Origin of the sequence: Marinomonas colpomeniae, from assembly GCF_014803385.1 — a bacterium.
Classification (GTDB): Bacteria; Pseudomonadota; Gammaproteobacteria; order Pseudomonadales; family Marinomonadaceae; genus Marinomonas; species Marinomonas colpomeniae.
Genome location: NZ_JACYFC010000004.1, coordinates 403701 through 461371, shown reverse-complemented (window position 1 = coordinate 461371; position 57671 = coordinate 403701). Strand labels below are relative to the sequence as shown.

At 40.1% G+C, this 57671-nt stretch carries 46 protein-coding genes and 4 tRNA genes (2 of these 50 cut by a window edge); 34 read left to right on the top strand and 16 right to left on the bottom strand.

The annotated features are described in order from the left end of the window. Together IF202_RS14240 and IF202_RS14235 are read right to left on the bottom strand one after the other, a co-directional pair. Positions 1-745: the 5' portion of a universal stress protein gene (locus IF202_RS14240; RefSeq protein WP_191595566.1), read on the bottom strand. It extends 107 nt beyond the left edge of the window; the window shows 745 of its 852 coding nt (coding positions 1-745); the start codon lies at positions 743-745; its stop codon lies beyond the left edge, outside the window. 63 nt (positions 746-808) lie between these two features. Next, positions 809-2299, bottom strand: a complete 1491-nt coding sequence (locus IF202_RS14235) for a SulP family inorganic anion transporter (RefSeq protein WP_191595565.1) — start codon at positions 2297-2299, stop codon at positions 809-811. A gap of 399 nt (positions 2300-2698) precedes the next feature. Here IF202_RS14235 and IF202_RS14230 point away from each other — a divergent pair, with 399 nt between their 5' ends. Beyond that, positions 2699-10621, top strand: a complete 7923-nt coding sequence (locus IF202_RS14230) for a retention module-containing protein (protein WP_191595564.1) — start codon at positions 2699-2701, stop codon at positions 10619-10621. A gap of 101 nt (positions 10622-10722) precedes the next feature. Here the strand turns inward: IF202_RS14230 and msrA are convergent, their stop codons facing one another. Next, positions 10723-11382, bottom strand: a complete 660-nt coding sequence (msrA, locus tag IF202_RS14225) for a peptide-methionine (S)-S-oxide reductase MsrA (protein ID WP_191595563.1) — start codon at positions 11380-11382, stop codon at positions 10723-10725. A gap of 200 nt (positions 11383-11582) precedes the next feature. Here msrA and IF202_RS14220 point away from each other — a divergent pair. The 4 genes from IF202_RS14220 to IF202_RS14205 all read left to right on the top strand — a co-directional run bounded on the left by IF202_RS14220 (position 11583) and on the right by IF202_RS14205 (position 12148). After that, positions 11583-11659, top strand: a tRNA-Met gene (locus tag IF202_RS14220). An 86-nt stretch (positions 11660-11745) separates the two neighbouring features. Beyond that, positions 11746-11822 (top strand) — tRNA-Met (locus tag IF202_RS14215). 86 nt (positions 11823-11908) lie between these two features. Then, positions 11909-11985 (top strand) — tRNA-Met (locus IF202_RS14210). An 86-nt stretch (positions 11986-12071) separates the two neighbouring features. Further along, a tRNA-Met gene (locus tag IF202_RS14205) sits at positions 12072-12148 on the top strand. A gap of 541 nt (positions 12149-12689) precedes the next feature. Here the strand turns inward: IF202_RS14205 and IF202_RS14200 are convergent. Together IF202_RS14200 and IF202_RS14195 are read right to left on the bottom strand one after the other, a co-directional pair. Continuing rightward, positions 12690-14567 (bottom strand): tetratricopeptide repeat-containing diguanylate cyclase, encoded by a 1878-nt coding sequence (locus IF202_RS14200; RefSeq protein WP_206705494.1) that lies wholly within the window; start codon positions 14565-14567, stop codon positions 12690-12692. Positions 14568-15020: 453 nt separating this feature from the next. Further along, a complete protein-coding gene (locus tag IF202_RS14195; RefSeq protein WP_191595561.1) occupies positions 15021-16433 on the bottom strand; it encodes a M48 family metallopeptidase in 1413 nt (470 codons plus the stop codon). A 48-nt stretch (positions 16434-16481) separates the two neighbouring features. Here IF202_RS14195 and IF202_RS14190 point away from each other — a divergent pair, with 48 nt between their 5' ends. After that, entirely contained in the window at positions 16482-16727 is a 246-nt protein-coding gene (locus tag IF202_RS14190; protein WP_191595560.1) for a sulfurtransferase TusA family protein, read from the top strand. Positions 16728-16740: 13 nt separating this feature from the next. Continuing rightward, a complete protein-coding gene (locus IF202_RS14185) occupies positions 16741-17811 on the top strand; it encodes an AI-2E family transporter (protein WP_191595559.1) in 1071 nt (356 codons plus the stop codon). Between the two features lie 102 nt (positions 17812-17913). Here the strand turns inward: IF202_RS14185 and IF202_RS14180 are convergent, their stop codons facing one another. Then, positions 17914-19536, bottom strand: a complete 1623-nt coding sequence (locus IF202_RS14180) for an alpha-glucosidase (protein WP_191595558.1) — start codon at positions 19534-19536, stop codon at positions 17914-17916. A gap of 176 nt (positions 19537-19712) precedes the next feature. On the opposite strand from IF202_RS14180, the gene IF202_RS14175 reads away from it, so the two are divergent. Further along, positions 19713-20864, top strand: coding sequence for an MFS transporter (locus IF202_RS14175; protein ID WP_191595557.1), 1152 nt, complete (start codon positions 19713-19715; stop codon positions 20862-20864). 5 nt (positions 20865-20869) lie between these two features. Here the strand turns inward: IF202_RS14175 and IF202_RS14170 are convergent, their stop codons facing one another. After that, positions 20870-21748, bottom strand: a complete 879-nt coding sequence (locus IF202_RS14170; protein WP_191595556.1) for a LysR family transcriptional regulator — start codon at positions 21746-21748, stop codon at positions 20870-20872. 93 nt (positions 21749-21841) lie between these two features. On the opposite strand from IF202_RS14170, the gene leuC reads away from it, so the two are divergent. The 6 genes from leuC (at position 21842) to hpf (ending at position 27736) form a co-directional block, all read left to right on the top strand. Beyond that, on the top strand, positions 21842-23269 hold the full coding sequence (gene leuC / locus IF202_RS14165; RefSeq protein WP_191595555.1) for a 3-isopropylmalate dehydratase large subunit: 1428 nt from the start codon (positions 21842-21844) through the stop codon (positions 23267-23269). A gap of 22 nt (positions 23270-23291) precedes the next feature. Further along, complete coding sequence (leuD, locus tag IF202_RS14160) at positions 23292-23942, top strand: 3-isopropylmalate dehydratase small subunit (protein ID WP_191595554.1); 651 nt, start codon at positions 23292-23294, stop codon at positions 23940-23942. Positions 23943-24013: 71 nt separating this feature from the next. Continuing rightward, positions 24014-25093 (top strand): 3-isopropylmalate dehydrogenase, encoded by a 1080-nt coding sequence (gene leuB / locus IF202_RS14155; RefSeq protein WP_191595553.1) that lies wholly within the window; start codon positions 24014-24016, stop codon positions 25091-25093. Positions 25094-25173: 80 nt separating this feature from the next. Further along, the gene (asd, locus tag IF202_RS14150; RefSeq protein ID WP_191595552.1) at positions 25174-26292 is read left to right on the top strand and encodes an aspartate-semialdehyde dehydrogenase; all 1119 of its coding nucleotides are present in this window, start codon (positions 25174-25176) and stop codon (positions 26290-26292) included. Between the two features lie 127 nt (positions 26293-26419). Further along, a complete protein-coding gene (locus IF202_RS14145) occupies positions 26420-27082 on the top strand; it encodes a YoaK family protein (protein WP_191595551.1) in 663 nt (220 codons plus the stop codon). A 261-nt stretch (positions 27083-27343) separates the two neighbouring features. Next, complete coding sequence (hpf, locus tag IF202_RS14140) at positions 27344-27736, top strand: ribosome hibernation-promoting factor, HPF/YfiA family (protein ID WP_191595550.1); 393 nt, start codon at positions 27344-27346, stop codon at positions 27734-27736. A gap of 226 nt (positions 27737-27962) precedes the next feature. Here the strand turns inward: hpf and IF202_RS14135 are convergent, their stop codons facing one another. Continuing rightward, the gene (locus IF202_RS14135) at positions 27963-30764 is read right to left on the bottom strand and encodes a bifunctional aconitate hydratase 2/2-methylisocitrate dehydratase (RefSeq protein ID WP_191595549.1); all 2802 of its coding nucleotides are present in this window, start codon (positions 30762-30764) and stop codon (positions 27963-27965) included. A gap of 234 nt (positions 30765-30998) precedes the next feature. Then, positions 30999-32723, bottom strand: a complete 1725-nt coding sequence (locus IF202_RS14130) for a formylglycine-generating enzyme family protein (protein WP_191595548.1) — start codon at positions 32721-32723, stop codon at positions 30999-31001. 88 nt (positions 32724-32811) lie between these two features. On the opposite strand from IF202_RS14130, the gene miaE reads away from it, so the two are divergent. Both miaE and IF202_RS14120 read left to right on the top strand, forming a co-directional pair. Beyond that, positions 32812-33420, top strand: coding sequence for a tRNA-(ms[2]io[6]A)-hydroxylase (miaE, locus tag IF202_RS14125; RefSeq protein WP_191595547.1), 609 nt, complete (start codon positions 32812-32814; stop codon positions 33418-33420). Positions 33421-33518: 98 nt separating this feature from the next. After that, positions 33519-33830 (top strand): hypothetical protein, encoded by a 312-nt coding sequence (locus IF202_RS14120; RefSeq protein WP_191595546.1) that lies wholly within the window; start codon positions 33519-33521, stop codon positions 33828-33830. Positions 33831-33936: 106 nt separating this feature from the next. Here IF202_RS14120 and IF202_RS14115 read toward each other — a convergent pair whose 3' ends face one another. The 3 genes from IF202_RS14115 to queC form a co-directional block, all read right to left on the bottom strand. Continuing rightward, positions 33937-34713 (bottom strand): UDP-2,3-diacylglucosamine diphosphatase, encoded by a 777-nt coding sequence (locus IF202_RS14115; RefSeq protein WP_191595545.1) that lies wholly within the window; start codon positions 34711-34713, stop codon positions 33937-33939. Then, positions 34713-35207, bottom strand: coding sequence for a peptidylprolyl isomerase (locus tag IF202_RS14110; RefSeq protein ID WP_191595544.1), 495 nt, complete (start codon positions 35205-35207; stop codon positions 34713-34715). The genes IF202_RS14115 and IF202_RS14110 overlap by 1 nt, the downstream gene beginning before the upstream one ends. A gap of 178 nt (positions 35208-35385) precedes the next feature. After that, positions 35386-36063, bottom strand: a complete 678-nt coding sequence (gene queC, locus IF202_RS14105) for a 7-cyano-7-deazaguanine synthase QueC (protein ID WP_328797234.1) — start codon at positions 36061-36063, stop codon at positions 35386-35388. 191 nt (positions 36064-36254) lie between these two features. On the opposite strand from queC, the gene IF202_RS14100 reads away from it, so the two are divergent. The 5 genes from IF202_RS14100 to cysS all read left to right on the top strand — a co-directional run bounded on the left by IF202_RS14100 (position 36255) and on the right by cysS (position 41517). After that, entirely contained in the window at positions 36255-37223 is a 969-nt protein-coding gene (locus IF202_RS14100) for a bifunctional helix-turn-helix transcriptional regulator/GNAT family N-acetyltransferase (protein WP_191595542.1), read from the top strand. Next, positions 37220-37978, top strand: coding sequence for an AzlC family ABC transporter permease (locus IF202_RS14095; protein WP_235963529.1), 759 nt, complete (start codon positions 37220-37222; stop codon positions 37976-37978). The genes IF202_RS14100 and IF202_RS14095 overlap by 4 nt, the downstream gene beginning before the upstream one ends. A gap of 11 nt (positions 37979-37989) precedes the next feature. After that, positions 37990-38325, top strand: a complete 336-nt coding sequence (locus IF202_RS14090; RefSeq protein ID WP_191595541.1) for an AzlD domain-containing protein — start codon at positions 37990-37992, stop codon at positions 38323-38325. Positions 38326-38456: 131 nt separating this feature from the next. Then, the gene (locus tag IF202_RS14085) at positions 38457-40130 is read left to right on the top strand and encodes a glutamine--tRNA ligase/YqeY domain fusion protein (RefSeq protein WP_191595540.1); all 1674 of its coding nucleotides are present in this window, start codon (positions 38457-38459) and stop codon (positions 40128-40130) included. A gap of 4 nt (positions 40131-40134) precedes the next feature. Then, a complete protein-coding gene (gene cysS / locus IF202_RS14080; RefSeq protein ID WP_191595539.1) occupies positions 40135-41517 on the top strand; it encodes a cysteine--tRNA ligase in 1383 nt (460 codons plus the stop codon). A 54-nt stretch (positions 41518-41571) separates the two neighbouring features. On the opposite strand, the gene IF202_RS14075 is transcribed toward cysS, so the two are convergent. After that, on the bottom strand, positions 41572-42006 hold the full coding sequence (locus IF202_RS14075; protein ID WP_191595538.1) for a universal stress protein: 435 nt from the start codon (positions 42004-42006) through the stop codon (positions 41572-41574). Between the two features lie 65 nt (positions 42007-42071). On the opposite strand from IF202_RS14075, the gene IF202_RS14070 reads away from it, so the two are divergent. Continuing rightward, positions 42072-42557: a hypothetical protein gene (locus tag IF202_RS14070; RefSeq protein WP_191595537.1), complete on the top strand. Its 486-nt coding sequence runs from the start codon at positions 42072-42074 to the stop codon at positions 42555-42557. 26 nt (positions 42558-42583) lie between these two features. On the opposite strand, the gene IF202_RS14065 is transcribed toward IF202_RS14070, so the two are convergent. Beyond that, positions 42584-43342 carry a DNA topoisomerase I gene (locus tag IF202_RS14065; protein ID WP_191595536.1) on the bottom strand — a complete coding sequence of 253 codons (759 nt, stop codon included), beginning with the start codon at positions 43340-43342 and terminating at the stop codon, positions 42584-42586. A 209-nt stretch (positions 43343-43551) separates the two neighbouring features. Between IF202_RS14065 and topA the strand changes: the two genes are divergently transcribed. Genes topA through IF202_RS14050 form a run of 3 tightly spaced genes read left to right on the top strand, consistent with a single transcriptional unit; the run spans position 43552 to position 46912 of the window. Further along, positions 43552-46179, top strand: a complete 2628-nt coding sequence (gene topA, locus IF202_RS14060; protein ID WP_191595535.1) for a type I DNA topoisomerase — start codon at positions 43552-43554, stop codon at positions 46177-46179. Then, a complete protein-coding gene (locus tag IF202_RS14055) occupies positions 46176-46643 on the top strand; it encodes a DUF6586 family protein (RefSeq protein WP_191595534.1) in 468 nt (155 codons plus the stop codon). Before topA ends, IF202_RS14055 begins: the two co-directional genes overlap by 4 nt. A 2-nt stretch (positions 46644-46645) precedes the next feature. Further along, a complete protein-coding gene (locus tag IF202_RS14050; RefSeq protein ID WP_191595533.1) occupies positions 46646-46912 on the top strand; it encodes a hypothetical protein in 267 nt (88 codons plus the stop codon). 104 nt (positions 46913-47016) lie between these two features. On the opposite strand, the gene lexA is transcribed toward IF202_RS14050, so the two are convergent. Beyond that, complete coding sequence (gene lexA, locus IF202_RS14045; RefSeq protein WP_191595532.1) at positions 47017-47637, bottom strand: transcriptional repressor LexA; 621 nt, start codon at positions 47635-47637, stop codon at positions 47017-47019. 71 nt (positions 47638-47708) lie between these two features. Between lexA and dinG the strand changes: the two genes are divergently transcribed. From dinG to IF202_RS14000, 9 genes are all read left to right on the top strand, one after another. Then, entirely contained in the window at positions 47709-49832 is a 2124-nt protein-coding gene (gene dinG / locus IF202_RS14040) for an ATP-dependent DNA helicase DinG (RefSeq protein ID WP_191595531.1), read from the top strand. A 107-nt stretch (positions 49833-49939) separates the two neighbouring features. Beyond that, positions 49940-51280 (top strand): DEAD/DEAH box helicase, encoded by a 1341-nt coding sequence (locus IF202_RS14035; RefSeq protein ID WP_191595530.1) that lies wholly within the window; start codon positions 49940-49942, stop codon positions 51278-51280. Between the two features lie 26 nt (positions 51281-51306). Then, on the top strand, positions 51307-52728 hold the full coding sequence (locus IF202_RS14030; RefSeq protein WP_191595529.1) for a protein adenylyltransferase SelO: 1422 nt from the start codon (positions 51307-51309) through the stop codon (positions 52726-52728). A 35-nt stretch (positions 52729-52763) separates the two neighbouring features. Further along, complete coding sequence (locus tag IF202_RS14025) at positions 52764-53792, top strand: NAD(P)H-dependent glycerol-3-phosphate dehydrogenase (protein ID WP_191595528.1); 1029 nt, start codon at positions 52764-52766, stop codon at positions 53790-53792. Next, positions 53785-54087 (top strand): DUF4389 domain-containing protein, encoded by a 303-nt coding sequence (locus IF202_RS14020; RefSeq protein WP_191595527.1) that lies wholly within the window; start codon positions 53785-53787, stop codon positions 54085-54087. The genes IF202_RS14025 and IF202_RS14020 overlap by 8 nt, the downstream gene beginning before the upstream one ends. Beyond that, entirely contained in the window at positions 54074-54562 is a 489-nt protein-coding gene (gene sixA / locus IF202_RS14015) for a phosphohistidine phosphatase SixA (protein ID WP_191595526.1), read from the top strand. The genes IF202_RS14020 and sixA overlap by 14 nt, the downstream gene beginning before the upstream one ends. A 28-nt stretch (positions 54563-54590) precedes the next feature. Next, complete coding sequence (locus IF202_RS14010) at positions 54591-55454, top strand: alpha/beta fold hydrolase (protein WP_191595525.1); 864 nt, start codon at positions 54591-54593, stop codon at positions 55452-55454. Between the two features lie 40 nt (positions 55455-55494). Next, positions 55495-56289 (top strand): DUF4892 domain-containing protein, encoded by a 795-nt coding sequence (locus IF202_RS14005; RefSeq protein WP_191595524.1) that lies wholly within the window; start codon positions 55495-55497, stop codon positions 56287-56289. 12 nt (positions 56290-56301) lie between these two features. Next, positions 56302-57231: a patatin-like phospholipase family protein gene (locus IF202_RS14000; protein ID WP_191595523.1), complete on the top strand. Its 930-nt coding sequence runs from the start codon at positions 56302-56304 to the stop codon at positions 57229-57231. Here the strand turns inward: IF202_RS14000 and IF202_RS13995 are convergent, their stop codons facing one another. Further along, positions 57232-57671, bottom strand: the 3' portion of a protein-coding gene (locus IF202_RS13995; protein WP_191595522.1) for a Maf family protein. It continues 163 nt past the right edge of the window; 440 of the gene's 603 nt are visible here — the last part of the coding sequence; its start codon lies off the right edge, out of view; it ends in the stop codon at positions 57232-57234.

The window sequence follows — 57671 nt, the reverse complement described above, 5'->3', positions numbered from 1 at the left end:
TCAATTCGATATTATGGTCTTTGCGATACTGAGTGAGCACAGGGTAGATTTTACCCGGCTGAATAACCGAGGTGACTTCAAACCCTTCTTCTTCGAGGATGTTTTGCGCCTCTTCCAATTTAGCGCGTCTTTCTTTTGTGTCATCTCCCGCCATGACCAAATGACAAGGTAAGCCTAGCAAAAGTGGGCTCTGTGCAATGCGAGCAATGGCGTTGTCGGCGGCTTCACGACCATCGTAAGCAATCATGAAGTTTGTTGGTGCTTTGAATTTATCGACACTAATCAAAATGGGTTTGTGCGAGGCACGAGCAACACGTTCTATGTGTGATCCAATGGTATGGGCGTCCATGGCGTGGTTACTACCAAGTCGTCCGATCACAATAAGACGAGTTTCTTCTTCAAGGTCTGCAAGTGTTTCAATAAGATCGCCGTGACGCTGTAGCAATTCTATCTGTTTGGCTCCAGCTTTTAGTGCAAATGCTTTGGCGTTCTCAAGCACTAATTTACCGTGTTCCAGTGCCAACTTTGCTCGTTGGGCGTCCAGCGAAACAAGCTCGTCGAGTAAGTGTTCTCGACTCCCGAAACCGATGGAACCGGATAGATCCTCATCCGTTCGGGTGACTTCTTCCTCTAAAGAGTGCAGCAATGTCAGAGGGCAAGCCATTTGTTTGGCAGCCCACACAGATGCTGTGGTGACGCTTTCTGATAAAACAGAACCATCGATACAAGCTATTATGTTTGTCATTGCTGTACTCCCTATCTCATTATTTTAAAAAAGAAGGAGAAGGTGATTTATGGTCGTTGACGATTAATGACCGCCCATCACTTTTTCAACTTCTTCTGGGTTGTTATGAACGCCAAACTTGTCGACAACCGTCGCGCTGGCTTCATTCAATCCTACAACGTCTACTTCAGCACCTTCACGACGGAATTTGATCACTACTTTATCCAAAGCGGATACGGATGTGATGTCCCAGAAGTGTGCATCTGATAAATCGATCGTAACCTTTTCAACCGCTTCTTTAAAATCAAAAGACGCATTAAATTGATCTGACGACGCAAAAAAGACTTGTCCGATTACTTTATAAGTACGGTGACCTGTATTTTCTGTTGCGTTGTTCGTGACCACCATGAAACGGCCAATCTTGTTAGCAAAGAACAATGCCGCCAATAACACGCCAACAAACACACCCAGTGCAAGGTTGTGTGTTGCGACAACGATAGAAACCGTTGCCAACATAACAATGTTAGTTGATAGCGGGTGTTTCTTCAGGTTAATGATGGATTCCCAAGAGAAAGTACCAATAGATACCATGATCATTACAGCCACTAATGCCGCCATTGGGATCTGACCAATCAGGTCATCAAGGAAGACCACCATAATCAATAGAAGGAAGCCGGCAATAAAAGTGGATAAACGACCACGCCCACCGGATTTTACGTTGATAACAGATTGTCCAATCATGGCACAACCAGCCATACCGCCAAGTAAACTTGAACCTATGTTAGCGATACCTTGACCTTTACACTCACGGTTTTTATCACTGGTTGTGTCGGTGAATTCATCCACTATGGTGGCTGTCATCATTGATTCTAGAAGACCTACAGTGGCAAGGCCAATTGAGTAAGGCAAAATAATCATCAATGTTTCTAGTGTTAATGGAACATCAGGCCATAGGAAGATAGGTAGTGTATCTGGAAGCTCACCCATATCTGCAACTGTGCGAATGTCTAATCCGTAAGTCATGGCGAAAACAGTCAGTACAACAATACAAACTAATGGTGAAGGCAGTGCTTTACCAATTACAGGAAGTAAAGGAAAAAGGTAAATAATGCCTAAACCAGCGGCTGTCATTGCGTAAACATGCCAAGTGACGTCGGTTAATTCTGGCAACTGAGCCATGAATATCAGAATGGCCAAAGCGTTTACAAATCCAGTGACAACCGATCGGGAGACAAATCGCATTAAGGAACCAAGTTTCAAATATCCCGCAAAAATCTGAATGACACCGGTTAATAGACTGGCAGCCAGTAGATATTCCAAACCATGGTCTTTTACCAATGTCACCATTAATAAAGCCATTGCGCCAGTTGCTGCGGAGATCATGCCTGGACGACCACCAACAAACGAGATGATAACAGCGATACAAAAAGACGCGTATAAGCCTACTTTCGGATCTACGCCCGCAATAATAGAAAAGGCAATTGCTTCAGGTATTAAAGCAAGCGCAACAACTGTGCCGGCGAGAGAGTCGCCTTTTATGTTCGAGAACCAATCTCGTTTTATCGAATCGATCATTTATTACCTTCTGAATTCATAAGAAAAATAAGCTGTCGCTTTTTATTACAAGAAGCTTGAGATTATTGCGCCAGAGTATGGCAAATGCGTGACATTCTCATACAGGTTTGATGAGAGAGTCTGGAATAGACTTTGAAATAGGCTATCGAAACAGATTATAAAAAAACAAAAAACCTGTGAGCGCTGAGTTCAGAGTCGAAGTGGCAAAAATTATAAAGATTTGAGTGATGTATAGCAATGATAAGGGGCTGAAAGCCTAGCTAGATAAGGAAATTATTAAAAAACAATAAATAAATACAACGACTGTACCAAGGTACAATAGATACTTTGCTTTTAAATCCCTATTCTATTAGTAATTATTAGATTATTACGCCTTATTTAGAGTCCAGGAGATTCACCATGAGCGACAGCCAAACAACTTCTTCAATATCAGGTACACCTATTGGTGTTGTCACTAAATTAACTGGCTCAGTAGTAGTTCAGTCTGTTGATGGACAGGATCGAATCATCAGTATTGGTGACTCTATATATTTTGGAGAAACTGTCCTTACAGGAAGCGGTTCTAGTGTAACTATTACTTTTGTTGATAACACAGAAGTTGTTATCGGTGGTGACGCCATTGTTGAAATAACTGATGAAATTTATAACGCAGGTGATGCAGAAGACCTTGTGGCAGATTCGGTTGCGGATATTGAAGCGTTGCAGGCAGCAATACTTGCTGGTGATGACCCTACTCTTACCCAAGAAGCGCCTGCAGCGGGTGAAGTTCTGGAAGATGAAGATACTGTTGGCGTATCTGTTGCTCGAACAGCAGGTGTGGCTGGTGTGGATTCAGGTTTTGAAACTTTACCAGGGTATGGATTTGATACAGATACACAAGACGACTCTGAAGGCGATGATTATATCGTTAGCAGTACATCAACAAATGTAGCTGATGCCGTTGCAGGTACTGTCACTATAAATTCCATTACATCGGATGACATCATTGATGCAGCCGAAGCAAAAGGTACAGTAACTGTATCTGGTTCAGCAACAGGCGGTGACATTTCGTCAGGTGATTTGGTCTCCTTGGTTGTTAATGGTACTAGGTATGTAACAAGTGTCGGTTCTGATGGCTCTTGGTCTATTGGTGTAACTGGTACTGATTTAGCTGCGGATACGGAATTTGATGTTGTTGTGTTCTCTTCTAATAGCGATGGAAATACTGTTGAAAGTGCTTCAACTTCAACGCATACCATTGATCAAACTCCACTTCTAATTAATTTGGATATCGACCAAGTAACTGACGACGCTACTATAAACGCTTCAGAAGCAGGCAATACGATTACAATTACAGGTACAGTAACAGGTGATGACTTTGAAAGTGGGATTGTGACGCTTGTTATTAATGACGTTACTTATACGACCACAGTTGGCTCTGATGGAGTTTGGTCTGTTGATGTTGCGGGTTCAGATCTAGAGGCTGATGCAAACTCCGAGATAGATGGCAGCGTATCTGTTGTTAATAATATTGGCCAAGAAGGTGATGCTAATACAACAGAAAGCTACTTTGTAGATACGACGGCTAGAGCTGTCATAAGAGTTAACAGCATTACAGACGATGACATTATTAATGCTGAAGAAAGCGAAGGCACAGTGACTGTTTCTGGGAGTGTCGGATTTGATGTTGCTAATGGTGACATCGTATCAATGACGATTAATGGTGTTATTTATACAGCAGTTGTGGCAAGCAATTTATGGAGTGTCGCTGTTAAAGGTAGTGACCTTGCTGCAGATGCCTCTTTTACGGTTACTGTTACAGGTGAAGATTCTGCTGGTAATTCCTTCACTGCAAGTACGACATCTACTCATACGGTTGATGTAACGGCTTCTGCACCAACGATAGCGATCGCAGGTGATACAAATAATGATGGCGTTTACAACGCAGCGGAGCTTGGAACAGATGGCACCGTGACGGCAACGATCAGTATCCCAGCGGATGCGGTTGCTGGCGACACAGTGACGTACCAAGTGGATGATGCAGACGCCGTAAGTGTGGTCTTAACAGACGCGTTGATTAGCAGCGGCATTACGGTCGAAATCGAACCAGAAGCGACGATTACGGCGACGATTACAGACGTAGCGGGCAACACATCGACTGAAGCGACAGCGACAGCAGATGATGCAGACACAACGGCGACGTTGGCACCAACGATAGCGATCGCAGGTGATACAAATAATGATGGCGTTTACAACGCAGCGGAGCTTGGAACAGATGGCACCGTGACGGCAACGATCAGTATCCCAGCGGATGCGGTTGCTGGCGACACAGTGACGTACCAAGTGGATGATGCAGACGCCGTAAGTGTGGTCTTAACAGACGCGTTGATTAGCAGCGGCATTACGGTCGAAATCGAACCAGAAGCGACGATTACGGCGACGATTACAGACGTAGCGGGCAACACATCGACTGAAGCGACAGCGACAGCGTTGGTGTCTGTTATTGCTGACTCTAGTAGTACTCTTGAAGATACAGCTGTTAGCGGTAATGTTTTAGCGAATGACAGTGATGCTGATAATACTTTAACAGTGAGTAGCTTCACGATTGATGGTGACGATACAACTTATACTATTACTGAGAACGAAGACGGTTCTGTCGATGCCGTTATTGTTACTGAAGCTATTACTGTAATCGATAGTGATGGTAATGAAACAACATCAACAGCGACGGTTGGTACAATCGTTTTAGGTTCAGACGGTAGTTATACCTTCACACCAACTGATGATTGGAGTGGTACTGTTCCTCAAATAACCTACACAACGAATACTGGTACAACGTCTACATTAGATATTACTGTTGATGCGGTAGCCGATACACCTACTTTAAATGTGACTGAGACGGTGACTATTAATGTTGATAGTTATGGTGAAGTTGGTGATAGCCAAGTTAGTTCTGGTAACGGCTATACGCTGACTGGGTATAGTAATTTTGTAGAAATCGGATCAGACGATAATGTAATTGGAGCACTTACTACAGTGACCGGTACTAGTCATGATGGTATTGGCGTCGATGCTGCAACGACTAATGGATCAGACACTGTTTCAGAAATAGGTTCTGATGCAGATCAGAGTGAAGCAATTGTTATTACCTTTGATGATGCGGTTACATCTGTCGATGCTTCCTTTGCATGGTTGAGTTCTGCAGAAACAGCAACTTACACTCTTTATTCGGACGGAAATATTGTATCTATAGGTACTTTTTCTAACGGCACTGACACAGTAGATGATGCGGGAACAATTAGTTTTACTGACGAAGATGGTAATCTCGTTGCGTTTGATACGATTGTATTTAGCGCAGAGTACGATTCATCAGTAACTAACTCTACTGATAATGATTTCCTTCTGAACTCATTGAGCTTCGAAAATGTCATCACATCTGGTGTGGAAACTTTGTCGACACTAGAAGGTGGAGATGTATCCTTTACTATTAATGCCGCTTCAACGGATCAAGATGGTTCTGAGACATTAGCTGTTGAAGTTCAAGATATTCCGGTTGGCTTTACTCTTACTGATGGTACTAATACGTTTACCTCTAGTGAATATTCAACTGTGGCAGATGTTACTAGTTGGAACTTAGACAACTTAACATTAACGACCATTGATATTGATGCGACAACGACATATGTATTAACCGTTGTAGCAACCGCAACTGAAGGTGAGACATCAAGTTCTACTTCAGAAGAGATAACAGTTGTTGTTGTAAATGATGATTCAATTGGCATCCCAGAGATTACATTTGAAAGTACAGGTGATGATGATGTCTACAATGCGGAGGAAGTTGCAGAGGGTGCTGCGAACACTATTACAGCGACAATTTCGGTAGCTGGATCAGAAGTTGGTGACACTTTGGTGTACAGCGTGACGGAAGGTAATGTGGTAACAGAAGTTACCGTTACTTTAACTGCAGACAATATTGAAAATGGTGTAACAGTTGAGGTCTCTCCAGGTGCAGAAGTTACAGCGACTTTGTCTGATGAACGAGGAAATGAATCAGATTCTGTGACGGAAAAGGCTGCAGAATCGGATCTAGAAGCAGCTGCGGGTATAGTCTCTGTAGATGCGATTACACCGGATGACGTGATCAATGCAGCAGAAGCTGACAGCACAATTACAGTAACTGGCTCAGCAATTGGTGGCGACATAGCGAAAGACGATATCGTGACTCTAGAGATCAACGATAAAACTTATATAGCAATAGTGGGTGCGGATGGTAATTGGTCTGTTGAAGTAGCAGGTTCTGATTTAGCGGCAGATACAACGTTAGACGTCGTTGTAGAGTCAAGCGATGCAGCTGGAAACACGGTTGAATCAGTAGGGTCTTCAACTCATACAGTTGATACCTCAGCCGAAGGGCGAATTGACATCGACCGAATTACTTCCGACAAAGTCATTAACTCCGAAGAGTCAGAGGAAGGCAATTTGGTTGCCATTACTGGTTATGTCGGTAATGATGCTCAACCTGGCGATACGATTAGTGTAACACTTGATGGTGTTCTTATTGGTGAAGGTGTTGTTTCTGAAGAAACTAACGAAAACGGAGAGTTTTTATATTCTGTCGATGTATTAGGTTCTGATTTAGCTAGCACTACTATGGCAAGTCCTGAAATAGTTGTTACCGTTTCTGGTGAAGATGAAGCTGGTAATGCTTTTTCTGCCCAAAGCACTGAAATTTATAAAGTAGATATGTTTGCTGATGTTGCGGTGTCTTTATCTGAAGAAAGTGGTGACTCAATCATTAACTTCGATGAGATGGATAATTTAGTAGTTAGTGGATTTGTTGAAGTAGGTGGTGATGTAACGTCTATTACAATTACTGATAGTAACGGTGGAGCCATTACTATCAGTGGTGAAAATGTCAGTGTAGATGATAATGGCGACTTTAAAGTTAATGCTGATGTGTCAACTTTATCGGATGGCGAATTGAGCGTTGTTGTTAATGTAACTGATGGGTACGGAAACTCAGGCTCTTCATATCCAGAAGTCATTGATAAAGATACGTCAGCAGACGCAGGTACCATTTCTATAGATGTAATCACATTGGATGACGTGATTAACGCAGCAGAAGCAGAAAGCACAATCACAGTAACGGGTTCAGCATCTGGCGGCGACATAGTGAAAGGCGATACCGTAACGGTCGAAGTCAACGGAACGAAATACACAACAACAGTAAGTACTGATGGTAGTTGGAGTGTGGAAGTCGCAGGTTCTGATTTAGCTGCAGACACAGAATTCGATGCGGTTGTTACTTCAAGCGATGAAGTAGGCAATGCAGTTACTTCTTCCGCTACCTCAACTCATACGGTTGATACTTCAGCTGATGCGCCGATGATCAGTTTGGAGGCAGCAGATACCAGCGAAGATGGCGTTTACAACGCGGAAGAGCTTGGAACCGACGGTACGGTAACAGCGACGATCACTCTACCAGACGACTTTAATGCGACAAGGGATACCTTGACCATCAATGGTGAGACACATACTTTAACTGAAGCGGAAATTACAGCAGGTGAAGTAAACGTCGAGATATCTCCAGAAGAGACTGTTACTGCGACGATTACGGATGCTGCAGGAAATACTTCAGAAGAATCGAGTGTTACCGCATTGGCTGTCAATAATACACCGGTGTCAGTAACAACCACATCAACGCTTCAACTTGTTGCCGCAGTTAGTACTTTCGCAATTTCTAGTATTGCATCAGGCTTCTCGAATTCTGAGTTTGATGAAGGAGGTTGGAGAGGTCGTTCCGATGAAGAAAATAATGATGATGATGTGTATGATGAAGTTGTTTCGTGGGGTAATGGAGGTAAAAATAACAAGTATGACGCCGGAGAAAGCTCTATAACAGCCAGTGAAGGTGATGCGGCTTCAGACTTAGGCTTTGGAGACTCTGTCGTTATCGCTAGTATTTCTCATACGAATGATGCTACGACTTCTACTTATGACAATAAAGAAGTAAGCGATAACTTAGAAGAAACAGATTTCAATGTTGATGTGACTTTGGTTATTGCGGGTGAAGAAGTGACAGTGAATCTATCTTCTTCACTTGTTGTCGATGAAACAGATAATTCAAGCTCGAATTCAGATGATTCATTAACCCTTGAAACAACAAGCGCAACAGTGGAAGTAGATGGTGTTACTTATACTGTGTACTTAGATGGTTTCTTAGTGGATGGAGAAGTGGTGACAACTGTTTCTACTGCCGAAAATGAAACCGCTACTTTCTCTGTGGTTGCTCATGTTGAATCAAGTGAGACAACAAGTTCTGATGATAATATATTAACGGGTATGTTAACCGTTGATGGTGGTGACGATGGTTTTGCTTATGTTGTTGCTAGTGATACGACTGATAATAATGGCACCTTGGTGATCAACACAGATGGAACTTACAGCTTTACGCCAAGTGACTCGCTTCTTAATTCAATTAGTAGTACTGAAGTACTGACATACACTTATACAGTTGTGGATACAGATGGTGACTCTGTTGAGAACACTTTAATTATTAATGTTTATCCAGATGCAAGCACACTAGGCACTGTAACCGTTGAAAGTGTCACTTTAGGTTCTGTTGATGACAGTTATGATTACAGTACAACGAGCGATATCAGTAGTGGAACGTTTGATAGTGAAGATGGATTTGGTAGTGGTGATGACAGCATTACTGTAAGTACAGGTACGTCAGATATCGAAGGCTCTACTTATATTGATATGGATTCAGGTAACGATACGATCACTGTTGAAGATGATATTAAAGGAAATACTTTCATCGATATGGGAGATGGTGACGATACAATTACCGTTGGTGATGACATTAGTGGAAATGCTGAAATTGATATGGGAGCTGGTCATGACACTGTCATTATTGGTGGTAATTTCAGTAGCACTAATTCATTAGAAACAGATGAAGGGAACGATACTGTTACTGTGGGAGGTAATGTTAGTGGCGAAATTCACATGGATGAAGGGGATGATTACCTTTCTATCGGTGGAACCATTAGCGACACCGTCGATGGAGGCTCATCTGGAACAGATTATTTGTATTTAGCATCGTATTCTTATGATGACTATATCAATGACGTCGATAGTATTCGCACTGAATATATAGAAGACTTTGAATACATCATGTTTAGTGATGGTGTTGTTTATGATGTTGATGAAGGTGAATTAACAACAGATGCGACAGTATTGACAGTATTTGCTAATGGTACGGCAAATACTGAATCTACACTCAATTCAAATGATCTTTATACTGTTACTGGTACTGCAACGGGTGGTTATATATCTGAAGGCAATACAGTAACGCTGGAAATTAACGGAACTACCTATACCACGGTTGTGACGTCAGAAGGATCTTGGACCGTTGATGTCGCTAAATCTGATCTAGATGTTGATAATGACTTTGATGCGGTGGTTAGTTCTTTAGATAGCAATGATAATATTGTTCTAACACAAACTTCTTACACCTATTCAAATACAACGGATGATTCGAATAGCAGTGATGACGAATCAACCAAGTTTGAAGAAATGGCAGCAAACTTGGACGATAATATTACATGGTTTGAATCTAATACAGGCATTGAAGATACTTCAACTGATTCTGTTGATCAAAATGATAAGTACTGGAACGATGGCGAAACTGGTTCTCACGTTATAGGAACAAGTAACGACGATACCATTTATGGTAATGGCGGAGATGACCATCTTGTTGGTAATAATAGTCAAGATGACCTATTTGGTGGAGAAGGAAGCGATTGGTTAGAAGGTGGTGACGGAGACGACAATCTATACGGCAATGAAGGAGACGATTTATTAGACGGCGGCTCTGGTCAAGATTATATTGAAGGTGGCGCCGGAAACGACATTCTTCGTGGTGAGGATGGCGATGACACCTTATTGGGTGGAGACGGAAACGACATTCTATTAGGAGGTCAAGGTCAGGACACACTCACTGGTGGTGATGGCTGTGATTTGTTTATTCTTCAGGATCCATCTATTGGTAGCATTGATACTATTACTGATTTTAATGTTAACGATGATGCTCTTGATGTCAGTGACTTATTATCGGGTGATAATATTGACTTAGATGATGTGGATGCTGTTACCGCTTATCTTAATGCAAACCTTACATTGGATTCGAATGATGATGGATCTGGTAGCTTAACAGTGAAGGATGAAAACGGCGCTGATCATGATGTTGCGACATTTGGCTCCGACTCTACATTAGATAGTGGTTCAACTGTAACTGTTATCTACAACGAGCAGGAGTACAGTATTAATATAGACGGCTAATCATTGCATGAGCCAATAAAAAGCCGAATTGGAATTTTCAATTCGGCTTTTTCATTTCTTGAATCTGTTGTTAATAACGTTGTTTAAAGTAGCTTATCTTCTTAACGAGCAAAGCCAATAGGGCAACTCACACCTGTGCCATTTAAACCACAATAACCATTTGGATTCTTGTGTAAATATTGTTGGTGATACTCCTCTGCGAAGTAATATACATCAAGCGGCTCGATTTCTGTTGTGATCATACCGTGTCCAGCGGCAATAAGTTCTTTCTGAAAAGCTGCTTTACTGGCTTCTGCTACAGCAAGGTCTTGATCGTTTTTTGTATAGATAACAGAGCGGTATTGGCTCCCTACGTCGTTGCCTTGTTTCATTCCTTGTGTTGGGTCATGATTTTCCCAAAACACCTTTAAAACACCTTCTAACGAAATAATAGAAGTATCGAATACCACTTGGACGACTTCACTGTGCCCTGTTTGTCCAGAGCAAGTTTCTTCATAAGTTGGGTTGGGGGTGTAGCCACCAGCGTAGCCAACGGAAGTTACTACAACTCCTGGTGTATTCCACAGTTTTCGTTCTGCACCCCAGAAACAGCCCATGCCAATAATGATTTCGGCTTCGTTTGCGTTTACGTTACGGATAAAAGGCTCGTTATTTATAGCGCTTCTACCTGAGATTTTTAACGGAGTACTTCTACCGGCAAGGGCCTGCGTTTTTTCGGGGATTATAGATTTTTTCAAAATATCTTGGATTTTATCTGTCATGTGTTGGGTTCCTAGCATTTATATCAAAATAATTGGATAACACTTTTTACCTTGTGATAAAAGTGGATTCAAGTGGTTTAAAATTTTTATAAATATAGAGGATAAATATGCAAGAAAAATGTTTTTCAAACTTATCTGATGTAAATCTCTAAGTTGCCTTGACTCCTTGTTTAATCTACCTATAATACGCACCTCGTTGTCGCGGGATGGAGCAGTCTGGTAGCTCGTCGGGCTCATAACCCGAAGGTCGTAGGTTCGAATCCTGCTCCCGCAACCATTTAAATCTATTAGAAAATAGATTTGATCATAAAAATATTCAGAAAATATCACTAAAAAGTAAACTATATCAATAGTTTAATCTGTCGCGGGATGGAGCAGTCTGGTAGCTCGTCGGGCTCATAACCCGAAGGTCGTAGGTTCGAATCCTGCTCCCGCAACCATTTATATCTATTAGAAAATAGATTTGATCATAAAAATATTCAGAAAATATCACTAAAAAGTAAACTATATCAATAGTTTAATCTGTCGCGGGATGGAGCAGTCTGGTAGCTCGTCGGGCTCATAACCCGAAGGTCGTAGGTTCGAATCCTGCTCCCGCAACCATTTATATCTATTAGAAAATAGATTTGATCATAAAAATATTCAGAAAATATCACTAAAAAGTAAACTATATCAATAGTTTAACTTGTCGCGGGATGGAGCAGTCTGGTAGCTCGTCGGGCTCATAACCCGAAGGTCGTAGGTTCGAATCCTGCTCCCGCAACCACTTCAGTAAATTCGTAGGTTCACTCTTAAATATGATAAGTACTCCCTAACTAATTTAATTTCAATACTCCTGCCATAGATAATAAAAACCCTCGAATCAAATTTTTTATCAAAACCTCTCAATTTCAATTACTCATTTTTACTTTTGAAATATCAATGCATATTTAAAAAAATATCCATTCGGTAAATTTGTGATTATATTGTGACTCCAAAAAAAGAACACGATAGTCATCTTAATGTATTTTAAGGCTGGAATTTTTAACTGATGGTTACTTGAGGTAGTACTTAGTTACGTTAGAGTTTTTCAATAAAGTTATTCATTAATTGATATTTGACTCTTTAATTATCAGTGATTTGAGTGAATTAGATAGTATAAGAAACTATTTAAATTTCGATGATTATCAAGCGTAAGTAATGTTTTATACGCCTGATCAGGGAGGAAATACTTTAAGTCTTTTGAATGATTGAAAACAGAGAAGAGCGAATATTTAGATTATTATTAGGTTAACAAGTTTCCGTTTGTATCTCTATGGGCCTCATATCTACTTATGATTGTTTTCAAGCGTTTTATCCCACAGAGTGACTAGGTTGCGACCATTAGATTTTGATTTAAAGAGTGCTAAATCGGCTTGATCAATTAATTCTGTAGAAGACTTGGCGTTAAACTTAATTGAGGTTACCCCTAAGCTACACGTAATGGAAATGTCTCCAAAGTTAGTACTCTCTATAGACTGTCTAATAGTCTCAGCAACCTGTATTGCTTGACCTTGAGAGGCTTTAGGTAAAACAATACAAAACTCTTCGCCACCAAAGCGCGCCACTATATCATTCTGATCAACACTAGCTTGTAAAACTTTAGCTACTTCACGAAGTACCGTATCGCCAGCGCTATGTCCATAGGTGTCATTGACAGCTTTAAAGTGATCTATATCAGCTAGAATAATACAATATTCTCCGAGTTGTCTTGAGTCTGAAAAATCTTGATTTATAAAATCAAATAAAACGCGACGATTATAGCAGTTCGTCAACGGGTCACGAGTTGCCAAGTAGTTGAGTTCTTTATTACGTCTTTTTGAAATTATGAATCTTCGGGAAATATAGATTGAAACGAATAAACATATTGTCAGTAAAGACGCCAGTGTGACGCTGGCATATTTGTTTTTCGTAAGTTCTAGTTCAGATATTTTTCTTGCTTGTTCTGCTATTTCAATTTCACTTTTATTCTTAGCTAATGTAAGTTGATCCAGCTTTGTTGCTTTCTTTAACGATTCTAACTCTATCTCTAACTGTCTAGAGTGTAGTTTAGCTTTCACTAGAACTAGCTTATTATCTTCTCTCTCTTTTTGAATTACGTTAGATAAATGAATTTCTTTTTCAGCGTAGCTGAGTGACGCTGAAATGTTTCCTCGTAATTTTTCAGCTTCTCTAAGTTCATGGTAGGCATATAATTGATGGGGTTTAGTGTCTATCTGAATAGAGAGTGTTAATGCTTTTTTCAATAAGCGAATAGATTCGTCTAGATTGCTATGAATTAGAACATTACCTAAAGGGATTAGCGCTTTTATTTGATATATTTTACTTCCTACCTCTGTAGCAAGAGATAGAGATTTTCTGTAATAAATTATAGCGTTATTAATATCCTGTTGAGCTCGGTAAGTGTTTGCAATAATTCGTGTGGTAAGGGAACTTTTTGATTTGTTATTTTCGCTTTGATAAATATTATAGGCTCTTTTTGCCATCATTCGTGCGGTTACATAATCTTCAGAGTTCAAAGCTATAACGGCAATTTCTCTAGATGCAATGGCTAGTGTGTCAGGATCTATTTCATTTTTTGGAAGGTTAATTGTTCGTTGATAAAAGAATCTAGCATGATCAAATTCCTTTATTTTTGTATATATAAGTCCCATTTGGTTGGATGTTTTCGCAATACCAGAGGCGTTATTTACTTTTTCATAGTACTGATAGGCTTCATAAAAGTATTCAAGGGATTTTTCATAATGGTTGATATATCGAGAAATAATTCCTGCACCGATTAGTGCTTTAGCGCGTCCTTCAGGATCGTCAAGTTCGGTGTGTAGCTTTAAACCTTGGGTTGAATAATCTAATGCTACTACATAATGTCCTAGATAACGTTCGGCTTCTGCAAGAGTATTGAGTGTACGGGCCATGTTTTTTTTGTCTTCAATGTCCGTAAATGTGTCTAATGCTTCTTTATAAAAAAAAACCGTTTGTTGTCTGTTTTTTAAACGTTTATATGACTGTGCTATTTTCTTATATATTTGTCCTAGCTTCTTTTTTGTGGCTTTATCGGGGTGTGACAAATATTTCGATGCATGAATATATTGGTCAATAGCGGCATTATAATTTTTTTTCTGGTAGTGATTTTCAGCCTTATCTATAAACGTTAGAGCAGTAGGCATCTCAGATATAGTCTCAGTGTTAATCGCTGACGTGTTTTCTTGAGAGTTCGCTAGACTAATGTAAAATGTGAAAAATATAGTTAAAAAAACTTGTGTCAGATTTTTGTTAATAGGTAATTTCGAAGGTAAAAAAACAGAAAGTACCTTTTTCAGACACAGAGAATTTATGGAATATAATTGGTCTACGATAAAATGCAAATGCATAAATTATAACTCAAGTACTGGCTTTTTTACGGAAATATGGATGAAAAAAATTAGAAGTGAAGATGTATTTTATCATGCTAAAAAACATTATATCTAACTTAATATCTAATACGATCAATTACATAATATATGCTCACCGTAAAGAATGTAGAAATAAGTTGTATTTTTTTGTTAAAATCTAAAGAAGATCTGGTTTTTTTTATATCTCCAAGAGTTCAACCAAAATTCTAAAATTTCACGTTAAAAACACTATTTTTCATCTATATCCTCTTGCCTTTCCACATCCCTTATTTTTTTAAAAAATACCCCTGTTTCTCTAATGACTTCTTTTTCACTATCTAGTGCGTCATTTTCTGCTCTCTCGTTTAGATATCTTGCTGTTTTATCTTTACCCTGGCTGAAGTCAAGAAGAGAGCGATAATGTAATGCCATTGGTATGTTATTTATCGATTTATAATATTGTATGTTAGCCCGCCAAAATATGCGTTCTTCATATAGATAATCAGAAAGAATTTTTTGTGGAAGTGATTGATTTACTTCAGCCTTAAGTATTGAGAAAATTATATTTTTTGGAGCTATATCTAGTTGTTTATCAATAATTTGTAAGCTATTTTCATTTTGGTTTGTTGCTATAAAGCTTAATGCCTGAAGGTAGTCTGTGAACTGATTATGTTTTTCTAGTTTCTCTAAGAAATTAAGTGAACGTTCAGGAGAGTGAATAAGGTAGGAAAAAAGCCCTTTTGCGAAATTTTTAACATCTTCATTTTGTATTTTTTGATTAAGATAGCTATATGGCTGTTCTTCTAAGCCGGCTCTGTATGCTAATAAACTCGCTCTGAAATATTCAAAATCAGTAGGTGCTTTATAGCTGAGAATTGTTTCTTTTGATTCAACACTAAAGGAATCAGATAACCTGGAGTCCGGAGAGGGGTGTGTAGATAAAAATTCTAATTTAGGTCGACCAAGTGCTTGTTTGAAAAAAGCTTGGAATAGTTCTGTCATACCCTCAGGAGATAGGTCTGCTTCAATTAAATATTGTCTACCTCGTCTATCTGCTTCTTGTTCTTGAGTTCGGCTATAGGTGAGTTTGTTTTCTGCTTGATTTGCTATACCTCCTAACCAAAGTGCTGTTGTCGCATCGCCATCCGCACCAGCAAGAGCCGCCGCTATTCCTGCGCCAATTAAGGCTAACGTTTTTTGTAGCTCTTCGTTCGCATATTTTTTTTGTCGCTCGTAATGTCTAAGATCTAAGTGAGCTACTTCATGAGAAAGAAGCCCTAAGAACATATCTTCATTGGTAATTATTTCCATAATGTCCGAGTAAATAAACATATGGTTTCCAGGAATGACAAAGGCGTTGCTTTGTGAACTGTTTAAAAAAGTCATTTCCACCGTTTTATTATAAAGATTTGTTTGCGGTAAAATTTTTGAAAGCGTGTCTTTTAAATAGTCATAAGCTGGTGGAAAATCGATTAATGCTCTACTGCCATTTAATTGGCGAAACCAATGCTGCCCTAGTACATAGGAAGGGTTAGATAAAGATCGCTCATCTTTATTAGCCTCTAAGTCGGGAATAGCCGAAAGAGCAGAAGTGGCTAGGGCACTTGTAAAAACAAAGGCAAATATGGTCAAACCTGTTGTAACGTTTAAAAATAGTCTCATAATATGGCAAATATTTATTAGGTAAAAAAGTAATAGGTACAATGTAAAATGACAATCAATGAACATAAGCAGTATGACGTAATCTTGAATGCAAGAAAAGATCGTTGCCCAATGCCTTTACTAAAGACCAAATTATCTCTGAGTAAGATGCAAGTAGGCGAACGCTTATGTGTTACAACTGGTGATTCTGGGTCGTTGAAAGATATACCTCAGTACGTGGCATTAGTTGGATTTTCTTTATTGTCGATGAATGAAGACAATGATCTATATACCTTTGTGATTCAGAAGAATTAAAACGGACTCAAGCATGTTTAAAATAGTTGATACGCTTATTAAACGATATTTTTCTAATGAAGAAGTCGTTGTATTTCTCTTGCTTTTAATAGCAACTCTAGGTGTTTTAGCTTTGTGGGGTGGCGTTCTTGCACCTGTGCTCATTGCGATCGTTCTAGCATTCTTACTTCAAGGTGTGGTGGATAGGTTACAGAAAGTTGGTCTTGGTCATGTGACATCTGTCTTTCTTGTATTTTTTACTTTTTTAACGTCGTGTGGTGTTTTTATCGCAGTAATGGTGCCAATTATTTGGCGTCAAGCGGTACGGTTTGTTCAAGATGCACCAAGAATGTTTACCGTTATTCGAGATGAAATTCTTCATTTTGCTGAAGGGAATAGTGAGTTTGTAAGTCAAACCGCTATTGATGAAATTGTTAATACTTTAGCTAATGAGTCGACAAACCTTGGTCAATGGCTTGTGTCATTTTCACTGTCGAGTATTCCCTCTTTATTTTCGTTAGTTATTTATTTAGTTTTAGTGCCTTTAGTGATGTTTTTCTTACTGAAAGATCAGGATAGGATCTTGAGTTATTTGACTTCATGGTTACCAAAAGAACGAAAAATGATGAGAAATATTGCCCATGAAATGAATGAGCAAATTGCGAATTATATTCGTGGAAAGTTTATTGAAATGTTAGTCGTAGGTGTTGTGACTTATATTGTATTTGCGATATTCGGGTTGAAGTATGCAGAATTGTTAGCTTTGTTGGTCAGTCTTTCCGTTTTGATTCCTTATATTGGAGCCGCAGCAGTTACTATTCCTGTTGTGCTAGTCGCCTTTTATCAATATGGCACGCAAAGTGATTTTGTTTATGTCGTTGTTGCGTATCTAATCGTTCAAGCTTTAGATGGTAATGTTCTTGTGCCATTGCTGTTTTCGGAAGCTGTGAACTTGCATCCATTAGCTATTATCGTAGCTGTATTGTTTTTTGGTGGTGTGTGGGGTTTCTGGGGGATATTTTTTGCTATTCCACTAGCGACGCTTGTAAAGGCCATTATTAATGCATGGCCGAACCAAGAAGAACTGGCTTCTGAGTCTATTTAATCCGAGCATTAGTTCTCAGCCCTAATGTGTTTGTAAAACCCACTTTTTATAAAAAAAGTGGGTTTTTTATTGTATCGAGTATATCTCCCTTAAATACTTATATTAAGAAATGTAGGCGATAAGTGATGAGAAGGGAGGAAGAACAACAGCATTGTGATCGATATAGCCAGATTTTAGTGCTTCTGGAAGTATTAATGGTGTCAGATTCAAATCGATAGGGATGATTTTATCCTGTTCAGACGTGTTTAATGCTATGTATAGCTGTTTTTGGTTATAACTTCGGGTGTAGACCAATGTGGAGTCATCATTATAAAGAAAGTGAATACTTCCATGAACTAACTCAGGGTGAGCTCGTCTTAAATGAAGAAAGTCACGATAAGCATGTAGAATAGAATGGCGGTTATCTTCCTGCTCTTTTACTGCTAATGGTAATTGTTCGTTAGATAACGGCAACCAAGGAGTAATGGATTCGGTAAATCCTCCAAGGGGTTGATTTTTCCACGGAATAGGAGTCCTACAGCCGTCCCTGCCTTTAAATTCAGGCCAGAAATTAATGCCAAAAGGGTCGACTAACTGATTAAACTCTAAATTCGCTTCAGGTAAACCAAGCTCTTCACCTTGATACAAACAAACACTGCCTCGTAATGATAAAAGCATCACCATATAAATCTTGGATTTTTCGATTGAATGATGATTTCTACCCCACCTTGTCGCGACTCGTTCTACATCATGATTTCCGATTGACCAACAAGGCCATCCATCCCCTAAACCTGCTTCAATTGTCTCCATGGTATTGCGAATGTGTTTCATGGATGAATCATGAGTTAGCAAATCGAAGGAATAGCACATGTGGAGCTTGTCGTTGCCTTGAGTGTAAGCTGCCATTGTTTTAAGCGAAAAGTCGCAGCCGACCTCACCGACAGTCGTGGTATTTGGGTATTGATCAAGTAAGTTGCGTAGACGTTGTAAAAAGGCAATGTTTTCAGGACGAGATTTATCGTATAAATGCAGCTGATAAGCATAGGGGTTATCTAGACGTACACCAATACTCCCTTCTACGACGTTTTCTTTTGGTGGGTTATTTCTAAGTTCTGTATCGTGGTAGTAATAGTTTGCTGTGTCTAAGCGAAAACCATCGACACCTCGTTTAAGCCAAAATTCAACAGTATGTAACAATGAGCTCACGACATTTGGATTGTGGAAGTTTAAATCTGGTTGGCTGTCTAAAAAATTATGTAGATAGTACTGCCTTCTACGACTGTCCCAATGCCAAGCAGGGCCTCCAAAAACAGATAGCCAATTATTTGGGGCTGCACCATCAGGTTGCGCATCTGCCCATACGTACCAATCGGCTTTTGAATTGTCATGACTGCTTCTAGACTCAATAAACCAAGGGTGTTGATCTGAGCTATGATTTAATACTTGATCGATCATAACCTTGAGACCGTGATTATGAGCGGAAATAATAAGCTCATCAAAATCGTCAAGAGTGCCGAAAATGGGGTCTACATCACAATAGTCTGACACATCGTAGCCAAAGTCTTTCATTGGGGATGTAAAGAAAGGTGACAGCCAAATAGCATCGACTCCAAGCGATGCAATATAGGACATTTTTTTTGTTACACCAGAAAGGTCTCCAATACCATCATTATTGGAGTCGAAGAAACTACGAGGATAAACTTGATAAATAACAGCGCCACGCCACCACTCTTGATTGTTAACCATGTTTTTTCTCCTGCTATAAATTATAGTATTCGTATTGTCTGTAGTAGAAAAAGAAAGTTCTAATGATTATCTATAGTGCTTTTTAAGCTTAATTGCAGCATACTCAAATTTTTTGATTTACGCATGATTTTAGTTATTTATGTCGTAATAAATACCGTCATTATTTCGGAGCTATAATGTTTTCTAAAAATGCTCGGCCTATTGCTTGGCCTTTATTTTTATTTTTCTTTTTTTTCTGCGCCTTTCTTGGTGTCATGATGCCGTATATATCTGTGTATTATAAATCAATAGGTTTAACTGCATCTGAAATAGGCCGTTTGATGTCAACTTTTACTTTGTCAGGTATTTTAGTACCGCACTTTTGGGGCTGGCTGACGGCAAAGGTTGGTTTACCTAAGCGCATCTTACAGTTAGGTGTCTTGGGATGTTTTATTGCCGTCATTCCGTTTAATTGGAATGATCAATTCGAAACTCTGTGGTTATTAACTTGTCTAATGGCATTGTTTTATTCTGCTTTACTGCCAATGACAGATTCCTTGTCTGTTAGAAGTATCCGTCGTTTAGATGTGCCCTATACAAGAATAAGGGTGGGTGGATCTATTGGTTATGTTGTTGCGGTAGCTGGTGCGGGGTTTCTGATTGGACACTTTGGTGTTTGGATCGTGATTCCTACTATGTGTGCTTGTCTTGCCTTAGCTGCTGGAACGACTTTCTTCATAAAAGAACAAGCCTATGAAGTGAGTACTCAAAAAGAAACAACATCATTTTTTTCTTTAGTTAAAACCCATGAATCTATGCTGTTTTTTGTTTTAGCTTTCTTGGCTTTTATGTCACATGCACCTTTTAATGTATTTTTTGCTGTTCATTTGTCTAATGCTGGTTACAGTGGTGAACATATTGGTATGTTGATGGCGTTAGGTGTGATTATTGAAATCGTTTTGTTCTTGTTTTTTGGTAACACTATTAAACAGTTCCACGTTGTTCATATTGTCGCACTTTGCTTTATAGCAGGCGTTGTCCGCTGGTTCTTAGTGGGATGGTTTGCGTCCGTTTTATGGATACTTATTTTTACTCAGCTACTTCATTGTATAACCTTCGCGCTTTTTCATATGGTGTCTATTGAGCAAATTCGCCACCTTTTTCCTGAGCGTTATGGTGGTCAAGGGCAAGCCATGTACAGTGCTTTTGCTATTGGTTTAGGTGGTGGTTTGGGGATGGTGTTTACTGGTTATTTATGGGAGTGGGTTGGTGGTTCTTGGGCATTCACAGCCGCCGCTGGTACCAGTGCGTTGGGACTTATTATTCTATTGGTTAACCAGCGACGATAGTGCTTTTATTGATGACCTTCGGTTTTTAATAATTCAATAAAAGCGATGGCGGCACGACTTAATGTTTTTTGCTTGTGATGAATAACCCCTAGCTTTCTTTCTACATTCAAGTCAGGCAAGTTTAGAACAACAAGCCTTTCATCCACTAATGTTGACGGTAGTAATGACCACCCCCAACCAATACTTACCAACATTGCCAGTGTTTCTAGGTTGTTGGTATTCATACGTACTTGAGGTTTTAGCCCTTGTTTCCCAAAAACTTGCTCTGCAATCTGTCTAGTGAACGTGTTTTTATTGGGTAAAACACAAGTGTGTTGCGCTAACTCTGTTAAATTTAGATTTTTCGATAAAGCAAGTGGATGATCTTTACTGACGACACAAGTGAGGGGGTCTGACCATATTGGAACAGATTCAATGAGTGGGTTTTCTTTATTTGATAAAGTAATGATACCCAGTTCAGCACGACCTTTAAGAACGTCTTGATAAGCTTCTTCGGATTGAGAAAATTCGATGTCTAGTTGAGCACTTGGAAAGTCTTGTTGGAATTTCTTTAAGGTTTCTGGTAAACGCCGTAAACCAACATGGTGGCTGGTGGAGATTCTTAGTTCACCACTTACACCTTCCATTTGCAGCGACATACTGCGTTTTATATCCTGAAGATCTTCAGCCATTTTTCGGGCTTTTGGCAATAAACGAATACCTGCTTCTGTTAATTGAACTTGACGACCAATGCGGTCAAGCAACCTAACGCCTAAGTTACTTTCTAGAGCGGCAATACGCTTACTTATCGCTGGTTGAGTGACAAAAAGCTGTGTGCCAGCTTCTGAGAATGAACCTGTTTCTGCAACTTTAATGAAGGTAAGTAGTTCTGCAATGTCTATCATTCCAAAAAATTATCCGAAATATGAAAATTATGAATTTGAGTTATTTAAACCAAAGTTTTAGGATAACGCAATAAGATTCTTAGGAGAGAAGTTATGTCAGCAAAAACTCTTTATGACAAGTTGTGGGATAGCCACCTTGTTCAGCAGCGCGATGATGGTAGTGCGTTAATTTATATCGACTTACAACTGCTTCACGAGGTGACTTCTCCTCAAGCATTTGAGGGGTTAAGAATGGCTGGTCGCAAGCCTTGGCGCATTTCTTCAAGCTTAGCAACGCCAGACCATAATGTGCCAACGACAAAAGAAGAGCGCGTTTTCGGTGTTGATGGTATCGCAGATCCTGTGTCTAAAATTCAAGTGACAACGCTGGATGATAACTGTAATGAATTTGGCATTACCGAATTCAACATGAAAGATATTCGCCAAGGAATCGTACACGTTGTTGGGCCAGAACAAGGTGCGACGCTTCCAGGTATGACGGTTGTGTGTGGTGATTCCCATACCTCTACCCATGGTGCATTTGGTGCGTTAGCGCACGGTATCGGCACATCAGAAGTTGAGCATGTTTTAGCCACTCAGTGTCTTGTGCAAAAGAAAAGCCGCAATATGTTGGTTCGAGTTGATGGTGAATTGTCTTCTTGGGTTTCTGCGAAGGACGTTGTATTGGCTATTATAGGTGCCATTGGTACCGCTGGTGGTACAGGTTATGCGATTGAATTTGGTGGTACTGGTATTCAGTCACTGTCTATGGAAGGTCGTATGACAGTTTGCAACATGGCGATTGAAGCAGGTGCTCGCGTTGGTTTGATTGCCGTTGATGATACGACAATTGATTACGTAAAAGGTCGTCCTTATGCGCCAAAAGGCGAGCATTGGGATATGGCAATTAGCGCTTGGAAAGATTTAGTATCAGACAAAGATGCTCAATTTGACGAAGTGGTTGTACTAAAAGCAGAAGATATTAAACCACAAGTTACATGGGGGACGTCTCCTGAAATGGTTATCGCCATTGATGAGGCGATTCCTCGTGCAGAAGACCAGACCGATCCAGTGAAAAAAGAAGGTTATGCTCGCGCATGGAAATACATGGGCTTAAAAGGCAAAACGACATTGGCAGATATAACGCTTGATCGTGTGTTTATTGGATCTTGTACTAACTCTCGTATTGAAGATTTACGCATTGCAGCAGACGTTGTTAAAGGCCGTAAAGTCGCTTCTACATTGAAACAGGCTATTGTGGTACCTGGTTCTGGTTTAGTAAAAGCACAAGCAGAGAAAGAAGGTTTACATATTATTTTTGAAGCCGCTGGTTTGGAATGGCGTGAACCGGGTTGTTCTATGTGTTTAGCAATGAATGCCGATAAGTTGGGTGCTGGCGAACATTGCGCATCAACATCAAATCGTAACTTTGAAGGTCGTCAAGGCTTTGGTGGTCGTACGCATTTGGTTAGCCCTGCTATGGCAGCTGCAGCGGCAATTGCTGGTCATTTCGTTGATGTAAACGAGTTGGTTAAACACTAAACAATCTTTAGGGGAAATACACATGCGTCCTTTTACGAAACATACAGGTTTAGCCGCTCCTTTGGATTTGGCAAACGTTGATACTGATATGATCATTCCAAAGCAATTCTTGAAATCAATCAAGCGTACAGGCTTTGGAAAAAACTTATTTGATGAATTGCGTTATGAAGACGAAGGCCAACCAGATCAAGAATGTGATGGTCGTCCATTGCGTAAAGACTTTATTTTGAATCAAGCTCGTTATACTGGTGCGAGCGTTTTGCTTGCTCGTCAAAATTTTGGTTGTGGATCAAGCCGTGAACACGCGCCTTGGGCGTTAGATGATTATGGCTTTCGCTCTGTTATTGCGCCAAGTTTTGCTGATATTTTTTACAATAACTGTTTTAAAAATGGTTTATTGCCAATTGTGTTGGAAGCAGAAGAAATTGATCAATTGTTTGCTGAAGTAACGGCAAGAGAGGGCGCTCAAGTCGTTGTTGATTTAGAAGCGCAAACGGTGACGTCACCTTCAGGTGCAGAATTTACTTTTCTAGTTGATAACTTCCGTAAGCATTGTTTATTAAATGGATTGGACGATATCGGATTAACATTGCAAGAAGATTCTGCTATTCGTCGTTATGAAGAAAAACGCATGAATGCAGCGCCGTGGCTTTTCTTGTCACGTGAGCAATAATTTTCGCTAAACAGTTTTTTAAATATTGGTTTTGATGCATGAGCGTTAAAACATGAAATGAAGGATTAAGTATGAGTAAAAATGTATTGGTTTTACCTGGTGACGGCATAGGCCCAGAAATTGTAGCGCAAGCCGTTCGTGTATTGGATTTAGTAAACGAAAAGTTTTCGCTAGATATTAAACATGAAAGCGCGTTAGTCGGTGGGTCTGCTTATGATGAAACAGGGTCTCCTTTACCAGAAAGTACATTAGACAAAGCAAAAGCCGCCGACGCTATTCTATTAGGTGCGGTAGGTGGTCCTAAATGGGACGGTCTAGATATGGCTTTTCGCCCAGAAAAAGGTTTATTAGGATTACGTTCAAACCTTGAACTATTTTCTAACCTTCGTCCTGCTATCTTGTATCCTCAATTAGCCGATGCATCTAGTTTGAAGCCAGAAATCGTTGCCGGTTTGGATATTTTGATCGTACGTGAACTAACCGGTGGAATTTACTTCGGTCAACCTCGTGGTATTCGTACATTAGAAAACGGTGAGCGAGAAGGTTATAACACTTATGTTTATAATGAATCTGAGATTCGCCGTATTGGTCACTCTGCTTTTGAAGCCGCACGTCAACGTGGCAAACGCGTTTGTTCTATCGATAAATCTAATGTATTGGAAGTAACAGTACTTTGGAAAGAAGTGATGGAAGAAGTTGCGAAAGAATACCCAGATGTCGAATTGACGCATATGCTAGTAGATAATGCTGCAATGCAGCTTGTTCGTGCGCCAAAACAGTTCGATGTAATGGTTACTGGCAACATGTTTGGTGATATTCTATCTGACGCAGCGGCAATGTTAACAGGCTCTATTGGCATGCTTCCTTCTGCTTCGTTAAATGCAGAAGGTCGTGGCATGTATGAACCTTGTCATGGTTCTGCTCCTGATATTGCGGGACAGGGCATTGCAAACCCTCTAGCAACGATTTTATCTGTTGCTATGATGTTGCGTTACTCTCTTGATTCTAAAGACGCTGCTGACGCGATAGAGGCGGCAGTAAGTAATGTCTTGGATCAAGGATTAAGAACAGCAGATATTGCATCACAAGGATGCAAAACGGTTAGCACACAAGCCATGGGCGATGCTGTGCTGGCAGCACTAAAAGCTTAATGTCAAAAAGTCATTAAGTTTATTCACTTGGGATATTGCTCTTGGTATGAGCGACCCCACAAAAAAAGGTAAAGATGACCATGTCAAAACAAACTGTAGGTTTAGTCGGCTGGCGCGGAATGGTTGGTTCCGTGTTGATGCAGCGTATGCGAGAAGAAAACGATTTCGATCATATTGATCCAATTTTTTTCACTACCTCTCAAGCGGGGCAAAAAGGGCCAGAAATTGGTAAAGATATTCCATTGCTTCAAGACGCTAATAATATTGAAGCGTTAAAGAGAATGGACATTATAATCACCTGCCAAGGCGGCGATTATACCAAGGCTATTTACCCTGAGTTGCGTAAGGCTGGTTGGAACGGTTACTGGATCGACGCAGCATCATCATTGCGCATGGACAAAGATGCAATCATTGTGTTGGATCCAGTTAACCAGAATGTTATCAAACAAGGTCTAAAAGATGGCGTGAAAACCTTTGCTGGTGGTAACTGTACCGTTAGTTTGATGATGTTAGCTTTAGGCGGCTTGTTCGAGAAAGATCACATCGAATGGATGACGTCTATGACGTATCAAGCGGCGTCAGGTGGTGGTGCTCGCCACATGCGTGAGTTGATTAACCAAATGGGCATGCTGCAAGGCTCAGTTGCGTCTGAGCTTGCTGATCCTGCTAGTGCCATTTTGGAGATCGATCGTAAAGTAGCAGAGCAAATGCGTTCTAATACTATGCCTGTTGATCAATTTGGTGTGCCGTTGGCGGGTAGCTTAATTCCTTACATCGATTCTCAATTAGATAACGGTCAAAGTAGAGAAGAGTGGAAAGCACAGGCTGAAACGAACAAAATCTTGGGTAATACAGGATCTATAATTCCTGTTGATGGTCTTTGTGTTCGTATTGGCTCTATGCGCTGTCATAGCCAAGCGTTTACGATTAAATTGAACCAAGACATTCCGCTTGCTGATATTGAAGGCATGCTGGCTCAGCATAACGATTGGGTGAGTGTCGTTCCTAATGATAAAGAAGCGACAATGGAGCGTTTAACGCCAACGGCAGCGACTGGTACTTTGAATATTCCAGTTGGTCGTATTCGTAAGCTGAACATGGGGCCTGAATACATCAGTGCTTTCTCTGTTGGTGACCAATTGTTGTGGGGTGCTGCTGAGCCATTGCGTCGTATGTTGCGTATTTTACTTAACGACTAACGTTTTGATTCAATGTTATAAAAAAGCGTTTGCCGTCATAGCAAACGCTTTTTTTTGTTTCTGCGAAAAGTACTGTTTATACTTTTCTTCATCACGGTATTGTTGATAGAAAGAAGTAAGGTTTTTTATGATTTCAAAATTGCCGAAGTGGGTTGAGTATGGTGCTTTTTCATTAGCTTTAGTCGCAGGGAGCGTTAATGCCATTGCACTGCTGGGCTTTGAGCATCAGGCTGTATCTCACTTATCTGGTACAGCGACGCTCTTAGGTAGCGCTCTATTTGACTCTTCATATAAGTCATTACTTCATCTTGCTGGAATATTGCTAAGTTTTGTTATTGGGTCTACTTTTTCTGGCTTTATGTTGACAGATACTTCATTAAAGCTTGGTCGGTTTTATGATTTATTACTCACTATAGAGGCTTTTTTGTTATTAGGAGCAATGTATTTTCTTTTAGGTAACCATCCTATGGGGCATTATTTTGCATCAGCTGCTTGTGGCCTTCAAAATGCACTGGTTACTACTTACAGCGGCGCTGTAATTCGAACTACTCACCTAACGGGCATATTTACCGATTTAGGTATTATGATCGGGGGCGTCCTTAGAGGAAAAGCCTTTGATAAACGTAAAGCTCTATTGTTTGTTATTGTTGTAATAGGATTTGTTTTAGGAGGGGCGTTAGGTGCTTTCTTGTTTCATCAAATTAGTTTTTATGCTCTTTTAATGCCTACTTGTATGTGCTTTTTTCTTGCGATGCTTTACCGTGTTTATCGCATGCGATTAAATGGCTAATAGATATTATGACATATTTTTTACGACTTAATTAATTGAAAAATTGCTAGATGTGGATCTGTATGCTATTGATTAATAGAGTGTTTAAATAGATGTTTTAGACGTGAATAATTGTATATTCATGATCTTGAACAACTATTTACATTGTAGGCATTGAAATCTAATCAATTCATCCATAGATTATATATAAGAGTAAAACACATAGGAGGAACTACATTTAAGTAAATAAAAAAATTTGACCTAAACAGAAGGAAATTCTTTATGTATACATTGAATATTAGCGGTCACCACGTCCAATCTGGTGAAGAAGTTCAAGAAGTAGTCAAAGAAAAAATGGATCATTTATCTCGAATTAATAATCAGATAACCAGTATTAAAGTGATTCTTAATACAGAAAAGCATGATATTCATGAGTTAATAGTAGAAGCCAGTGTTCATATTCCTGGTCACGACCTTTTCGCAACTGTTAAAACGGACAAGCAGCTTAAACCTGCCCTTGATCTTCTAGTTGGAAAGCTAGAAAAGCAGCTGATTAAATACAAAGCGAAACATGTTGGTAGACAGCACCATATAAACGCTAATGATGTCGAAAGCCCTATAGAGCGACAAGAACAAGCTGAGTTTGATGAGCTTGTAGAGCGCGAAGTTATTTAGCTAATCAACCTATTTAGGAGAAGCCTCGCATTGCGGGGCTTTTTTGTGCCTGATGTTTATCAAAGCAGCTGTTGAATTGAGGGAGACGCAGAGTTAAAAGAGTAAAGCTAAAGAGCTTAAAGTCTGAAAAACTTTATAAGTTCAAGGCAATAAAAAAGCCTACAAATAATTATTTGTAGGCTTTTTTGAGACAGCGTAATTAAGCTGTTAATTCATATTTCTAAGCTTATACGTTAGAAACAGGAATGAATTCAACTGGTGCCGTTGTCATTGCGTCAAGAGGTGGCGCAAAGTCTGTCAGCTTAATGCCATCTACTGCTGCTTTGTATTCATCCATTGAAGGGAAACGTCCCAATATTGCAGACAGAACAACCAGTGGCGTAGAACCAAGTAATGACTCACCTTTTTTCTCTGTTGTATCCGCCACAACACGACCTTGGAATAAGCGAGTTGATGTCGCTATAACCGTGTCACCTGGTTCCGCTTTCTCTTGGTTACCCATACATAAGTTACAGCCAGGGCGTTCTAAATACATGATGTTTTCATACTTAGTACGTGCAGATCCTTTAGGATTTGTGTCGTCAAATTCAAAACCTGCGTACTTCTCTAGCAGTGCCCAATCGCCTTCGGCTTTTAACTCATCAACGATGTTATAGGTTGGTGGAGCGATAACTAGAGGCGCGTTGAACTTAATTTCTTTACCTTGTGCTTCCATGTTCCGGAGCATTTGAGCGATGATTTGCATATCACCCTTGTGTACCATACAAGAACCAACAAACGCTAAGTCAACAGTCTTGTTCCCATAGTATGAAACTGGACGGATAACGTCATGAGTATAGCGCTTAGAGACATCATCATTGTTCACGTCTGGATCGGCAACCATTGGCTCAATAATTTCATCAAGATCAACAACCACTTCTGCGTAGTATTTAGCATTTGCATCTGGTGTTAATGCAGGTGCAGCACCTGACTTAACCTCGTCAATACGTTTATCAGCTAAAGATATTAAACCATGAAGCGTTTTCGCTGGATTTTCCATACCTTTATCAATCATTATTTGAATGCGGCTTTTCGCTAATTCAAGTGATCCGATTAAAGTCTCGTCTTGAGAAATACAGATGGAAGCTTTTGCTTTCATCTCTGCTGTCCAATCAGTGAAGGTGAAGGCTTGGTCCGCTAGCAATGTACCGATATGCACTTCGATCACACGACCTTGGAATACATTTTCACCACCAAACTGTTTTAGCATTTGAGCTTGCGTAGCGTGTACCACATCACGGAAATCCATGTATTTTTTCATGTGGCCTTTAAACGTTACTTTTACTGACTCTGGGATTGGCATTGCAGACTCACCTGTTGCCAGTGCAATGGCTACAGTACCTGAGTCAGCGCCAAAAGCAACGCCTTTAGACATACGAGTATGTGAGTCACCACCGATAATGATAGCGCGGTCGTCAACAGTAATATCATTCAATACTTTATGAATAACATCCGTCATTGACGGATAAACACCTTTAGGGTCACGAGCAGTGATTAGACCGAACTTGTTCATAAAGCTCATTAACTTTGGTGTGTTCGCTTTTGCTTTACTATCCCATACAGAGGCAGTGTGACAACCTGATTGAAATGCGCCATCAACAATTGGTGAAATAGTAGAAGCAGCCATGGCTTCTAATTCCTGACATGTCATAGGCCCTGTTGTGTCTTGCGAGCCGACAATATTTACTCTAACACGAACGTTTGAGCCTGCGTGCAATGGTGTGTCAGATAAAACGCCAACCGCATTACGATTAAATATCTTCTCTACAGCGGTTAAACCTTGGCCTTCATGTGAAATTTCTTTTGCCGCTGCATAGACGCTTAGAGGTTCAACGCCTAGTACTTCTGCTGCAAATGTTTGTAGTTTCTTACCAAACGTTACAGCGTATGAGCCACCCGCTTTCATGAATTCCACTTTTTGTGGTGTAAAGGCTGATGATATATCTGCAAGTACTTTATTGCCGTTATATAACTTCTTCGCTTTTGTATCGATAGTTAACACAGTGCCAGTGGCAACTGAGTAAGCTTCTTCTAATACAGCATCGCCATTTTTATCAACAACAGTATTACCGTTTGCGTCTACTTTCTTAACCCAGTTTTTAAGATCAAGACCAATACCGCCTGTTACGTCAACGGTTGTTAGGAAGATTGGAGCGATACCATTGGTTCCCGCAACGATAGGTGCGATATTGATAAATGGAACATATGGACTTGCTTGCTTACCAGTCCAAAGTGCGACGTTATTCACACCAGACATACGAGATGAACCTACACCCATAGTGCCTTTTTCAGCAATAAGCATGACTTGCATGTCAGGATGCTGAGCTTGTAATGCTTTTATTTCTACTTGAGCTTCTGGTGTGCTCATGCATTGACCATGTAATTCACGATCTGCACGAGAGTGAGATTGATGACCTGGCGATAATAAATCAGTTGAGATATCGCCTTCACCAGCAATATAGGTGACTACATCAATTTTCTCATCAATTTCAGGAAGCTTAGTGAAAAACTCTGCTTTAGCGTAGCTTTCAAGAATGTCTTTAGAAAGAGTATTACCTGCTTTATAAGCTGCTTCAAGACGTTCCATATCTGCTTCGTACAGATATACTTGAGTTTTTAAAACATCAGCCGCTGGAGAAGCAATAGAAGCATCATCAGATAATGCAAGGTCGATCAATACTTCAACAGAAGGGCCGCCTTTCATATGAGAAAGTAGTTCAAGGGCAAATTTAGGGGTGATTTCTTTTACGTTAGATTCACCTAGAATGATCTCTTTTAAGAATTTTGCTTTTACAGCAGCTGCGCTTGTTGTACCTGGTAGCGTGTTATAGATGAAAAAGTTAAGAGAAGCTTCGCGGTGCTCATTACCATTGTCTTTAATTTGAGAAATAATTTCTGACAACAGCTCATTGTCATCAATTGGCTTAGGGTGTAGGTCTTGGCTTTTACGAGTTTCGATTTCTTGTAGGTACTCTAAATACAGGCTCATTCACACCTCTGAATAATGGTTTACGATAAAATCATGCGCTAAAAATGCAGCCTGACATCAGGCTAGCTTTATTTTTTAGGCATTTAGCTGTTTAAAAACAAATCAAATGAGATTTATTTTATTTTTGATCCATACATTTTATAGAAAAAACACGTCAAAGAGTGACGATGTGCCATAACAATTTCGAATAGGGGACATTTAGCGGAATTATTCTGATTTAGAAATATTATTGTTTTACTGAATAATCCGTACAATTCGAAACCCCCAGTTACTGGCTTTTAAGTCGGGTGTTGCTCGATACCTTGTCGCACTTCGACCGACTCTTGGTATGTCATACCATGAACCACCTTTTAGCACTCGGGTATCGCATTGATTGGCTAACCAGACTTGATTTTCTGTTGGGGCACCTTCGTAATTATCGTGATAACAATCTTCTACCCATTCTGCAACATTGCCATGCATATCAAATAAGCCTAGTGGATTACTAGCTTGGCTTCCAACTGGACCGGTAGAAACACCATCCCACTGACTTCCACAGCTATCGCAAACACTGTAACCCGCTTTGACTGTGTTGCCATACCAAAAGGCCGTGTTGGAATCTGCTCTTGCTGAATATTCCCATTCGATCTCTGTCGGTAAACGGTACTCCTCATTCGTCTGATTTGATAACCATGAAGTATAAGCTTTAGCGTCGTACCAACTCACATTGATAACAGGGCGTTGGCCACGCCCCCAACCATTATCGGGTGGTAACTCTCGGTTTGTGGCTTTTGCGAATTTATCGAATTGATTGAAAGTGATTTCATATTTGCTGATATAAAAACCATTAGGAATATCAACTTCATGAACAGGCTTTTCGTTGTCATCCCCCATATTATTTTGATCACCCATAAAAAAAGTAGAGGGAGCAATCTTTTCAATTTTTGGGGCGGTACCACCCATTGATAGTGGTTCTTCAAGCACTTGTGGTAGAGCCTTAAAAACTTCTTTGGCTGTTAATTTAGATGGTGGAGTAGGTGCTTTTACAATAGTTTTAGGGTCTTCTGTAGGCCATAACACTGCAGCGGCAATTAGACCTGTACTTATAAGCGCGGTTAAAATAATCATTCTAGATGTGATGTTACGAGAATAACGCCTAATCGCTTTGGTTGCTGTCGAGCTACTGCCTGCTTGAGGTTTGTAAAGGTCTGCTCGAATAATACGAATAACCTCTACTAAGGATTTGGGTCTATGGGGGCTACTTTCTCGGCTCCATTTTAATAAACGATTCCATACCGCATCACTTATATTTGGATGTGAGTCAGGCAGATTAGTGGCAAAATCTTTATCTAAAATAGATTCACCAAGTAATGCTGCCATGAGAAGTTTCATAAAAGCGAACTTATCCGATGAAGGTGTTCGTTTTTGATCTTTCTTTAAATACTCTGATGGGAAAAAACGGGCATCCATTTCTGATTGGTCAATTCGATCCATCCAGTTATGTGCGCCGAAGCCTGTCATTAAGCCAAGACCGTTAACAACATGAACAGAATTTAAGTCTAAATGGCCATGAAAAAGGTTATTGGCATGAACTTGGTCGAGTGCTTTCGCTATATTGTCAAACAAACTAATGACAACATTTAAAGGTGCCCCATCAGGATATTTTCCCAAGAAGCTGTATAGATTTTCTCCACCACACACTGCTGAACATGAAAATACCCATAGTTTCGAATAAAAAGGAGGGTAGTTTGGTGTGATTGCAGGATGTTTAATTGTTGCGTATTTACGAGCGTTTTGTAAAAAACTTTCTACTTTACCTTTACTCGGCTGGAAAAAACGTAAAACGAAAGGCCGTCCACCTTGATCTGCTACCCAGGTCGTTTTTTTATCGTCCATTGGATAGTTTAAAATGTACGGATCAAGTTCAATACCAACATGCTGGCCAATCTTTAATTTTGTAAAATCATAAAAATCATTCATTAAGAATTCAATATCCAAGTCAAGACGTTGCTGCCTAAGTGCTTAATACCTAGTATAATCACGTTTTTTAACACAAAAAGGTAGAGTAATGTTATCAGCGTATCCTGAGCTTGTTGAGTTTCTTCCGTGTGAATCACCTAAAGCATGGGTGAATTGGGCTCTTGAGAATCAAACTCTGCTCTTAATAGATCATGCTCACTGTGAAAAAAAAGCCGCAAGCACGGCAATGAATTTAATGTATCGATACGTTGATAGAGATAATTTATTACATAAAATGTCTCGATTAGCCCGTGAAGAGCTTCTGCATTTCGAGCAAGTGCATAAAATAATGCGCAAAAGAAATGTTTCCTACGATCACCTGTCCGCATCTCGCTACGCAGATGGGTTACGCAAACACATTCGAACACATGAACCTGCACGCCTTATAGACATCATGATTATTGGTGCCTTTGTTGAGGCTCGTTCCTGCGAACGTTTTGCCGCACTAGCTCCGCATCTTGACGAAGAATTATCTAAGTTTTATATTTCACTGCTTAAATCAGAAGCACGTCATTTTGAAGATTACCTTGAATTGGCTCAAGAGTATTCAAACGAACCGATTGATGACCGAATAGCCTTTTTCCGTGACTTAGAAGAAACGCTTATTACTGAGCCTGATGTTGAGTTTCGTATGCACAGTGGGCCACCAGCAGTATAATTTACAACATACCAAAAATGATTGTTGAATCTTTAATAGCGCTATTCTAGTGAACGACTACACTTATAATAGTTGAACTGGCTATTAGGGAGAGTGCTATGAATATGCATAAGAGTGAAAACCTTCCGGATGTTACTTATTGGCTGACATTAGAAATCGCGAAAGTAGATCCGGTTGTTGATCTTGATGTTATGTATAAAGGGTCTTTAGAGTTAGATTTTTTATACCAACTTCTTACCTGTAAAGCCCAACAGCATTGGCTGCGTGTTTACCATATCCAATTAAGCCCCATGGTCATTAATAATGCTTTTTTTAGAGCTATGTCTATGCAACACAATCGTAATATTGAATTTATGCGATCTAGGAATACAAAAGAAACTGTTTGGGTGAAAGAGTTGTTGCATCGCTAACTCTTATTTATTAATGGATTAACACATAAAAAATGCCAACGTTAAGCTGGCATTTTTCTAATAATTATTTTTTACTGAAATCTTGGTTTTTTAGGTAAGTGCTTTTCTAAGAAAGGCTTTCTTTATGAATAAGATTGAGTGCAGAAAGTCCTGTTTGGTTGAACTCTTCCACCGTAGAACTTGATTGCGTGTAGGTGTTGCCATCAATGCTTGCTAACCAAATTGAATCGTCCCAATCCCCTAGAACACAGCGTAGATGAGAATTTGATTCGTGTGTGTTTGGTCTGTGAGTATGCCCATGAATGACTGTATTACATATGTACTTATCTAATGATTCACGAACAGCGACTTCAGTAACATCCATAATTGATATGGATTTTTCTGATGCCATGGATTTGCTGTCATTACGGAGTTGTGCGGCAAGTGCAATTCGTTGTTCTAATGGTAAGGCCAGTATGTGTTCTTGCCATGCGCTAGAGCGTACGGTTTGTCTGAATTTTTGGTATTCCACATCTTCTAAGCAATATTCGTCACCATGCGTTAAAAGTACGTTGCTTTCTTTTAGAGGCAAAACCGTTTGTTCTTCAATAAGTGTCGCACCCACACGGGTTAACCATGAATCACCAATAAGGAAATCTCTGTTTCCGTGTAAGAAATACAGAGAAATGCCAGACTGAGAAGCATCAACTAAGGCATTTTCTATGGTGGTGTTCCAGTCCGCTTGGAAGTCGTCTCCAATCCATGCTTCGTAAAAATCCCCTAGAATATAAAGTTCTGTTTGTTCTTGGCGGGCAATAAGTTCTTTCATCATTCGTACAAACGCCCGGATAAGATCCGGGCGTTTGTCACTAAGGTGCAGATCTGAAATGAAATAACGGATCATTATTTTACAAGTTCAGCACTTTCGATAATAACGTCTTCAGCTGGAACATCTTGGTGTCCTGCTTTCATCGTTGTTTTCACTTCTTTGATTTTGTTAACAATATCCATGCCTGCTGCTACTTTACCGAATACCGCATAACCCCAGCCTTGTGATGTTTTTGCTGTGTGGTTTAGGAAAGCGTTGTCTGCCACGTTAATGAAAAACTGTGCAGACGCTGAATGTGGATCGGATGTACGAGCCATTGCCAATGTACCGATTTCATTTTTCAGGCCATTGTCTGCTTCGTTTTCGATTGTTTTTGGTGCGTCTTTCTGAGTCATACCGACTTCAAACCCGCCACCTTGAACCATGAAGTTATTAATAACACGGTGAAAAACAACACCGTCATAGAAACCAGAGGTGACATATTCTTCAAAGTTTTTCGCTGAAATTGGTGCTTTTTCGTAATCTAGTTCTACGTGAATGTCGCCGTGGTTTGTATGTAAAATGATCATTGCATATTCCTTGTTCTATAAGTGACTAAATGATTAGACTTTATTAAGTATCGAATTAATAACGGCATTTTATGTGTTTGTAAGCAAATACGCCACTATGGATGTGATAAACAACCTATATTTCAATAATAAGGTTATCTGGCTTTCTTCGCTTCGTGGGTTGGTTCTTTGACCGTATTTATACTTCATAATCCAATGGATCTATTTTGCCTTGTTCGGCAAAGGCTTCTAAGCGTTCATAGCAAGCGCCGCATTTACCGCAGGATTTCTCTCTCCCGTTATAACAAGTCCATGTCTTTCCGTAATCTAATTGCATGTCTAAGCCTGCTTTTAAAATGGCTCCTTTAGAGGAATGCAAAAATGGTGTAACGATTTCGACAGATTGGTAGTTGGCGATTTTTGATACGGCATTCATTGCTTCGACAAATTCAGGGCGGCAATCTGGATAAATGTGATGGTCGCCAGAATGCGCTCCGTAATATACTTTGTCTGCTTCCAGAGACACGGCGTAAGCAATCGCCATAGACAATAAAACCATGTTGCGATTCGGAACAGCGGTAGACTTCATGTTCTCGTCTTCGTAATGGCCTTCAGGTATGTCAGCGTCACCCGTTAATGAGGAGTTTGCCATTAAACTGTTGATCGCCGTGATGTCGACAACTTTGTGAGGGATGTTCAGCTCTTTACAGACCAATGCAGCGATTTCTAGTTCTTTACTGTGCTTTTGACCGTAGTTAAAGGACAAAGCGTAAACATCGAATCCATTTTTTACGGCTGTATTTAGAACAGTAAAAGAATCCATTCCACCTGAATACACGACGACAACCTTTTCTGACATTCTCATTTCCTCGTGAATGCTTCTAGTTTTCTTCTATCAGCAAATGTTTATGATGTGCGGATTATAGCAGACCTTGTTGTTTATCAAATCAATCAATAGCTTAAATATAAAAGTGGAAAAATGGGATTGTAAAATCCTTAATTGTGATATAAATTAATATGCGTAACCAGTTACGCATATTAATTTATAGATTTTTATCGGAAGGAAAAATGGAGCAGTTTGGTGTTTTGACTCTCGGGAGTCGACTTAAGCGTTTAAGTGATCATTTATTTACTCAAGTGCAAGACCTTTATTCACAGTGTGATATCCCAATCACATCAACGTATTTTCCTGTGCTTAGATTATTGCAAAAGGTTGGAGAATTATCCGTGATGGAAATCGCTGATAGCCTACATCTAAGTCACCCAGCTGTAAGTAAGCAGACAACTAAGATGCTTAAAGAAGGGTTGCTAGAAAAAAAGATCGACGAGCGAGATCAACGTCGATCTTCATTGCGCCTTTCTAAGAAGGGAGTAGAAGCCATGATTAAAGTTGAACCTGTATTAAAAGAAATGAAGGTGGTTGTTGAGAAAATGACCGATTTTTCTAGTGACAATTTTATGAAAGGTTTAGAACAATTTGAAAAACACGCTTTTGATGGGCGTGTTGCAAATAAGATCTTGGATCGATTGACTCCTTTTCAAATTATTCCATTTGAACCATGCCATGGAGAAGCTTTTTACGATCTTAATATGATGTGGCTAAAGCACTATTTTCCAAATCGAATTACAGATTATGATCTGGCGCTTTTAAGTAACCCGCAAGATTATATTATCGGTAAAAATGGGATTGTATGGGTAGCGGTTCGCAAAACAAATGGGCAAGACTCAGTACTGGGTACGATCGCTTTAATGGTTCACTCTGATGTCAATTCAGGTGAGGTGTTGAAGCTGTCGGTTGCGAATCATTGTCAAGGTAAAGGTATTGCTCAGACTTTATTGTCCCATGTTATGGAATATGCAGAGTCGGTTGGTGTAAATACATTAACCCTAGAAACGGCTTCTTGCCTAACCACCGCTAGACATCTTTATGATAAAAATGGCTTTGTCGAAATGCCGCCGCCAAAACCATCTTTGTATGAACGGGCGGATGTTTACATGGAAAAATCATTGGAGAAAGAGTTGAGAGTTATTACATGAAAACACCAGGACATATGAATATACGAAAGCACATGCAGAGGGGAGCGGTTGCTTCCATGCCGATGATACTGGGTGGGATTCCTTTTGGTCTTTTATTTGGTTCACTGGCGTCAAGCTATGGTTTGAGCCCTTGGTTTGCTATTGCTATGTCTGCCATCGTTTTTGCAGGCTCAGCTCAATTTGTTGCTTTAGGTTTAATTGCCATACATGCGCCGATTTGGGTGATTGTCTCTACGACCTTTATTGTCAATCTTAGGCATCTTTTGTATGCAGCGGATATGGTGAAATATGTAAAACATTTACCTATGTCGGTTCGTTTTATCATGGGTTTTGGTTTGGTTGATGAAACGTATGCTGCAGTACGTCCTATGTATGAGATCGGCTCGGTAGATGAAAAAACAGGGCATAAAGTCTATTTAGGTTCTTTTTGTTCATTTTATCTTATGTGGAATGTGACAACAATTTTGGGCATTTTGTCTGGCGAGTTAATTCCAGGTATGAGCGAGTGGGGTCTTGAATTTGCTATGGTGGCTACCTTCATTGGCATTATTACGCCGTATTTAAAACACAGTCCTTTTTGGTTTTGTATGCTAAGTGCTGGAGTTTCATCAATCATTTTGTCGGGGTTGCCAAATAATCTAGGTTTGCTTGTAGCGGCTGTTATTGGTGTTATTGCTGGTTATCTTGCTGATGTTTATATGAATCTATCTAATCAATTAGCCGATTCCCATCAATCAATTGATAAAAACGCATAAGGAAGTGAGTAATGAATGTATTAGATTCTGTTCTCATCATCGTAGGTATGTTTGTTGTTACTTTTGGCGTCCGCTTTGTTTTATTTGCACGCGCTCATAAGGTAGTTATGCCTGTTTTTGTGGAGCGAGCACTTAAATTTGTCCCTGTTGCGGTATTAACCGCCATTATTGTTCCGATGATTTTTATGAAGGATAACCAAATGAACCTATCACTTAGTAACCCTTGGTTGATCGGTGCGATTGTTGCTTTTGTTGTTGGGATTTGGCGCCAACATCAACTGTTAACAATATTTGTTGGTGTTGTTGTTTTTTTTATAGCGAAATACATGATTTCACTTTCAGTATAAAAGCATAAAAATAAAGAAAAGAGGCAAAAGATTTGCCGACTGAATATCTTATAGAAACCTAAATCATATATACTTGTCAGTCAAAGTAATCATTATCGTCAGACAAACATTTATCGGGATTTACATTTAACATGTCAGAAACGTCAAAACCAGGTAATTTTATTACCCAAATCATTGATAAAGATAACGAAGCCGGCAAGAACGGAGGAAAGGTTCTTACTCGTTTCCCTCCTGAGCCAAATGGCTACTTACATATTGGTCATGCTAAATCTATTTGCCTGAATTTTGGTTTAGCGCAGCGTTACAATGGTCAATGTAACCTGCGTTTTGACGACACCAATCCTGAAAAGGAAAGTGTTGAATACATTGAATCTATTAAGCGTGATGTTGAGTGGTTAGGTTTTGAATGGAAAGAGGAGCCTAAATTTGCTTCCGACTATTTTGATCAGTTATTCGACTTTGCAAAGCAACTTATTCAGCTAGGCAAAGCGTATGTGTGCGAGCTTAATGCTGAGCAAATGCGAGAATATCGTGGCACCTTGAAAGAGCCTGGCAAAAATAGCCCTTACCGTGATCGTAGTGCTGAAGAAAATATGGCACTTTTCAATGATATGGCTAATGGAAAATACAAAGACGGTGAAGTCGTTCTACGTGCAAAAATTGATATGGCGAGCCCAAATATCAATATGCGCGATCCAATCATTTATCGAGTTCGTCGCGTTCACCACCACCAAACAGGTGATAAGTGGTGCATTTATCCTATGTACGATTTTACTCATTGTCTGTCTGATGCTATTGAAGGTGTCACGCATTCTGTTTGTACATTGGAATTCCAAGACCATCGCCCTTTATATGACTGGGTATTAGATACGTTAAAAACAGCGCACCCACAACAAATCGAATTTGCTCGCTTGAACTTGAACTACACGGTAACAAGTAAACGTAAATTGAAACAGCTGGTGGATGAGAAACACGTTAATAGCTGGGATGATCCTCGTATGCCGACAATTTCTGGTTTGCGACGTCGAGGTTATACAGCGAAGTCTATCCGCAACTTCTGTGATCGAATCGGTGTTACTAAATCGGATAGTGTTGTAGACGTCGGTATGCTTGAGCATGCGATCCGTGAAGATTTGGATGCCAGTGCTAATCGCGCCATGGTTGTGTTAAATCCAATCAAGGTGACGCTGACAAATTACCCAGAAGACAAAGAAGAAATTTTCACGGTGAATAATCATCCGAAAAATAAAGAGGCGGGTACTCGTGAAGTGCCTTTCAGCAAAAATCTATACATAGATGCAGCAGACTTCGCAGAAGTTCCTCCGCGTAAGTGGAAGCGCTTAACCTTAGAAGGCGCAGTTCGTCTTCGTGGTGGTTACGTGATTACTTGTGATGAAGCAATCAAAAATGAAGCGGGTGAAGTGGTCGAGCTGCTTTGTCGCTACGATGAAAACACTTTGGGTGTGAACCCTGAAGGATATAAGCCAAAAGGTGTCATCCATTGGGTAAGCGCTAAGCATGCAGTTGATGCATCAGTGAATCTTTATGACCGTTTGTTTGTCAATGAAGCGCCAGACGCTAATTATGAAGATAAGAACTTCTTAGACTTCATTAATTCAGAGTCTTTGACAACAATTGTTGCTGCAAAAGCTGAGTCTTCGTTGCTTACATCAGAAAAAGGCCAAGGTTTCCAGTTTGAGCGTGAAGGTTATTTCTGCCGTGATTCTAAAGAAGAAGGCATGGTATTTAATCGTACCGTTACATTACGTGACTCTTGGGCAAAAATAGAAGCAAAAGGAAAATAAGCGCATGTTAAAGGTTTACAACACCTTGAGTGGGAAGAAAGAAATTTTCAAACCAATCGAAGAAGGCAAAGTTGGAATGTACGTCTGTGGCAACACTGTGTACGACTTTTGTCATATTGGCCATGCGCGTGCAATGATTTCTTTTGATATAATATCTCGATTTATTCGTCACCTTGGTTATGAATTGAACTATGTTCGTAATATTACGGATGTGGATGACAAAATCATTAAGCGTGCACAAGAAAATAATGAAACAACGCAAACGTTGACCGAACGAATGATTGCGGCTCAACAAGAAGATGAATTGCGTTTAGGTAATAAAATGCCTAACCGTGAGCCCAAAGCCACGGAGTTTATGCAAGAAATCATTGATATGGTTCAAGTGCTTATTGAAAAGGGCTTTGCATATCAAGGGACCTCTGGTGATGTCTATTATCGTACGACAGTTTTTTCTGAGTACGGTAAGTTAAACAACCGTAAGCTAGAGGATATGCTTGCTGGCGCTCGCATCGATGTTGAAATTGCAAAAGAGCATCCTGCTGATTTTGTATTGTGGAAGCAGACAAAAGAAGGTGAAGTGTTTTGGCCTTCCCCTTGGGGTAATGGTCGTCCAGGTTGGCATATTGAGTGTTCTGCGATGGCGACAAATTGCCTAGGTAGTCATTTTGATATTCACGGTGGTGGCCCAGATCTGAAATTTCCACATCATGAAAATGAGATAGCACAATCTGAAGCGGCAACAGGCAAGCAGTATGTAAATTACTGGATGCATTGTGGTGCGGTTCGAGTTAACAATGAAAAAATGTCTAAATCATTGGGTAATTTCTTTACTGTTCGTGATGTATTGGCGAAATTTAATCCTGAGGTAGTTCGTTACCTAATGGTGTCTAGTCAATATCGCAGCGCCATTGATTACTCGGATCAAAGTTTATTGGAAGCGAAGGTTGCCCTAGAGCGTCTATATACAGCATTACGTCAACAGAATATAGCTTCGAGCTATGCTCCGACAAACTATACAGAGCGTTTCGAAGAGGCGATGAAAGATGATTTCAATACCGCACTTGCTGTATCTGTTTTGTTTGAATTGGTTCGTGAGCTAAATAAAGCTAAAACGGAAGATCAAGTCAAAGCATCTGAGTTGGCGGCGGAATTACTTTTCTTGGCAGAATTGTTGGGCTTGCTTTATCAGGAGCCTGATTATTTCTTACAGAATAGTACTGTGTCTGAGGGTTTTGATGAGGTTAGAATTCAGGAATTAATCGATGAGAGAACTCAAGCTCGTAAAGATAAAAACTTTGCTCGTAGTGATGAGATTAGAGATGAATTAGTGAGTAACGGTATTGAGCTTCTTGATAGTCGAGAAGGAACCAGCTGGACTCGCAGTTAGTTTCTAGAAGGTATAAAAAGGCGATGTTTTTACATCGCCTTTTTATATTATGAGTTATGCTTTGCTTACTTTAATGGCTAAAACGTCACATGGCGCGCCATGTAGTACGCCATTTGCAGTAGAACCAAGTAGTAAAGCAAGTCCATGGCGACAATGACTACCAACGATAATTAAATCGGCTTTTTTCTCTTCTGCAATGCGGTGTATTTCGCTTTCTATACCGCCTTGTGTGATGCAGCTTTCCTGAAATGGAGTATCAAGTTGCGCTTCTAGAATTGAGATGCGCTCTTTAGCTGTTTCTTCTAGTTGAGCTTGGATGTCGGTTATATCAATTGGAACATCACCACCATAGGCGTAATTAAGTGATTCAATAACATGAAGTATAATAAGTTCTGCGCCAGTCGCTTTGCAAAGTGCTACTGCTTTATTGGCTACCTTTATACTTTCATCTGTTAGGTCAACAGCGAGTAGAATTCTGTTATACATCATAGAAAACCTCCAATTTTGGCTTGTTTTTTTAAATTTTAGTTTAAAGCTAGAGAAGTACATCAAATATGACTGCTCTGATCGTTATTTTCATTACATTGTCTTTAATGGGTTCTGTGTTATGGGTTCTGCCTCCCAAAAAAGAACGGCAACGCATGGGTTTACGCATGCATGCTAGAAAATTAGGTCTTACTGTTCAGCTTACATCAATTGACCTTCCTGACAAGTGGGATAAGTCAATGAACCGCCATAAAGTCGTGGCGTATTCTCTTTATCGAGCGAAACCTCAAGTATTGTTGCCTGATGAAATTTTGCTGCTGCCTTATGAGGTTTGGAAGTATCATGCCTTAGTAAGTGGGTGGTGGTCTAGTAATGAGATAATTCTGACAGAGGATTTAAAAGTAAACTTAGATAAATATGGATACCTGCTAAAAGGGATTAAGATCACACCGGAAGGTGTATTTCTTTATTGGAATGAAGATGGCGATGAGGCTGTGCTGGATGCATTATCCAAGGTTATTTTTTCGTTGGCCGAAATTAATAACATCGATTAATGGTGGCAATGTTATTAATTTGATAATTATATTTCAGAGTCGCTTGGCACTTCTATATTTTGAATGAGATCATTGAGAGCGTCTTCTGGGTTATCGCTTTCTTGAAGCGCTTCAATCGCTGGAGATAGGATTTTTTTCATTCTATCTTGAACAAATGTGTTTAGTTCTTTTTTCTCTGGTCTTTCTATGGAATCAGACTTTACGTGAGATAGAATGACGCTGTAGAGAGTTTGGGCTACGCGCATGTCGCCACTGTTAAAGTTTTTGTTCGCTTGGACAACTTGACGATTCAATTGGATCCATAGATTTAGCCATCTTAGATAGTCGTAGCAAGCTTGATAGTGTGTGTTACTGATTCTTCCCTTTCTACGAAGAAAAAGCAGCATTTTTGCGAGTTTGGTTAGGCGCTCTTTATAGTTGCTTTTTTCTTGAAAGCTAAGAATATCAGGCTCTGGATTGAACTTCATCGCTTCATCGCTTCTACCTTCTTCGGCCTTCGCTATGCGAATTTCAATTTTCTCAGGGTCATCAGAATATTGCAGTAGCTCTCGAAGTGTGTCTAGATAGAAGTCGTAAAGGACATCTGTTGCTATTGTGTCTGTATTAATATCTTTTAGACCTCGTATGTGTTGTTCAACACGATCGGCTCTATTTGATAGTTGCAATTGCTTTACTCGGCGTGCTGTAATTTCTTTTTCTTTTTGATGTGCACGTGATCCAACAATTACAGACAAAATCACTATAATGATTAAAAATGCTATGGTTAATATTTGAAGGGTAGCCATGATTGTCCTTAAGCAACGAATTCAGTATGTTAAATAAGCAATACTAAGTTCAGCAATATATAATATGTGAAACAATACAGGGATCGCTTGTCATATAAAAGGTGTTTGCTTAATATCAGCGCACCTACAGATTAAACTTCGTGCAATGTGGATTTTTGCAGACCTACTTTATTTGCAGACCTACTTTAATAAAAGGCTTACACAGTTCAATGGGAAAATCACTCGTTATCGTGGAATCGCCAGCTAAGGCGAAAACCATCAATAAATATCTAGGCAATGACTTTATTGTTAAATCGAGTGTGGGTCACATTCGAGATTTGCCAACAGGGTCAACATCCACTTCTACGCCTCAAGAGCGAGCCAAGCAAGCAGCTCTGACTCGCAAGATGAGCCCAGAAGAAAAACTGATACATAAAAGTGCCAAATCTCGAAAGCAATTGATTTCAAGAATGGGGGTCGATCCAGAAAATAACTGGAATGCTCACTATGAAATCTTGCCGGGCAAAGAAAAGGTTGTTGATGAACTCAAGCGTTTAGCAAAAAATGCTGACACCATCTATCTCGCGACCGATTTGGATAGAGAGGGTGAGGCAATTGCGTGGCATCTACGCGAAGCAATTGGCGGCGATGATAGTCGCTATAAACGTGTAGTTTTTAATGAAATCACCAAAAAAGCGATTCAATCTGCATTTGAGACACCTTCCGAGCTAGATTTAAACCGAGTTAACGCTCAACAAGCACGACGCTTTTTAGATCGTGTTGTAGGCTTCATGGTTTCTCCTTTGCTTTGGGCTAAAGTGGCACGTGGGCTTTCCGCTGGACGTGTGCAATCAGTTGCGGTGCGTTTAATTGTCGAGCGTGAGAAAGAAATTCGTGCTTTTGTTCCTGATGAGTTCTGGGAGCTAGATGCCTTACTTGCGACACCGTCCAAAGAAGTCATTAAGTTTGAAGCAGTAAAATATCAAAACAAAGAATATCGACCTGTCAACAAAGCTGAATCTGATGAGCATCTTGGGCGATTAAAAGATGCTAAGTACCTTGTTAGTAGTCGAGAAGATAAACCAACAAGTAGTAAACCATCTGCACCTTTTATTACATCAACGCTTCAGCAGGCTGCAAGTACTCGTTTAGGTTATGGTGTTAAAAAGACCATGATGCTTGCTCAGCGTTTATATGAAGGTGGTTATATCACCTACATGCGTACTGACTCGACAAATTTAAGTGCTGATGCTGTAGAGGCCTTGAGAGGTTATATCTCAACGAACTTTGGTGACGCTTATTTGCCAGCTGAAGCGATACGATATAGCAGTAAAGAGGGTGCTCAAGAGGCCCATGAAGCAATTCGACCTTCCGACGTGAATATTAGTGTTGATGACTTGCTTGGAATGGAAAAAGATTCCCACCGTTTGTATGACTTGATTCGTAGTCAGTTTATGGCTTGTCAGATGACGCCTGCACAATACACTTCTACAACAATTACAGTAAGTAGTGGTGAGTATGAGTTTAAAGCCAAAGGGCGGATTTTACGTTTTGATGGTTATACTCGTGCAATGCAAACAGTCGTTAAGAAAGGTGAAGATAATATTTTACCTGATATCGGCAAGGATGAATTTTTAACCTTGAATGAGTTGATATCAGAACAGCATTTTACTAAGCCTGTTGCGCGATTTGGTGAAGCAAGTTTGGTTAAAGAGCTTGAGAAGCGTGGTATAGGCCGTCCTTCTACTTATGCTTCGATTATTTCTACCATTCAAGATCGTGGTTACGTTCGTGTTGAAAATCGCCGTTTTTATGCTGAAAAAATGGGTGATATCGTTACAGAGCGTTTGGTCGATAGTTTTGGTACTTTGATGAACTTCAGTTTTACCGCTCAAATGGAAGAGCAGCTGGATGACATTGCTGAAGGTCATAAAGATTGGATAAAAACGCTTAATGCATTTTATAAAGATTTTAGTGGTGTGTTGGCAAAAGCGGAGTCGCCTGAGGGTGGCATGATGCTTAATGAGCCAACGCCAACGGACATTGAATGCCCAACTTGTTCACGACCTATGCAGATTCGTACGGCCAGTACTGGTGTGTTTATGTCTTGTTCTGGTTACGCTCTACCACCAAAAGAACGCTGTAAAGCAACGATTAACCTTGTTCGAGGTGATGATGCTGTCGCTGTGGATGATGATGAGGGCGAATCTAAAGCTTTAATTAATAAGCGACGTTGTTCAATCTGTAGTTCTGCAATGGATAGCTACTTAATGGATGAGCATCGTAAATTGCATGTTTGTGGTAATAATCCTTCTTGTTCTGGTTATGAGGTAGAGCAAGGAACCTTTAAAATTAAAGGCTATGACGGACCTGTTCTTGAGTGTGATAAATGCACTGCAGAGATGCAGTTGAAAACAGGGCGTTTTGGCAAGTATTTTGGTTGTACTAATGAAGAGTGTAAAAATACACGTAAACTGCTGAAAAGTGGCGAAGCTGCGCCACCAAAAATGGACCCTGTTCCAATGCCAGATCTTGCTTGTTTAAAAGTCGAAGATCACTATGTTTTACGCGATGGTGCGACAGGTTTGTTCTTAGCAGCTAGCCAGTTCCCTCGAAAACGAGAAACACGTGCACCGCTTGTGAAAGAATTGCTTCCGTATATGGATCAAATAGATCCTAAGTATCACTTTTTTGCCAAGGCTCCCGTTAAAGATTCTGAAGGTCGTCCTGCCGTTATTCGTTATAGCCGCAAAACGAAAGAGCAGTACGTTATGACGGAAGAAGAAGGTAAACCGACTGGCTGGAAGGCTTACTTTGTAGGCTCTAAGTGGGTTATCGAGGAAAGTAAGAAAAAATGAGTGGCGTGAGTTTAGCGAGTCTAACAAACCAAAAAATAGATACGGCAAGGCGTTTTATTAAGCAAAGTCAGGATAGTGAAGAGAAGTGGTTGAGTATAGGCCTAGAAAGTTCTGCGATTTTTCAATTAAGAAGTGCCCTTAATGGCTTGTTGAAAGAGGTTTCTACGGCTTATTCGTTATCCGGTTCTTTAGATGTTGTTACACTTATTGCTGAAGTTAAAGCGAAACAGATTGTCGTTCCCGTTTTGAATGAGCTATCGGAGCTGTGGTCTCGTGTGGATTCTTGGTACTATCAGTTGGATCAGGCTTATTTGGTACAGTTAGAGTGTCGTGCTGCGTTATCTGTTGTTGAGCAAGGCAACTTGATTGGTCGCGGTAGTGATGCAGGAGCTTCAGCTGGTTTTTATTTGGCCAAGTTGGTTGAATTGGTTTTGCGTTTTAGAGAAGAGTCATCAGAGTATTGAATATGAAAGAGTCCTACCTAGAAATTGTTGAGCTGGATAACGGTGATATTGTGCTGAGACCAGCCAGCGAAGATGGAGAGGAAACCGTACCATTAGCCATTTTACAGATTCCCGATGATACTCGGTCTTATTTAAAGGATCGTTATTTTGAATTAGCCAAATGTATGTTCCATGCTGGAATTGATTATGTTTATTCTGAGGAGTTTTTTTTTGATGAAGATTCTGAGTATTTAGAAGGAGAAGAGTTTCGTCCTAAGCTGTTGCATTAATTTAATCAAGTTACAAATAGAAAGGTGAAGCAAATGCTTCGCCTTTTTATTTGTAAGAGATCTATGTATTTACATAAATGCATTGATCTCTTTGGTGGGCGGCCTTAGATGCCCTGACGTATGACGCCAACAGACAGGCCTTCAATAGCAAATTCTTCGCTTTCTAGGTCAACAATAATGTCGTTAAACTCTTCGTTTTCAGGCATGAGTCGAACAATACTGCCTTTTTGTTCAAATCGCTTTACAGTGACTTCGTCACCAATTCTAGCGACAACAATTTGGCCGTTTTGAACGGTAGTTGTTTTATGAACGGCTAAAAGGTCGCCTTCCATAATTCCAATGTTTTTCATGCTCGTTCCAGAAACGGAGAGAAAGTAGTCTGCTTTTGGAGAAAACATACTGTTAGGTATGTTAACGTGCGAGGCAATGTTTTCTTGGGCGAGAACAGGATAGCCAGCAGCGACTTTTCCTATTATAGGTATTCCAAGATCTTCTGGTTCATCATTTGAGGCTTGTTCTATTAAGCGGATGCCTCGGGAAGCCCCCGATAACATTTCAATAGCGCCTTTTCTGCTTAAGGCTTTTAAATGTTCCTCAGCAGCATTAGGGGATTTAAACCCAAGTCTACGAGCAATTTCTGCTCTAGTGGGTGGAAAACCAGTTTCACTAATAAATTCGCGAATGGTTTCTAGTACGTCAGATTGTCTTTGAGTCAATTTAATCATAAGGATTATCTGGTTGTTTATACAGTAACTGTTATTATATACAGTATTCTTAACTAATCTCAATAATATAAATGCTTTCAGACGAATTAAAAAAACAAATACAGCTCGCATACCGTTCCTCTTTAGAGGCGAAGTCCCATAAACCAAGGGCCGGTCAACGAGAAATGATAGGTGCCATCGCAAGAACTTTGGGCAATATAAAACAAGGTAGCGAAGGCGAACGACTTGATGAAAAGCATGTCGCGGTTATCGAGGCCGGCACTGGTACGGGTAAGACCTTGTCTTATTGTTTGGCTGCTATCCCTATTGCAAAGGCTCGTGGTCTTAAATTAATCATTTCTACGGCAACTGTTGCTCTTCAAGAGCAAATTTTACACAAAGAGTTGCCAGACTTGCTTGAGCACACAGAGTTGAGCTTTAAATATACCCTTGCTAAGGGGCGAGGGCGCTATTTGTGCCTGAATAACCTTGAGGGCTTTTTGGATACAGAGGAGCAAGTGGTTGATGATATGTTTGCCGGTCTGTTTGAGCAGCATCTACATTCTGATGATGTGAATACTGTTTTGTATCAAGAAATGGATACCGCTTTAAGTAAAGGGGAGTGGGATGGTGATAAGGATAATTGGGCGGGGATTGTTCGAGATCAGGATTGGCGGCGTCTAACTACTGATCATCAGCAATGTACAAATCGAAATTGCGCTAACTATTCTGCTTGCCCATTTTTTAAAGCTAGAGCTGAAATAGAAGTGGCTGATGTGATAGTCGCCAATCATGATTTGGTGTTGGCGGATTTGTCCTTAGGCGGCGGTGCAATTCTTACTGCACCAAAAGAAACTATTTATATTTTCGATGAGGGACATCATCTTCCTGATAAGGCAATAGGGCACTTCCGTCATGAAGTACGCTTACAGCAAAGTATTACTTGGCTTCGTCAGTTGGAAAAGAATCTGGTTAATTTGAAGCAAGAGTTAACCGACGATGTTAGCTTGACAGGCCAATTGTTGATGAAGATTCCACAACAAATACAAAGTATTGTGAACTTTATTCAATACACGCAACAAGGTTTAGCGCCCTACATCAGCCAGCTTGGCTTAGATCAAGAAAATAATCAGCATCGGTTTGAATTTGGTTTGATCCCAGATGAGTTGCGCCAGCTAGCTTACAGTTTGCAAACTTCTTATCAAAAATTGTTTAACAATATTGAAAGCATTCAAGATGAATGCAAGAAAACCAAACAAAATGAAGGTATGGGTGTGACCCCCGAAACGGCAGAAACATGGCAGCCAATATTGGGAGTGATTCTTGGTAGGCTTGAGCAGTGTGTTAGTTTGTGGCGTTTGTATTCAACTGTAGACGACCAAAATTACCCGCCTAATGCGCGTTGGTTAGTGTTATCTGGGCAAGGAATGGAGCAAGATATTGAATTAGGTGGTTCGCCTATACTTGCGGCGAATACATTAAGGCAACAATTGTGGGATAAATGCTTTGGCGCTGTTGTAACGTCAGCAACATTAACGGCGTTAAGTCAGTTTCATCGTTTTAATATGCGTTCTGGTGTGCCTCGTGAAAGTGAATACCTTCGTGTGGTGAGTCCATTTGATTTTCAGAAAAATGGCTTGTTGGTTGTTCCAGATATGGAGCATGAGCCAAATCGAGTAGAGCAGCATACGACAGAAATCATTTCCTACCTTAATGACCATGTAGATAAAGGAAAGGGTAGTTTGGCCTTGTTTTCATCTCGTCGTCAGATGGAAGAGGTCGCTCAGTCTTTGTCCTCTGGATTGAAAGAAATATTATTAATACAAGGTGAGCAATCTAAGCGAGTTATCTTAGATTCTCATAAATCACGGATTGATGACGGTAAAGGTAGTTTGTTATTTGGCTTAGCTAGCTTTGCGGAAGGTGTGGATTTACCAGGAGACTATTTGACATGTGTTTACATTGCTAAAATTCCTTTTGCAGTACCTGATGACCCTGTTGAAGCTACGTTGGCGGAGTGGATTCAAAAACGTGGCGGTAATCCGTTTATGGAAATCACCATACCTGATGCTTCTTTGCGTTTGGTTCAGGCCACAGGGCGCCTATTAAGAAATGAAAAAGATTCTGGTGAAATACATATATTAGATAAACGATTGCGGACAAAGCGCTACGGATCTCAATTGATTAAAAGTTTGCCGCCGTATCGATATGAATAAGCCATTGCACAAAGCGTAAGCAAAGGGTGATAAATATCAGTCAATTAGGTACACTCCTTGCAAAGATAACTAACCTAAAAACATTATAGAAGCGTATAGATTCCAATATGGAAAACCAAACTCAAGAAGTAACATCAGAAGTGGCAGAAAAACCAAAGAACGCCCGACGCCCAAAGTCACCAAAAAATAATGGTGAAGAAAATACAAACATTAAAATGTCTAACGACGTAGCGCCAGCAAAAAGTAACGGTGGGGTTTGGTCAATAGATGATTTTAAAGTAGCTGAAGTTGAAGGTAAATTACGTTTTCATGATCTAAATATTCCTGATCGTATTTTGAAATCTATTTCTGAAATGGGCTTTGAGTATTGCAGTGAAATTCAAGCTGAGTCTTTACCTATGACATTGCAAGGCTATGACATTATTGGTCAGGCTCAAACAGGAACAGGTAAAACGGCAGCTTTCTTGATCGCTATGATCAGTGATTTTCTTGATTATCCTTTGGAAGAAAAAAGAGCCAACAACTTTGCACGAGGTTTAATTATTGCTCCAACGCGTGAATTAGCACTTCAGATTGCCGAAGACGCAGTGAAGTTAACGTCTAATTGTGCGTTGAATGTGGTTGCCTTGGTTGGTGGCTTAAGCTACGAACAGCAAAAGGCCGCTGTTGCGACAGAAAATGTAGATATATTAGTCGCAACACCTGGTCGTCTACTCGATTTTGCTCGTAGCCGACGAGTTCAATTAGGTAAAGTGGAATGTCTTGTGTTGGACGAAGCTGATCGCATGTTATCAATGGGATTTATTCCTGATGTAAAAAGTATTATTCGTATGACGCCTCACAAAGAGAGTCGTCAAACAATGCTATTTAGTGCAACATTTCCGAAAGATGTCCAAGTTCTGGCTAGGCAGTGGACCTACTTCCCTAAAGAGGTGTCGGTTGTACCAAAAGAAGCAACAAACCAAAATATAGATCAAGTTATTTACACGGTCGAAGCCGATCAGAAATGGCCTGTTTTGAAACAGCTTATTGAAGAAAATGGCGGTCAGCGTACTATTATTTTCGCGAACCGACGTGATGAAACTCGAGATCTTTATGAGCGTTTACGTAAAGCCAATATCAATTGCGCAATTTTATCAGGTGAAGTTGCTCAAGATAAACGTGTTAAAACGTTGAAAGGCTTCAAAGACGGTACTATTCAAGTGCTTGTTGCAACGGATGTCGCAGGGCGCGGAATCCATGTTGATAATGTCGCATTGGTTGTAAACTACGCATTACCAGAAGATCCTGAAGATTATGTGCATCGCATTGGCCGTACAGGTCGTGGTGGCGAAATGGGTAAGTCGGTTAGTTTCGCCAGTGAAGATGATGCTTTTATGATTCCAGAAATAGAGAAAGTGGTTGGTGAGTCTATTCGCTGTGAATATATGGTTGATACCTCTCAATAAACATCGCTTACTTTTAGTGAGGTAAGATGAATTTAGAACATCATTTTGCAAGTTTGGGTGATGCGTTTTCTTCAAAAACGCGCATCCAACCACTTCTTGAGCAGCGATTGGTTGAATTCAATCAATCGCTCGCTACTTTTTTATCTATCGATATTAAATCTACTCAAATAAAAAAAATCTTAAATGGCAGTGAGCCGGTGCTTCAGAGCGTCAGTATGGTTTACGCTGGTCATCAGTTTGGTGGTTTTTCTCCACAGCTTGGTGATGGGCGTGGTGTCTTATTAGGTGAGGTGCGTGGCCAAGATGGCCTTTTATATGATTTGCATATGAAAGGGGCTGGCCCTACGCCTTATTCACGTCGCGGCGATGGTCGTGCTGTATTGCGTTCTTGTATCCGTGAGTATCTAGCAAGCGAAGCGATGGCGGCTTTAGCTATTCCTACCTCTCGTTCGTTGGGCCTTTACGATAGTTGTGAAGCAGTTTATCGAGAACAGCCAGAACCTGGCGCTATGTTATTACGAGTTGCTGAAGGTCATATCCGCTTTGGTCATTTTGAATTTTTTTTCTATCAAGGGAAAAATTCAGAGCTTGATGAGCTAGTAGAGTACTGTCTCACTCATTATTATCCAAACTGCAAAAAAACAGATTCACCGTTAGAAAGTATGCTTACTGAAGTGGTTAAACGTACTGCTAGAATGATTGCAAAATGGCAAGCTGCTGGATTCCAGCATGGCGTGATGAATACGGATAATTTTTCCTTTACTGGAGAGACTATTGATTATGGCCCCTATGGTTTTATGGAAGATTATCAACCAGACTGGGTTTGTAATCATTCGGATCATGAAGCTCGTTATGCTTTTTCTCGTCAACCAGGAGTTGGTCTATGGAATTTAAATTGTTTGATGCGATGTTTTTCCAAGCATTTAGAAAAGGATCAATTGGTTGCGATTCTTCAGTGCTATGAACCTGAGCTACAATCGTATTATGATGATTTGATGCTTCAGAAAATAGGTTTGAAGAATGTGAAAGACTTGCATGAGTTACTGCCAGTTTTGTTTACTATTTTGAAAGCGGAAAGAATGGACTACAGCATCTTTTTTCGTTTGCTGAGTCAGTTAAAGTTCAATGAGTTTACTTCGTTGGTGGATGAGGTGATAGATCGGGATAGACTGACTGAGTGGCTTGAACGTTATCAATCGACTCGTCTTAATGATGGCCTTGTTTGGGCAGATGTTAGTAAGTTAATGATGCGAGTAAATCCTAAATATATATTAAGAAATTATTTGGCACATGATGTCATGATTGCTGCTGAAAAAGGAGACTACCTACCTTTTAGACGCTTATTAAATGTATTAAACAGTCCTTTTGACGAACACCCAGAATCTGAACTATTGGCGCAGAGGGCGCCTGAATGGGGTAGGTCTTTAGAGGTTAGTTGTTCGTCTTGATGGGTCTAGAGTGATATTTTAAAGAGAAAATGACTATGAAGCATTCGGTATGTGTATTAGGTGGCGGGAGCTTTGGTACCGTCTTGGCAAACATTATGGCGAAGAATGGACATCAAGTCAGTCAGTGGATGCGAAATGAAGATCAAGTAGAAGAAATTAACTTAACGGGTTTAAATAGTCGTTATTTACCTAATGCTCCTTTGCATTGCGAATTGCTTGCTACTAGTAACTTGGAGCAGGCCATACGGGATAGTGATACTATTTTTGTATCTATTCCGTCCAAATCGTTTGAACAGGTCGTTCAGCGTATTGAGCCATTATTAACGGCTGATAAAATACTCATTAGTACAACAAAAGGTTTTAATCCTAATCGGTTTGAACTTATGAGCGATATAATGCGTCGAAACCCTACTACGCAAAAAATAGGTGTATTGAGCGGCCCTAACTTAGCTAAAGAAATCGCAGCAGGTCACATGACGGGCTCTGTTATTGCAAGTTCTGATGAAGAGGTTAGGCATCAGGTTATTGAGTTGTTAAAATCTCCAACATTTCGATTGTATGAAAGTAAAGATTGTACCGGTGTTGAGTTGGCTGGAGCATTAAAAAATATTTATGCCATCGTATGTGGCCTGGCAAAAGCAATGGATGTTGGTGAGAATACAATGTCGATGATTATGACTCGAAGTCTGGCTGAAATGAGTCGGTTTGCAGTGAGTTTTGGTGCCAACCCTATGACATTTTTAGGGCTTGCTGGTATGGGGGACTTAATTGCAACTTGTACTTCACCTCTGAGTCGTAATTATCGTGTAGGTTATGCGATTGGTTCTGGTCAGAGTTTAGGGGGCGCTGTTTTGGCAATCGGTGAGGTTGCCGAAGGCGTTAATACTTTAAAGATGGTTGTAGATGAAGCGCACAAGCATGATTTATACATGCCGCTAGCTGAAGGTTTATCTAAGTTGTTGTTTGAAAATGCAAAACTAGAATCATTGATTGGTTCAATGATGACGGGTGAGCAAAAATGGGATGTCGAATTTGCGACAAATAAGGGAGAAAAATATGTCTAAGCCGGGTTATGCTGATCAAGGTTTTTGGTTTCGTTTGATTTTTATGTTGGTGTATTGGGTTGTCCTCAATGTCGCTGTGACTGTATTTGGTATTTTGGTTGTTGTGGTTAGTTTGATAAAACTGGGCTCAAAACAAAACCCCCTTACATTGGTTGGGTGGCTTAAAAGTGTGACCGTTTTTATTCAGCAAGTCTTTATGTTTTTATCTTTTGAGGAAGATGAAAAACCTTTTCCTTTTCAGCCTTGGCCACAAGTCGAACTAGAGGTGAAAGAAAAGGCGGATGATGCAGCCTAAGCGTATTTACATATTGCGCCATGGAAATGCTGAGCCGTATAGCGCGACGCTAGATGAGCAGAGACAGCTCACTGAATTAGGTGTAGCTGAAGTTGAGTCTACTGCTCGTGCTTTCAGTGAGAGGTGTGAATCTTTTGATGCTGTTTTTGTGAGTCCATATATTCGAGCGCAGCAAACATCAAAAGTTTTCTTAGCGGCGTTTGATTCAACGAAAAATGTTGTTACAAGCTCCTTGATTACACCTTATGGAAACGTAATGGATGTGGCTGCTTGGCTAGTAGCTCAACCTTATCAATCTATATTGCTCATAACTCATCAGCCTTTTGCTTATCAATTGGTTGAGTATTTGGCTGATGAGGTATTACCTACAAGTGTTTCTATGTCGACAGCAACACTTGTCTCGCTTGAAGGCGAACTTTTAGCGAGCGCTTGTTGTCAATTTCGTTGGTGCATTTCACCTTTAGAATTAAAATGATTTAATTCATTTCTGGATAATACATACGATGGGAAATGAAATAGTTTACAAGCTTGCGCATACTGAAATCGCGGCAATGCAATGGTTGCCAAAGAACACATCCGATTTAAAAATTTTGTCTTTGCATGGTTGGCTAGATAATGCCGCTAGCTTTTCTAATTTGTCGCCTCATTTCTCTCATTTCTCTCATGTCGCCTTAGATCTTGCTGGGCATGGTTTTTCTCAGCATCGATCTGAAGGTAGTTTTTATCATCTCTGGGATTACGTTTTAGATGTTGTTTCAATTTTAAACCAATCTAAGCAAAGTGTTTGGTTAGTTGGTCATAGTATGGGAGGGGCTGTGGCGATGTTGGTCGCAGCTATAGCTCCTGATAAGGTTCGGGGTTTGATTATTCTGGATAATATGGAGCCACTAAGTGGTTCAGTGGAAAACAGAGTGACTACAATGCAACGAGCTGTGAATAAAATGGCAAAGTATCGTAAAAATAGAAATACGAGCTATCAATCTAAAGACTCGATGATTCTTGCCCGAATGGATGGCTTTACAAAGCTCTCAAAACAAGCATCTGCTTTTCTTGTTGAGCGAGGAGCCAGGCAGAATGATGATGGCATTTGGTTGTGGCGTCATGATAATAGGTTAACTTTTCCTTCTCCTTTTCGAATGGATGAAGAAAGCATTGAAGCTTTTATTCGTGACATTAAGTGCCCAACGCTCGCTTTAATTGCTAATGATGGGATTTATAAAGAAAATCCTTTGTTGGTTGAGAAGCGAGCCGCTCAATTTTCATGGATAAAATTGAAATGGTTAGAAGGAGGGCATCATTTTCACCTTGAACCCGATACTTGCTTTTCTGTCGCGACCGAAATTCAGCAATTTATAGATCAAAATTAAAAAAAACGACCCTTATTTATTTGGGTCAAAGGACAATTATATGATGAAAACTCGTGAGCTTTTGTGTTTTTTGGTTCTGTTTAGTGGCGCCTCTTTTGCTAATGTCTTGAGTGTTGAGCCCTATCGAGAAGCGCAGCTAGTAAAAAGTCAATCGCAAGCTGGGGTATCAGTTGAGGTTCCTCTTAGTAAAATACGTCGTGCCGGTAGCGGTTGGGAGCCAGAGGCGGTGATTCGATTAGAAGGGGATGTTTTTTCTTCTCTTTATAAAATTAATCGCAATGCAATTTTATCAGATGTGTATTCTCATTATCGCTCGCAGATGCTGAAAAGCGGGCAAAGTATTCTGTTTGAATGCGACAGTCGGAGTTGTGGTAGTAGTAATGCGTGGGCAAATAACTTTTTTGATAATTCTCTTTTATATGGGGCAGATCAAAATCAATTTTTACTGGTTGTTAAAAACCAACAAGATATTTACCAGATTCTATATTTGAATCGCCGTGGCGCTGGTGATGTGATGGTTCGATTGGATGAGGCCAAATCTGTTGAGGCACAAGATACGGAATTTCAAATTGTTGCGCAGATGGATATTCAAGATATTCCGAGAATTCGCCGCTTTGTACGAGATTTACCAGAAGGGCAAGATGTTGTTGGTTTTGTTACAAGTAATAAATCAGGCGCGTTAACCGCGATTGAACATGGTGACAAGCTTATCTTAACCGCTGTAGCTGGTTTGGGTGATCTGCTAAAAAATAAAGTGCGTTTTATTAATTTGGCGGATCTTGGGCGTGCATCGCTTGGGGTAAATCAGATCTCTTTTGTTTATGTTCGTCGTTAGGTGCTCACTGGTATGAAAAAAACGGTCGCTCTTGTATTGGGTAGTGGTGCTGCTCGCGGCAATGCACATATTGGTGTTATTCAAGCTGTAGAAGAAAGAGGCTATGAGATTGTTAGTATTTCAGGTTGCTCCATTGGTGCTGTTATTGGTGGGGTTTTTGCTGCTGGGAAATTATCTGAATATCGTGCATGGGCAGAATCATTAGACCGAGTTGATGTTTTCCGTTTGTTAGATGTGTCCTTTATGAATGGAGGGTATATTAAAGGTGATCGTTTTTTTGAAAAAATTCAGGAGATTATCGGAACCCCTGATATTGATTCTTTGCCAATTGATTATACGTCGGTTGCCGTTGATCTTTTGAATCAAAAAGAGTTTTGGTTTCAGCGTGGTGATTTGATCAGTGCTATGCGTGCATCTTCAGCTATACCTTCAATTGTTTCCCCAGTCGAGCTTAATGGGCATATCTATGTTGATGGCGGGGTATTGAACCCTTTACCTATCATTCCGTCTGTTTCTGCGGGAGCTGATTATATTATTGCAGTTGATCTTAATGGGCCAACAATAATGCTACCTGAAAGGATAGTTGATGAAGCAGAGTTAGATAAAACTGAAGGTCAGCCGGCTTGGTGGTTAAGCGCAAAAAGCATTTTAGGAATCGGTCAGGATGATTCTGAGGAAAAGGCGCAGTATTCACCGGAGAGTTGGGGGCGTTTACAGACGGTTAACATGATGTTTGAGACTATGCAGGAATCTTTGACTCAATATAAGTTGGCTGGTTACCCACCCGATTTATTAATATCAATTCCAAAGGATATTTCAGGTTTTTATGAGTTCTGGCGAGCAAAAGAGTTAATCGATTTTGGATATGAAGTGACACTGAAGGCGATAGATGATTTAGAGTCACCTTCAGTAAGTTATCACTCTTTCCCCAAGGGTTATTGATTAGTCTAGCGGATTAATTCCTTGCTCTCTTAGGAGCTGACATAGGGATATAAGTGGCAGCCCAATAAGGCTATTCGGATCATCTCCCTCCATTTTTTTAAATAGGCTTATACCCAGGCCTTCACATTTGAAGCTACCTGCACAGTCAAGAGGTTGTTCTATGGTGACATAGTTATTGATCTCTTGATGTGTTAGTTCCCTAAAATAGACGTGGTATTTGCTTAATGTGTAGCTGTAGGATTGATCTTCTTGATTGAAAACACATAGGCCTGTTAAAAAGCTCACTTTTTTACCACTAAAATTGATCAGTTGGCTTACTGCTTTATCGTGTGTGTGTGGTTTTCCTAAAATAGAGTTTTCTAGAACGGCTACTTGATCTGAACTAATGATTAAAGCATTGCTTAACATGTTCTTATCTTGTCGCTCATTGTGTACTGCAA

Bases quoted from the DNA above. Each gene is read 5' to 3' on its own strand.
- IF202_RS14095 (WP_235963529.1), top strand. From the start codon at position 37,220: ATGAAAACACCAGGACATATGAATATACGAAAGCACATGCAGAGGGGA.
- IF202_RS14185 (WP_191595559.1), top strand. From the start codon at position 16,741: ATGTTTAAAATAGTTGATACGCTTATTAAACGATATTTTTCTAATGAA.
- IF202_RS14020 (WP_191595527.1), top strand. From the start codon at position 53,785: ATGTCTAAGCCGGGTTATGCTGATCAAGGTTTTTGGTTTCGTTTGATT.
- IF202_RS14065 (WP_191595536.1), bottom strand. From the start codon at position 43,342: ATGGCTACCCTTCAAATATTAACCATAGCATTTTTAATCATTATAGTG.
- IF202_RS14075 (WP_191595538.1), bottom strand. From the start codon at position 42,006: ATGATGTATAACAGAATTCTACTCGCTGTTGACCTAACAGATGAAAGT.
- leuC (WP_191595555.1), top strand. From the start codon at position 21,842: ATGTCAGCAAAAACTCTTTATGACAAGTTGTGGGATAGCCACCTTGTT.
- IF202_RS14025 (WP_191595528.1), top strand. From the start codon at position 52,764: ATGAAGCATTCGGTATGTGTATTAGGTGGCGGGAGCTTTGGTACCGTC.
- leuB (WP_191595553.1), top strand. From the start codon at position 24,014: ATGAGTAAAAATGTATTGGTTTTACCTGGTGACGGCATAGGCCCAGAA.
- IF202_RS14120 (WP_191595546.1), top strand. From the start codon at position 33,519: ATGAATATGCATAAGAGTGAAAACCTTCCGGATGTTACTTATTGGCTG.
- leuD (WP_191595554.1), top strand. From the start codon at position 23,292: ATGCGTCCTTTTACGAAACATACAGGTTTAGCCGCTCCTTTGGATTTG.
- IF202_RS14170 (WP_191595556.1), bottom strand. From the start codon at position 21,748: ATGATAGACATTGCAGAACTACTTACCTTCATTAAAGTTGCAGAAACA.
- IF202_RS14145 (WP_191595551.1), top strand. From the start codon at position 26,420: ATGATTTCAAAATTGCCGAAGTGGGTTGAGTATGGTGCTTTTTCATTA.
- IF202_RS14090 (WP_191595541.1), top strand. From the start codon at position 37,990: ATGAATGTATTAGATTCTGTTCTCATCATCGTAGGTATGTTTGTTGTT.
- IF202_RS14035 (WP_191595530.1), top strand. From the start codon at position 49,940: ATGGAAAACCAAACTCAAGAAGTAACATCAGAAGTGGCAGAAAAACCA.
- IF202_RS14230 (WP_191595564.1), top strand. From the start codon at position 2,699: ATGAGCGACAGCCAAACAACTTCTTCAATATCAGGTACACCTATTGGT.
- IF202_RS14175 (WP_191595557.1), top strand. From the start codon at position 19,713: ATGTTTTCTAAAAATGCTCGGCCTATTGCTTGGCCTTTATTTTTATTT.
- IF202_RS14200 (WP_206705494.1), bottom strand. From the start codon at position 14,567: ATGCCTACTGCTCTAACGTTTATAGATAAGGCTGAAAATCACTACCAG.
- IF202_RS14235 (WP_191595565.1), bottom strand. From the start codon at position 2,299: ATGATCGATTCGATAAAACGAGATTGGTTCTCGAACATAAAAGGCGAC.
- sixA (WP_191595526.1), top strand. From the start codon at position 54,074: ATGATGCAGCCTAAGCGTATTTACATATTGCGCCATGGAAATGCTGAG.
- dinG (WP_191595531.1), top strand. From the start codon at position 47,709: ATGCTTTCAGACGAATTAAAAAAACAAATACAGCTCGCATACCGTTCC.
- IF202_RS14195 (WP_191595561.1), bottom strand. From the start codon at position 16,433: ATGAGACTATTTTTAAACGTTACAACAGGTTTGACCATATTTGCCTTT.
- IF202_RS14130 (WP_191595548.1), bottom strand. From the start codon at position 32,723: ATGAATGATTTTTATGATTTTACAAAATTAAAGATTGGCCAGCATGTT.
- IF202_RS14055 (WP_191595534.1), top strand. From the start codon at position 46,176: ATGAGTGGCGTGAGTTTAGCGAGTCTAACAAACCAAAAAATAGATACG.
- IF202_RS14180 (WP_191595558.1), bottom strand. From the start codon at position 19,536: ATGGTTAACAATCAAGAGTGGTGGCGTGGCGCTGTTATTTATCAAGTT.
- IF202_RS14050 (WP_191595533.1), top strand. From the start codon at position 46,646: ATGAAAGAGTCCTACCTAGAAATTGTTGAGCTGGATAACGGTGATATT.
- topA (WP_191595535.1), top strand. From the start codon at position 43,552: ATGGGAAAATCACTCGTTATCGTGGAATCGCCAGCTAAGGCGAAAACC.
- IF202_RS14010 (WP_191595525.1), top strand. From the start codon at position 54,591: ATGGGAAATGAAATAGTTTACAAGCTTGCGCATACTGAAATCGCGGCA.
- IF202_RS14110 (WP_191595544.1), bottom strand. From the start codon at position 35,207: ATGATCATTTTACATACAAACCACGGCGACATTCACGTAGAACTAGAT.
- miaE (WP_191595547.1), top strand. From the start codon at position 32,812: ATGTTATCAGCGTATCCTGAGCTTGTTGAGTTTCTTCCGTGTGAATCA.
- cysS (WP_191595539.1), top strand. From the start codon at position 40,135: ATGTTAAAGGTTTACAACACCTTGAGTGGGAAGAAAGAAATTTTCAAA.
- IF202_RS14070 (WP_191595537.1), top strand. From the start codon at position 42,072: ATGACTGCTCTGATCGTTATTTTCATTACATTGTCTTTAATGGGTTCT.
- IF202_RS14005 (WP_191595524.1), top strand. From the start codon at position 55,495: ATGATGAAAACTCGTGAGCTTTTGTGTTTTTTGGTTCTGTTTAGTGGC.
- IF202_RS14190 (WP_191595560.1), top strand. From the start codon at position 16,482: ATGACAATCAATGAACATAAGCAGTATGACGTAATCTTGAATGCAAGA.
- IF202_RS14000 (WP_191595523.1), top strand. From the start codon at position 56,302: ATGAAAAAAACGGTCGCTCTTGTATTGGGTAGTGGTGCTGCTCGCGGC.
- hpf (WP_191595550.1), top strand. From the start codon at position 27,344: ATGTATACATTGAATATTAGCGGTCACCACGTCCAATCTGGTGAAGAA.
- IF202_RS14100 (WP_191595542.1), top strand. From the start codon at position 36,255: ATGGAGCAGTTTGGTGTTTTGACTCTCGGGAGTCGACTTAAGCGTTTA.
- IF202_RS14135 (WP_191595549.1), bottom strand. From the start codon at position 30,764: ATGAGCCTGTATTTAGAGTACCTACAAGAAATCGAAACTCGTAAAAGC.
- IF202_RS14085 (WP_191595540.1), top strand. From the start codon at position 38,457: ATGTCAGAAACGTCAAAACCAGGTAATTTTATTACCCAAATCATTGAT.
- lexA (WP_191595532.1), bottom strand. From the start codon at position 47,637: ATGATTAAATTGACTCAAAGACAATCTGACGTACTAGAAACCATTCGC.
- asd (WP_191595552.1), top strand. From the start codon at position 25,174: ATGTCAAAACAAACTGTAGGTTTAGTCGGCTGGCGCGGAATGGTTGGT.
- msrA (WP_191595563.1), bottom strand. From the start codon at position 11,382: ATGACAGATAAAATCCAAGATATTTTGAAAAAATCTATAATCCCCGAA.
- IF202_RS14115 (WP_191595545.1), bottom strand. From the start codon at position 34,713: ATGATCCGTTATTTCATTTCAGATCTGCACCTTAGTGACAAACGCCCG.
- IF202_RS14030 (WP_191595529.1), top strand. From the start codon at position 51,307: ATGAATTTAGAACATCATTTTGCAAGTTTGGGTGATGCGTTTTCTTCA.